This window comes from Candidatus Tokpelaia sp. (assembly GCF_008636115.1).
GTDB lineage: Bacteria > Pseudomonadota > Alphaproteobacteria > Rhizobiales > Rhizobiaceae > QLZD01.
Genome location: NZ_QLZD01000031.1, coordinates 1 through 56,765, shown reverse-complemented (window position 1 = coordinate 56,765; position 56,765 = coordinate 1). Strand labels below are relative to the sequence as shown.

57 protein-coding genes (1 of these 57 running past the window's edge) are annotated in these 56,765 nt (G+C 53.0%); 40 read left to right on the top strand and 17 right to left on the bottom strand.

Annotation, left to right across the window (positions count from 1 at the left end):
* Positions 1-153: the end of an ActR/PrrA/RegA family redox response regulator transcription factor gene (locus DPQ22_RS05210; protein WP_246681510.1), read on the top strand. 381 nt of this gene lie to the left of the window's left edge; only the last 153 of its 534 coding nucleotides appear in the window; the start codon falls outside the window, past its left edge; its stop codon occupies positions 151-153.
* A 422-nt stretch (positions 154-575) separates the two neighbouring features.
* The gene (locus DPQ22_RS08895) at positions 576-734 is read left to right on the top strand and encodes a hypothetical protein (RefSeq protein ID WP_190323161.1); all 159 of its coding nucleotides are present in this window, start codon (positions 576-578) and stop codon (positions 732-734) included.
* A 12-nt stretch (positions 735-746) separates the two neighbouring features.
* On the opposite strand, the gene DPQ22_RS05205 is transcribed toward DPQ22_RS08895, so the two are convergent.
* Complete coding sequence (locus tag DPQ22_RS05205; protein WP_246681500.1) at positions 747-1,235, bottom strand: nucleoside deaminase; 489 nt, start codon at positions 1,233-1,235, stop codon at positions 747-749.
* A gap of 250 nt (positions 1,236-1,485) precedes the next feature.
* On the opposite strand from DPQ22_RS05205, the gene DPQ22_RS05200 reads away from it, so the two are divergent.
* The 13 genes from DPQ22_RS05200 to proP all read left to right on the top strand — a co-directional run bounded on the left by DPQ22_RS05200 (position 1,486) and on the right by proP (position 15,259).
* A complete protein-coding gene (locus DPQ22_RS05200) occupies positions 1,486-3,222 on the top strand; it encodes a pseudouridine synthase (RefSeq protein WP_150213836.1) in 1,737 nt (578 codons plus the stop codon).
* Positions 3,203-3,778, top strand: coding sequence for a 16S rRNA (guanine(966)-N(2))-methyltransferase RsmD (rsmD, locus tag DPQ22_RS05195; protein WP_150213834.1), 576 nt, complete (start codon positions 3,203-3,205; stop codon positions 3,776-3,778). Before DPQ22_RS05200 ends, rsmD begins: the two co-directional genes overlap by 20 nt.
* Before the next feature lie 39 nt (positions 3,779-3,817).
* Positions 3,818-5,362: a M16 family metallopeptidase gene (locus tag DPQ22_RS05190; protein ID WP_246681499.1), complete on the top strand. Its 1,545-nt coding sequence runs from the start codon at positions 3,818-3,820 to the stop codon at positions 5,360-5,362.
* 147 nt (positions 5,363-5,509) lie between these two features.
* Positions 5,510-6,823 carry a M16 family metallopeptidase gene (locus tag DPQ22_RS05185; RefSeq protein ID WP_150213832.1) on the top strand — a complete coding sequence of 438 codons (1,314 nt, stop codon included), beginning with the start codon at positions 5,510-5,512 and terminating at the stop codon, positions 6,821-6,823.
* A gap of 92 nt (positions 6,824-6,915) precedes the next feature.
* A complete protein-coding gene (locus DPQ22_RS05180; RefSeq protein ID WP_190323167.1) occupies positions 6,916-8,253 on the top strand; it encodes a TldD/PmbA family protein in 1,338 nt (445 codons plus the stop codon).
* Between the two features lie 121 nt (positions 8,254-8,374).
* Positions 8,375-8,581, top strand: a complete 207-nt coding sequence (locus DPQ22_RS05175) for a hypothetical protein (protein ID WP_150213828.1) — start codon at positions 8,375-8,377, stop codon at positions 8,579-8,581.
* Between the two features lie 60 nt (positions 8,582-8,641).
* Positions 8,642-8,983 carry a hypothetical protein gene (locus DPQ22_RS05170; protein WP_150213826.1) on the top strand — a complete coding sequence of 114 codons (342 nt, stop codon included), beginning with the start codon at positions 8,642-8,644 and terminating at the stop codon, positions 8,981-8,983.
* Between the two features lie 46 nt (positions 8,984-9,029).
* Complete coding sequence (locus DPQ22_RS05165) at positions 9,030-9,893, top strand: 3'(2'),5'-bisphosphate nucleotidase CysQ (protein ID WP_190323160.1); 864 nt, start codon at positions 9,030-9,032, stop codon at positions 9,891-9,893.
* 46 nt (positions 9,894-9,939) lie between these two features.
* Positions 9,940-10,179: a DUF4170 domain-containing protein gene (locus DPQ22_RS05160; protein WP_150213822.1), complete on the top strand. Its 240-nt coding sequence runs from the start codon at positions 9,940-9,942 to the stop codon at positions 10,177-10,179.
* 16 nt (positions 10,180-10,195) lie between these two features.
* Positions 10,196-10,912, top strand: coding sequence for a lysophospholipid acyltransferase family protein (locus DPQ22_RS05155; RefSeq protein WP_150213820.1), 717 nt, complete (start codon positions 10,196-10,198; stop codon positions 10,910-10,912).
* A gap of 133 nt (positions 10,913-11,045) precedes the next feature.
* On the top strand, positions 11,046-12,365 hold the full coding sequence (waaA, locus tag DPQ22_RS05150) for a lipid IV(A) 3-deoxy-D-manno-octulosonic acid transferase (RefSeq protein WP_150214089.1): 1,320 nt from the start codon (positions 11,046-11,048) through the stop codon (positions 12,363-12,365).
* Positions 12,358-13,554, top strand: coding sequence for a tetraacyldisaccharide 4'-kinase (gene lpxK / locus DPQ22_RS05145; protein ID WP_190323159.1), 1,197 nt, complete (start codon positions 12,358-12,360; stop codon positions 13,552-13,554). Before waaA ends, lpxK begins: the two co-directional genes overlap by 8 nt.
* A gap of 199 nt (positions 13,555-13,753) precedes the next feature.
* Positions 13,754-15,259 carry a glycine betaine/L-proline transporter ProP gene (proP, locus tag DPQ22_RS05140; protein ID WP_150213816.1) on the top strand — a complete coding sequence of 502 codons (1,506 nt, stop codon included), beginning with the start codon at positions 13,754-13,756 and terminating at the stop codon, positions 15,257-15,259.
* 74 nt (positions 15,260-15,333) lie between these two features.
* Here proP and DPQ22_RS05135 read toward each other — a convergent pair whose 3' ends face one another.
* Both DPQ22_RS05135 and pncB read right to left on the bottom strand, forming a co-directional pair.
* Positions 15,334-15,693 (bottom strand): MmcQ/YjbR family DNA-binding protein, encoded by a 360-nt coding sequence (locus DPQ22_RS05135; protein WP_150213814.1) that lies wholly within the window; start codon positions 15,691-15,693, stop codon positions 15,334-15,336.
* A gap of 310 nt (positions 15,694-16,003) precedes the next feature.
* The gene (gene pncB, locus DPQ22_RS05130) at positions 16,004-17,377 is read right to left on the bottom strand and encodes a nicotinate phosphoribosyltransferase (protein ID WP_150214087.1); all 1,374 of its coding nucleotides are present in this window, start codon (positions 17,375-17,377) and stop codon (positions 16,004-16,006) included.
* Between the two features lie 357 nt (positions 17,378-17,734).
* Between pncB and DPQ22_RS05125 the strand changes: the two genes are divergently transcribed.
* The 3 genes from DPQ22_RS05125 to DPQ22_RS05115 all read left to right on the top strand — a co-directional run bounded on the left by DPQ22_RS05125 (position 17,735) and on the right by DPQ22_RS05115 (position 21,443).
* Positions 17,735-18,715, top strand: a complete 981-nt coding sequence (locus tag DPQ22_RS05125; protein ID WP_150213812.1) for a Csu type fimbrial protein — start codon at positions 17,735-17,737, stop codon at positions 18,713-18,715.
* A gap of 542 nt (positions 18,716-19,257) precedes the next feature.
* Entirely contained in the window at positions 19,258-20,247 is a 990-nt protein-coding gene (locus DPQ22_RS05120; RefSeq protein WP_190323158.1) for a Csu type fimbrial protein, read from the top strand.
* Between the two features lie 275 nt (positions 20,248-20,522).
* Positions 20,523-21,443, top strand: a complete 921-nt coding sequence (locus DPQ22_RS05115; protein WP_150213807.1) for a hypothetical protein — start codon at positions 20,523-20,525, stop codon at positions 21,441-21,443.
* A gap of 173 nt (positions 21,444-21,616) precedes the next feature.
* Here the strand turns inward: DPQ22_RS05115 and DPQ22_RS05110 are convergent, their stop codons facing one another.
* Together DPQ22_RS05110 and DPQ22_RS05105 are read right to left on the bottom strand one after the other, a co-directional pair.
* The gene (locus DPQ22_RS05110) at positions 21,617-30,724 is read right to left on the bottom strand and encodes a GH36-type glycosyl hydrolase domain-containing protein (RefSeq protein WP_150213805.1); all 9,108 of its coding nucleotides are present in this window, start codon (positions 30,722-30,724) and stop codon (positions 21,617-21,619) included.
* A 224-nt stretch (positions 30,725-30,948) separates the two neighbouring features.
* Positions 30,949-32,349: a TrkH family potassium uptake protein gene (locus DPQ22_RS05105; protein ID WP_150213803.1), complete on the bottom strand. Its 1,401-nt coding sequence runs from the start codon at positions 32,347-32,349 to the stop codon at positions 30,949-30,951.
* Positions 32,350-32,606: 257 nt separating this feature from the next.
* On the opposite strand from DPQ22_RS05105, the gene DPQ22_RS05100 reads away from it, so the two are divergent.
* The 6 genes from DPQ22_RS05100 to DPQ22_RS05080 all read left to right on the top strand — a co-directional run bounded on the left by DPQ22_RS05100 (position 32,607) and on the right by DPQ22_RS05080 (position 37,145).
* The gene (locus DPQ22_RS05100) at positions 32,607-33,689 is read left to right on the top strand and encodes an NAD(P)/FAD-dependent oxidoreductase (RefSeq protein WP_150213801.1); all 1,083 of its coding nucleotides are present in this window, start codon (positions 32,607-32,609) and stop codon (positions 33,687-33,689) included.
* A 272-nt stretch (positions 33,690-33,961) separates the two neighbouring features.
* On the top strand, positions 33,962-34,405 hold the full coding sequence (locus DPQ22_RS05095) for an HI0074 family nucleotidyltransferase substrate-binding subunit (protein ID WP_150213799.1): 444 nt from the start codon (positions 33,962-33,964) through the stop codon (positions 34,403-34,405).
* Positions 34,386-34,724 carry a nucleotidyltransferase family protein gene (locus DPQ22_RS05090; protein WP_150213797.1) on the top strand — a complete coding sequence of 113 codons (339 nt, stop codon included), beginning with the start codon at positions 34,386-34,388 and terminating at the stop codon, positions 34,722-34,724. The genes DPQ22_RS05095 and DPQ22_RS05090 overlap by 20 nt, the downstream gene beginning before the upstream one ends.
* A 385-nt stretch (positions 34,725-35,109) precedes the next feature.
* Positions 35,110-35,691, top strand: a complete 582-nt coding sequence (locus DPQ22_RS05085) for a spore coat protein U domain-containing protein (protein WP_190323157.1) — start codon at positions 35,110-35,112, stop codon at positions 35,689-35,691.
* 350 nt (positions 35,692-36,041) lie between these two features.
* A complete protein-coding gene (locus DPQ22_RS08890) occupies positions 36,042-36,206 on the top strand; it encodes a hypothetical protein (protein ID WP_190323156.1) in 165 nt (54 codons plus the stop codon).
* A 366-nt stretch (positions 36,207-36,572) separates the two neighbouring features.
* Entirely contained in the window at positions 36,573-37,145 is a 573-nt protein-coding gene (locus DPQ22_RS05080; RefSeq protein ID WP_150213793.1) for a spore coat protein U domain-containing protein, read from the top strand.
* Between the two features lie 984 nt (positions 37,146-38,129).
* On the opposite strand, the gene DPQ22_RS05075 is transcribed toward DPQ22_RS05080, so the two are convergent.
* The 12 genes from DPQ22_RS05075 to DPQ22_RS05025 all read right to left on the bottom strand — a co-directional run bounded on the left by DPQ22_RS05075 (position 38,130) and on the right by DPQ22_RS05025 (position 47,537).
* On the bottom strand, positions 38,130-39,203 hold the full coding sequence (locus DPQ22_RS05075) for a glycosyltransferase family 4 protein (protein WP_150213791.1): 1,074 nt from the start codon (positions 39,201-39,203) through the stop codon (positions 38,130-38,132).
* Positions 39,204-39,222: 19 nt separating this feature from the next.
* The gene (gene greA, locus DPQ22_RS05070) at positions 39,223-39,696 is read right to left on the bottom strand and encodes a transcription elongation factor GreA (RefSeq protein WP_150213789.1); all 474 of its coding nucleotides are present in this window, start codon (positions 39,694-39,696) and stop codon (positions 39,223-39,225) included.
* A gap of 166 nt (positions 39,697-39,862) precedes the next feature.
* Complete coding sequence (locus tag DPQ22_RS05065) at positions 39,863-41,065, bottom strand: pyridoxal phosphate-dependent aminotransferase (RefSeq protein ID WP_150213787.1); 1,203 nt, start codon at positions 41,063-41,065, stop codon at positions 39,863-39,865.
* 281 nt (positions 41,066-41,346) lie between these two features.
* The gene (locus DPQ22_RS05060) at positions 41,347-41,664 is read right to left on the bottom strand and encodes a BrnA antitoxin family protein (RefSeq protein ID WP_150213785.1); all 318 of its coding nucleotides are present in this window, start codon (positions 41,662-41,664) and stop codon (positions 41,347-41,349) included.
* Positions 41,661-41,909, bottom strand: coding sequence for a BrnT family toxin (locus DPQ22_RS05055; RefSeq protein ID WP_150213783.1), 249 nt, complete (start codon positions 41,907-41,909; stop codon positions 41,661-41,663). The genes DPQ22_RS05060 and DPQ22_RS05055 overlap by 4 nt, the downstream gene beginning before the upstream one ends.
* Before the next feature lie 111 nt (positions 41,910-42,020).
* Positions 42,021-43,418: a 4Fe-4S binding protein gene (locus DPQ22_RS05050; RefSeq protein WP_150213781.1), complete on the bottom strand. Its 1,398-nt coding sequence runs from the start codon at positions 43,416-43,418 to the stop codon at positions 42,021-42,023.
* 135 nt (positions 43,419-43,553) lie between these two features.
* Positions 43,554-44,474, bottom strand: coding sequence for an FTR1 family iron permease (locus DPQ22_RS05045; protein WP_150213779.1), 921 nt, complete (start codon positions 44,472-44,474; stop codon positions 43,554-43,556).
* Between the two features lie 10 nt (positions 44,475-44,484).
* Positions 44,485-44,856 carry a cupredoxin domain-containing protein gene (locus DPQ22_RS05040; protein ID WP_246681498.1) on the bottom strand — a complete coding sequence of 124 codons (372 nt, stop codon included), beginning with the start codon at positions 44,854-44,856 and terminating at the stop codon, positions 44,485-44,487.
* A gap of 54 nt (positions 44,857-44,910) precedes the next feature.
* A complete protein-coding gene (locus tag DPQ22_RS05035) occupies positions 44,911-45,459 on the bottom strand; it encodes an iron transporter (protein WP_425305152.1) in 549 nt (182 codons plus the stop codon).
* Positions 45,460-45,781: 322 nt separating this feature from the next.
* A complete protein-coding gene (locus DPQ22_RS08885) occupies positions 45,782-45,952 on the bottom strand; it encodes a hypothetical protein (protein WP_190323155.1) in 171 nt (56 codons plus the stop codon).
* Between the two features lie 900 nt (positions 45,953-46,852).
* Positions 46,853-47,056 carry a hypothetical protein gene (locus DPQ22_RS05030; protein ID WP_150213775.1) on the bottom strand — a complete coding sequence of 68 codons (204 nt, stop codon included), beginning with the start codon at positions 47,054-47,056 and terminating at the stop codon, positions 46,853-46,855.
* A 55-nt stretch (positions 47,057-47,111) separates the two neighbouring features.
* Positions 47,112-47,537: a helix-turn-helix domain-containing protein gene (locus tag DPQ22_RS05025; RefSeq protein ID WP_150213773.1), complete on the bottom strand. Its 426-nt coding sequence runs from the start codon at positions 47,535-47,537 to the stop codon at positions 47,112-47,114.
* A 144-nt stretch (positions 47,538-47,681) separates the two neighbouring features.
* Here DPQ22_RS05025 and DPQ22_RS05020 point away from each other — a divergent pair, with 144 nt between their 5' ends.
* The 16 genes from DPQ22_RS05020 (at position 47,682) to DPQ22_RS04950 (ending at position 56,515) form a co-directional block, all read left to right on the top strand.
* A complete protein-coding gene (locus tag DPQ22_RS05020; RefSeq protein WP_150213771.1) occupies positions 47,682-47,984 on the top strand; it encodes a helix-turn-helix domain-containing protein in 303 nt (100 codons plus the stop codon).
* A 2-nt stretch (positions 47,985-47,986) separates the two neighbouring features.
* Positions 47,987-49,975: a transposase domain-containing protein gene (locus DPQ22_RS05015; RefSeq protein WP_150213769.1), complete on the top strand. Its 1,989-nt coding sequence runs from the start codon at positions 47,987-47,989 to the stop codon at positions 49,973-49,975.
* Positions 49,976-50,097: 122 nt separating this feature from the next.
* Positions 50,098-51,120: an AAA family ATPase gene (locus DPQ22_RS05010; RefSeq protein WP_150213767.1), complete on the top strand. Its 1,023-nt coding sequence runs from the start codon at positions 50,098-50,100 to the stop codon at positions 51,118-51,120.
* Positions 51,121-51,132: 12 nt separating this feature from the next.
* On the top strand, positions 51,133-51,498 hold the full coding sequence (locus DPQ22_RS05005; RefSeq protein WP_150213765.1) for a hypothetical protein: 366 nt from the start codon (positions 51,133-51,135) through the stop codon (positions 51,496-51,498).
* Positions 51,495-51,800 (top strand): hypothetical protein, encoded by a 306-nt coding sequence (locus tag DPQ22_RS05000; protein ID WP_150213763.1) that lies wholly within the window; start codon positions 51,495-51,497, stop codon positions 51,798-51,800. The genes DPQ22_RS05005 and DPQ22_RS05000 overlap by 4 nt, the downstream gene beginning before the upstream one ends.
* A complete protein-coding gene (locus DPQ22_RS04995; RefSeq protein WP_150213761.1) occupies positions 51,787-52,011 on the top strand; it encodes a hypothetical protein in 225 nt (74 codons plus the stop codon). The genes DPQ22_RS05000 and DPQ22_RS04995 overlap by 14 nt, the downstream gene beginning before the upstream one ends.
* A 4-nt stretch (positions 52,012-52,015) precedes the next feature.
* The gene (locus DPQ22_RS04990; RefSeq protein ID WP_150213758.1) at positions 52,016-52,534 is read left to right on the top strand and encodes a host-nuclease inhibitor Gam family protein; all 519 of its coding nucleotides are present in this window, start codon (positions 52,016-52,018) and stop codon (positions 52,532-52,534) included.
* Between the two features lie 96 nt (positions 52,535-52,630).
* Positions 52,631-53,122, top strand: coding sequence for a class I SAM-dependent methyltransferase (locus DPQ22_RS04985; RefSeq protein ID WP_246681497.1), 492 nt, complete (start codon positions 52,631-52,633; stop codon positions 53,120-53,122).
* Entirely contained in the window at positions 53,109-53,315 is a 207-nt protein-coding gene (locus DPQ22_RS04980; protein WP_150213756.1) for a hypothetical protein, read from the top strand. Before DPQ22_RS04985 ends, DPQ22_RS04980 begins: the two co-directional genes overlap by 14 nt.
* Position 53,316: 1 nt before the next feature.
* The gene (locus DPQ22_RS04975) at positions 53,317-54,168 is read left to right on the top strand and encodes a DNA methyltransferase (RefSeq protein WP_210244020.1); all 852 of its coding nucleotides are present in this window, start codon (positions 53,317-53,319) and stop codon (positions 54,166-54,168) included.
* A complete protein-coding gene (locus DPQ22_RS09040; protein ID WP_210244019.1) occupies positions 54,153-54,782 on the top strand; it encodes a DUF1653 domain-containing protein in 630 nt (209 codons plus the stop codon). The genes DPQ22_RS04975 and DPQ22_RS09040 overlap by 16 nt, the downstream gene beginning before the upstream one ends.
* Positions 54,709-55,122 carry a hypothetical protein gene (locus DPQ22_RS04965; protein WP_150213751.1) on the top strand — a complete coding sequence of 138 codons (414 nt, stop codon included), beginning with the start codon at positions 54,709-54,711 and terminating at the stop codon, positions 55,120-55,122. The genes DPQ22_RS09040 and DPQ22_RS04965 overlap by 74 nt, the downstream gene beginning before the upstream one ends.
* A gap of 15 nt (positions 55,123-55,137) precedes the next feature.
* On the top strand, positions 55,138-55,329 hold the full coding sequence (locus tag DPQ22_RS04960) for a hypothetical protein (protein ID WP_150213749.1): 192 nt from the start codon (positions 55,138-55,140) through the stop codon (positions 55,327-55,329).
* Entirely contained in the window at positions 55,329-55,475 is a 147-nt protein-coding gene (locus tag DPQ22_RS08880) for a hypothetical protein (protein ID WP_190323153.1), read from the top strand. Before DPQ22_RS04960 ends, DPQ22_RS08880 begins: the two co-directional genes overlap by 1 nt.
* 4 nt (positions 55,476-55,479) lie before the next feature.
* Complete coding sequence (locus DPQ22_RS04955) at positions 55,480-56,124, top strand: regulatory protein GemA (protein ID WP_150213747.1); 645 nt, start codon at positions 55,480-55,482, stop codon at positions 56,122-56,124.
* Positions 56,111-56,515: a helix-turn-helix domain-containing protein gene (locus DPQ22_RS04950; RefSeq protein ID WP_150213745.1), complete on the top strand. Its 405-nt coding sequence runs from the start codon at positions 56,111-56,113 to the stop codon at positions 56,513-56,515. Before DPQ22_RS04955 ends, DPQ22_RS04950 begins: the two co-directional genes overlap by 14 nt.
* Positions 56,516-56,765: the final 250 nt, after the last annotated feature.

Below are 56,765 nucleotides of genomic sequence, written 5' to 3'. Positions count from 1 at the left end.
GCAATCAAGCCGATGTCGGTAGACAGGGTGAGGTGGGAACATATTCAGCGCGTTTATGAAATGTGCGGCCGCAATGTTTCAGAGACTGCCCGGCGGCTTGATATGCACCGCCGCACTTTGCAGCGTATTTTGGCCAAGCATGCCCCCAGATAGGCGGCAGCCGGCAGATTGGGGCGCCTGTGCGTGTTGTTTGCCGCCGGCTGCTTTGCCAAATGAGCAGATTTTGCCTGCCTGGCCACAGGATTTGAAAGGTTTGAGGCGGAAAGCGGGCTTTGTGCTCTTCCGCCTGCCGGCAGCCGGTTATTTGCGCCGCACGCCCGGGCGCGCGCTTGTCAGGGGCAATTTGCGTTCCTTGCTATCAGGCTGTCTGGCGAAAAAAAGCAAATTTGTTCAGCTTGCTGTAAGGGGCCGGTTTGCCGCCCGCCTTTTGTCCCGCCTGTCGGCAGAGCCGGGTTTTATGCCGGGTTTTGTGCTTGCGGGCCGGGTTTTGCTGTGCACGCCCGGCTGTCAATGTCTGGCGTGTCGGCCCTGTCTCCCCTGCCTGTATGCCTGATTGCCCAATGGCATACATAGGCATGGGGAAAGGCTCGCATGCTATGATTGCCTATGGCCGCTGCCCGGTTTGCTGCCGCCGCACGGCCGCCGCTAATGTCGTTATTCCACCTTTGCCGCCTGCACATGGCGCGTCAGGCGCGCCGGTGCCGGCGGTTCTTCATATTCCACCGGTGGAATGAGCATGCCTGGCGTTATTTGTCGCGTTTTTTCTGGAAAAATTCTTTTAACAAGGTTTCACTTTCCCGCTCTGTCAGGCCGGGGTAAAGCTCCGGCGCGTGAAAACAGGCCGGACTGCTGAAAAAACGCGGCCCATGCTCTACCGCGCCGCCCCTGGCATCGGCCGCGCCGTAATAAAGCCGGCGAATCCGGGCAAAGGAAATAGCAGCCGCGCACATTGTGCAAGGCTCCAGTGTTACATATAAATCGCAATTATCAAGCCTTTCGGCTCCCAACGCCGCGCAGGCCAGCCGCAAGACGCAGATTTCGGCATGGGCTGTCGGGTCAGGCGGATAAGTGCGCCCGCCGCGTGTTTGATTATGCGCTTTGGCAATAATCCGGTTTTCATGCACCAGCACCGCGCCCACCGGCACTTCGTCTGCTTGTGCCGCATAGCGCGCCTGGTTTAAAGCCTCACGCATGAAATCCGGTTTAGTTGTTTTTGCTGTTACAGGCTGTGCCATCTTATCCCGGTTAAAAATTATGCGGCTCGGCTGTTTTGCTGTTGGCAAGCCGGAAAGTTTTTTGCCTGATTTCGCCTTTTTTGTTATTTTATCGTTCCTTTTCACGCTGTCTTTTGCTAGGGCAGGAGAGGGAGAGCGGTTTATTGTGTCATTTTATCACCCGGCAGGCAAGTTTGCCGATATTCCCAGTGTAAGGCCGCGGCAAAATTTTTGTTAATACCGCAACAAATTGTTTAAAACGGATTATAAAATGGAAAAGAAATATGCGCCGCGGCCCACCGGGAAAAAATTTTCAGATAAAGCGGCGCTGCCAGCCAAAAACAGGCAGGAGGAAAAGGTGTTTCAGCCTCGCTATATTGATAATGAAGAAGAAAAAGGTGAGCGCATTGCCAAAAGGCTGGCACGGGTTGGCCTGGCCTCGCGCCGTGAGGCGGAAATGATGATTGCTGCCGGGCGCGTGGCGGTGAATGGCCGGGTTCTGGCCAGCCCGGCGGTTAATATAAAGCGCGGCGATAATATTACGGTGGACGGTCAGGCGCTGCCGGTGAAGGAAAGAACGCGGCTTTGGCTTTATCATAAGCCGGCGGGGCTTATCACCACCAGTCGTGACCCGGCCGGGCGGGCAACAGTTTTTGACAGATTGCCGGCGGCTTTGCCGCGCGTGCTGGCTGTCGGCCGGCTGGATATTAACACGGAAGGGCTGCTTTTGCTGACCAATGATGGCGGGCTGGCGCGTGTGTTGGAGCTGCCCTCTACCGGCTGGGTGCGCCGTTATCGCGTGCGGGTGCATGGCAAAACCAGCCGGCAGCAGCTTGACCGGCTGAAAGACGGCATTGTGGTGGACGGTATATTTTATGGCGCGGCAGAAGCCGTGCTGGAGCGTGAACAAGGCAGTAATAGCTGGCTTTCCATTGCCGTGAAAGAAGGCAAAAATCATGAAATTAAAAATATTCTCGGTGCTTTGGGGCTGACAGTCGCCAGGCTTATTCGCATTTCTTTCGGCCCGTTTCAACTGGCGGATCTGGAACCGGGAATGGTGCTTGAGGTGCGCGGCCGTATTTTGCGCGACCAGCTAGGGGCAAAACTGGTGCAGGAAGCAAATCTGGATTTTTCTGCCCCGGTTGCTGCTGTTTTTCCCAATGGGCCGGTGGCGGCGCGCTCTGACCGCAGCCTGCCTGAGACTGCGCCCGATTTTGCCGATAAAGCCGGCCGGCGCGGGGATAAAGCTTATCCCCGCAAGGCGGGAGGCCTTGCGGATAAGGATATGCACAATAAAACCGGGCGCAGATATAAAGAGAGAGATGAGGAAGGCTGGGTTTCTTCCGGCAGCAGGCGGTTTGCAACAGCAGCCGGGCCGCGGGAGAAGCTGCAAGAGCGGCCGAGCCGCAAGGCCAATATCTGGCATGGCCCCGGCTCACGCGCGCGAGCTGCCGCACCTGTTGAGGCAGCAGAAAGTGAGAGGCGCCCGCGGCGGGGCGATTGGCACCGGAAAGCCGCATATTCTGCCGCGGATCGTGTTGCCGGCGGGCTTTCCACCGGCCGGGCAGACAGGCAAAATAATGAATGGGGGGAAGACAGGCAGCATTTTGACCGGCGGCGGAACAGGCCGGGCCAGGTTAAAACCGGGGCAGGGGAATATGGTGAAAAAGCTTTTGGTAAAAAACGCGCTTTTGCTGGCGGCAAGCCGTTTGGTGACAAAAAAATCGGGGCAAGGCCTTTTGGCAATAAGACAAAATACTTGCCGGAAGACACAGGAAATGTAGAGAGCAAAGAGCGTAGCTTTTCTGGCGGCAGCGCTTCTCTTGCCGGAACAGATAAAACCGGCCGGCCGTTCAGACGCGGCAGCAGCAGCGAAGGTAAATCTGGCGCTAAAGCCTGGCCCCGCAAGGCAGGGGGGCTTGCGGATAAGGCTATGCGCGGGGATAAACCATCGGGCAGAGGCAGCCACTCGTTAAAAAGGGGGCGCCATGCGGATAATCGGCGGTAATTTGCGCGGCCGGGCGTTAATGGCGCCGCAATCGGCGGCTATTCGCCCTACTCAGGATAGAATTCGCGAAAATATTTTCAATATTTTGCAGGCGCGGTTTAACGGTAATTTTGCCGGCAAGCGGGTGCTGGATTTATTTGCCGGCACCGGGGCTTATGGATTGGAAGCCCTGTCACGCGGGGCATCTGCTGCCGTTTTTGTCGAAGAAGCGGTGGAAGCGCGCGGTATTTTGCGGCATAATATAGAAAATCTTGGCCTTGGCGGTGTGGCGCGCATTTTGCGCCGCAATGCCTGCGATCTTGGCCCGGCCGGCACTATGCTGCCTTTTCATCTTGTTTTTGCCGATCCGCCTTATGGGCAGGAATTGGGGGAAAAAGCTTTTATCTCTGCTTATAATGGCGGCTGGCTCCATAATAATGCCATACTTGTTCTGGAAGAAAGTAAACGAGCGCGGTTTGACCTGCCTGCCTGTTTTATTCAGGAAGATGAGCGTGGTTACGGCGCTGCGCATGTGTGTTTTTATGCCCTGTCGCCGCAAGTGCGGCGGGCGGTGTGAGCTGTTTGTCACCTATGCAGCGAGGTGTAATTTTTCGTGTTGAGCCGTTTTAAAGCTGAAATTTTGTTTGCCCTGTTTCTATTAAGGAGACTGGTCGTTTTGGCCGCCTTTGCCGGTGGCGGGGCGCAGGCTTTTGCCGCAACTCAGCCTGTGGCCGATGGGGTGGCGGTAACGGCACAGGCCGGCACAGAGCAGCAGGCCGGGCAAAGCGAGGAAGCAGCCGGGCAGGTGCTGCCGGCTATTGCGCAAAGCGGCAATGTCTACAGCTTTACCCTCGCTAATGGTTTGCAAGTGGTTGTGCTGCCCAATCACCGCGCGCCGGTTGTCACCAATATGATATGGTATCGCGCCGGCTCTGCCGATGAGCCGCGCGGGCACACAGGCATTGCCCATTTTCTGGAGCATTTAATGTTTAAGGGGACCAGGGCCTATCCCGCGGGAGAATTCTCTACCCTTGTGGCGCGTCTTGGCGGTGAACAAAACGCCTTTACCTCTTATGATTATACTGCCTATTATGAAATTATTGCGCCGCAATATTTAAAAAACATGATGATACGAGAGGCGGATCGCATGGAAAATCTGATTTTGACTGATGAGGTTATCGGCCCGGAGCGGCAGGTAATTATTGAAGAGCGCCGTATGCGCACGGATAATGACCCTGCCGCAATGCTGGCAGAAGAGGCGCGCGCCACGCTGTTCCTCAACAGCCCTTATCATAATCCTGTAATTGGCTGGAAACAGGAAATGGAGCAGTTGAATCGTGATGATGCCCTGGCTTTTTACGGCAAATATTATACGCCGAATAATGCAGTGGCCATTATTGCCGGCGATGTTGACCCGGCTGGTGTACGCGCTTTGGCGATGGAAACTTATGGCAAGGTGAAACAACGCGCCGTTATGCCTGAGCGCCGGCGGCCGCAAGAGCCGGTGAGCCGCACCCGGCGTGAGGTTGCCATGCGGGACGGGCGCGTGGCTGAGCCGAGTTTCCAGATTTATCGCCTGGTGCCGTCTTATAATAATGCCAAAAATAAGGGAGAAGCAGAGGCGCTGGATTTATTGGGAGAAATTTTGGGCGGCGGCAGTCAAAGCCGGCTTTATAAAAATCTGGTGGTAAAGACGGGCATTGCTGCTTCTGTCGGTTCGGCCTATGACGGCACTGCCATTGATGACGGGGTGTTTTATCTCTATGGCCTGCCGCGCGGCGGCGCCGCATTGGCCGATTTGCAGGCGGCGGTAGAGGCTGAGATTGCGGCTATTATAAAAAACGGCGTCTCAATGCAGGAGCTGGAAGCCGCGCGCAAGCGCTATATGAAGGATTTTGTCTTTTCTCAGGATAGTCCTTCCGGTTTGGCGCAACTTTATGGCGCTGCTTTGACAACAGGCATGCGTGTTGCCGATGTTAATAATTGGCCGGAAAGGCTGAAATCTGTCAAACCGGCAGATATAAAGGCGGTCGCCGCGCGCTATCTGGCGCCGGGAACAGGGGTGGTTTCCCGTCTTTTGCCGCTGCATGATGCGGAAAAGGCAGATAACAGGCGACAGAAAAAAGCGCCCGGCGGCAAAGGCACCTCTCCGGCGCAATAAAGATGAATTTTGTTGCCGCGCCCGCATGAGAAGCGTGTCTGCGCCCGGGCCGGGGAAGAGGGCAAAAGCGGCGAAGTCTGAAAGCAGGCCGCGGCGGCGCGTGAGCCGCAGTGCGACAGGAAAGAGCGAGAATTGAGGATTAGCCATATGAACAGGATTAGATTACGGGCTTCGGCTTTGCTGCTGTTTGTCTGGCTTTTGCCTTTTGGCAGCCCTGCCCGGGCTGTTGAAATTCAGGATATTATGTCGCCCAAAGGGGTTCATGCCTGGTTTGTAGAAGATAAAACCGTGCCTGTTCTGGCTATCCGCTTTGCCTTTAAGGGCGGCGCGGTGCAAGACCCGGCCGATAAAGCCGGTCTCATCAATCTGATGAGCGGCCTGTTGGACGAAGGGGCGGGGACTCTGGAATCGCAGGCCTGGCAGGAAAAGCTGGACAGTTTGGGCGCGGATTTAAGTTTTGCTGCCGGCGAGGATAATATAAGCGGCGCCATGAAAGTGCTGGCAGAAAATGCCGATAAAGCAGCGGCGATGCTGGCTCTGGCGCTGCAAAAGCCGCGTTTTGACCAGGAGCCGCTCAACCGTGTGCGCGATCAGATTATTGTCGGCATTAAAGCGGCAGAGCGCGACCCAATGACAATCGCGCAGAAAAAATTTGCCGTCGAGCTTTATGGCCGTCACCCCTATGCCCGGCCAATAGAGGGCACGCCGGAAAGTTTAAAGACTATTGGCCGGGCGGATTTGCAGGCCGCGCATAGCCGTTTATTTGCCCGTGATAATGTGAAAATAGGTATTGTCGGTGCTATAACAAAAGAACAGGCGGCGGCGCTTATCGGTAAAATTTTTGATGCCTTGCCGGCAAAAGCGGAGCTGCGGCCCGTGCCGCCGGTGCGGCCGCATTTGGGCGGGTTGACAACGGTTCATTACACTATGCCGCAAACGGCAATAAATCTGGTTTATCCCGGTGTGGCGCGCAAGGATAAAGACTATTATGCCGCTTATTTGCTCAATTATGTTTTGGGCGGCTCCGGCCTGACCTCTCGCCTGTTTACTGAGGTGCGGGAAAAGCGCGGTTTGGCTTATAGTGTGCGTTCCAGCCTGGTGAATCGCGATTATTCCGACAGTCTGGTTATTTCTACCGGCACGCGCGCGCCCAGCGCCCGGCAATCGCTGGAGACTATCCGCACAGAGGTGAAGAAAATAGCTGAAAACGGTATAAATGAGCCGGAATTGCAGCAGGCTAAAAGCTATGTCATCGGCGCTTATGCCGTGCAGAATATGGGTTCTTCCGGCGCGATTGCCGCTACATTAGTGGGGTTGCAGGAATGGGATTTGCCGATAGATTATATTCAGAAGCGCGAGGCGGAAATTAACGCTGTCAGTCTTGACGAGGTTAATGCTGTTGCCAAAAAGCTTTTCACCGTTGAGCCGGCAATTTTAATGGTCGGGCCGATAAAAGATTAAGCAGCCTTTGCCCGGCCGCCTGCCGGCGGTCATTCTGCGGGATAAAATGGGGATTGTCATTTATGCGGGAAGCAGCAGCAAATATGGCAGATATGCAACGGGATTTGCCCAATTTGACCGACAGGGCGGCCGCACTGCTTGTTGCTGCCAAAAAGGCCGGTGCCGATGCGGGCGATGCGGCAATTTCGCGCTCACGCGCTTATAGTATTGATGTGCGCATGGGGAAAACAGAGCAGACAGAATCTGCTGAAACTGATAATTTTTCTTTGCGCGTTTTTGTCGGCAAGCGCGTAGCCGCTATATCGGCTGATTTGTCGGCCCGGCCTGATGAATTGGCTGAGCGTGCCGTAGCTCAGGCCCGGGTTTCACCCGAAAGCCCGTTTGAAGGAGAGGTAGAGGCGCCGCTTTTGGCCAAAACCCGGCGTGAGCTGGATTTGCTGGACGCTTTTACCCCTGATATGGTTCGGTTGAGTGATGACGCCGCGGCGCTGGAAGCGGCAGCCCTGGCGGTTAAAGGGGTTACCAATTCCGGCGGCGCCTCCGCCTGGTATGGTGCCGGCGGTCTGGTGCTGGTGACGAGCCAGGGCTTTAGCGGCTCTTATCTGGCTTCGCATTTTGGCCGTTCTGTTTCAGTCGTGGCCGGTGCCGGGGCAAAGCTTGAGCGTGATTATGCTTATAGTTCTGCCCGGCATTATGCCGATATGGCAGAAATTGCCGCGCTTGGTGACCAGGCAGGCCGGCAGGCAGTTGCCAGGCTGGGGGCCAGACCGGCGCCGACCGGGCAGGTTGATGTGGTGTTTGCGCCGCGCGTGGCGCGCTCACTGGCCGGGCATTTGAGCGCTATGGTGAATGGGGCCGCCATTGCCCGCAAGACAGGTTTGCTGCGCAATTTTATGGGCAAGCGGCTTATGCGTAAAGGCCAGGCGGTTTCTGATAATCCGCTGCGGCCGCGCGGCCCGGCCTCAAGACCGTTTGACGGCGAAGGAGTGGAGCCGGTGCCGCTGGCTTTGGTGGAAGACGGTATTTTGCAGGATTGGCTGTTGTCCTCCTCTGCGGCAAAGGAATTGGGGCTGGAGACAAATGGCCGGGGGGTGCGTTCCGGCAATGCTATTGTGCCGGGGGCCACTAATTTTGCTATTGAAGCGGGCGAAACAAAGCCGGAAGATTTAATCGGCAGCTTGAAAACCGGCTTTTATGTAACCGAATTGATCGGCCGTGGGGTAGATTTGGTAACCGGGCAATATAGCCGCGGCGCCGCCGGCTTCTGGATTGAAAACGGCGTGCCTGTTTATCCTGTCAGCGAGGTGAGTCTGGGTTCAGATCTGCTGCATATGTTTGCGCATATGACTGCGGCTGATGATTTGGACAGGCATTATGCTGTTACGGCGCCGACCTTGTTGGTGGAAGGCATGATGCTGGCGGGGGCATAGCCTGGCTCTGAAAACCGTCAGGGTTTTTGGATAGAATATGCGCAGGGGTAAAGCCTGGCTCCGCAGGGCGGGAGGCATTGCAGATAAGAACAGGCGGAGAATAACGCTCTGTTCCCGGAAATTGTCAGGTTTTTTTGGACAGGAATATGCGCAGGAAAACAGCCTGGCGGCGGCCAATAAAGCAGGCAGGGCAAAACAGGTTTTAACCGGCGCTTCCGGCAAATTTGGGGGTATTTATAATAATCAGGTCAAAAGGATAAACAGGCTGGGGCCAGGGGCCGGCGCGGCAGTCAGGCAGGCCAAAGGGCTGATACGATATACGATATAGGCACAGTCTGTCACGGTGATTATATACAAAATCAGGTTATTCGAATGGGAGTTACGGGTAATGCAGCTTCATGAGTTTGATACTGTTCTCAATATATTGGGCGAGACACAAGCGGCTTACGCCGTGCTGAATCAGGCTGATACCAACCCCACTTTTCTTTTTTCTTTGGAAAAGGGAACTCTGATTTGTCGCGAAGCAGGTTATAAGATAAAACTTCCTTTAAAGGAAGAATCGGCTGCTGAATATATTGATAAATTTACTTTTTCCAAAGAAGAATGGAGTGTGTTTCTGGCAAAAACCCCTATTATTGATCAGGCTGGGGAAGATGAGAATTTTTATTATGGCTATCAGAGGGGAGATTTGATTTTTCGTATCCAAAAGACGGATTCATCACTTATCTGAAGAGAATGAAGAAATAGTATTTTAGGGGAATATAAGGCGAAATGCGGTGATTTTACAAAAGCAGAATAATGAAAATAAAGTGCCTCATACCGCTGATTTGGAGTTAATCAGCCGCCTGGCGCGTCAGGCGGGGGAGATAGGCCTGCGCTTTTTTGGCCGTAATCCGAAAACATGGACAAAAGCGGGCGATTCTCCCGTAAGCGAGGCGGATCTTGCTATTGATGCCTTTTTAAAGGAAAAATTGCTGGCTGCCCGCCCTGATTATGGCTGGATTTCGGAAGAAACGGCCGATGAGCGCCCGGCCGCAGAATATAAACGCTATTTTATTGTTGACCCGATCGATGGCACACGCGGTTTTATCAATCATAATCCGCAATGGTGCGTTTCTATCGCTGTGGCTGAAGCCGGCCGCCCGCTTGCCGGGGCGCTTTATTGCCCCGCTTTGGGTGAGCATTATACTGCCGCCGCCGGCGGCACAGCCCGGCTTAACGGGGCAGTAATAGAGCCGGCGCCGGCAGCGGCAGGCGAGACAATGGCTGAAGCTGCGACAATGCCGGCCTTGCGCGCGACCTCAGCGCCGATTGTCTGCCGCAAGGTGGATTGGCAGAAATTGCCGCTCTCTTTCACGCAAGGAGCAGAGCGCGCCGCGCCTATACCTTCATTGGCTTATCGCCTGGCTTTATTGGCGCGCGGGCGGCTCTCGGCCGTATTTGTGCGCCCCGGCTGCCATGATTGGGATATTGCCGCCAGTGATGTTATTTTGCAAAATTGCGGCGGGGCGCTGGTTGACCTTGCCGGCCGGCCTGTCCGCTATTGTGAACAATCTTTCAGACACGGCTTTTTATTAGGCGCAAAACAGGCTAAGCTGAAAGAATTGCTGGATATTGTTTCCGGCCTGGATTTAGGCTAAGACGCGTAATTCATTAAATTATGACCAATGCAGGAGTTTTGCCTTAATGTCTGAAGTAATACAAGGCGCAGAAAGCCTTTATCTCGTTATTGGCGGAGAATTGCAGGATTTTACCGGGCAGAAATTTGCCAATGCTGAAAAAATGGAATTTGTCGGTATTTTTGCCGATTATGAAAAGGCAAAAAAAGCGTGGAGGAGCCGCGCTTTGGAAACAGTGGATAATGCCTTGCAGCGTTATTGCATAATCGGCCTTAACTCCGCTTTGGAGCGGGCGCAAAAATTCTGATTATAAAGCCGCTTTTATGAAACAGCTTTGGCAAAAACTGCGACAGCCGCTAAAAGACTCTTCCATAGTCAAATGGGTGCTGGTTTCGCTTTTAAGCGCCTATTTGCGTTTTGTCTATTGGACAAATCCGCTCATAAAAGGCTCTGCCGATCCGCGCCGTGCGCATAAGCGCTATAATCCTTTTATCATTACCTTTTGGCATGGGCAGCATATAATGGGGCCGTTTTTGCGGCCAAAGGGGGAAAAAATTATTGCCATGTTTTCGCGCTCGGCCGATGCTGAGCTGAATGCGCTGGTAGGGGAGCGGCTGGGGCTGGAGACAGTGCGCGGCTCAGGCGGGCGCAAACGCAAGCGCAGCCGCGATAAAGGCGGCGCGCGCGCACTGTTAACACTGAGCAAAGCGCTGAAAAACGGCGAGACAACGGCGATGATTGCCGATATTGCCCATAAAAAGGCGCGGGAAGCCGGCCGCGGCATTATTCTGCTGGCCAAGCTTTCCGGCCGGCCGGTTGTGCCTTATATTTATGCCTTTTCGCGTGAAAAAATATTGGAAAAAAGCTGGGATAAAACGGCCATACCTTTGCCTTTCGGCCGATCGGTTTTTTTAATGGGAGAGGCCTTTTTTGTCTCACCCGAGGCTGATGAGGCGGAACTTGAGCAAAAGCGCATGGAACTGACGCATATTATGAACCGGCTGACTGATGAAGCCCATGCCCGGCTTCAAGGCAGGTGAGGCTTTTGCCGGGCTGGCTGTGCCGCTTATTGCAGGCGCACCATTATGGGGGAGGGCTGTTGTTCCTGGCTTGCGACCTCAAAGCCACGGTAAAAATGAAAGGCGGCATTGCCGCCAGGCTAGAGAGATTTTGATGAAAAAAATCAGGGCGCGTTTGCTGTTTTCTGCCTATAGCGGGCTTGGCAGTTGTTTGCGCCTGTTTGTCCCGCCTTATCTTTCATGGCGGGCAGCCAGGGGCAAGGAAGAGCTGCGCCGCTATGGCGAAAGGCTGGGGCATGCCTCGGCCAGGCGGCCGGAAGGAGCGCTGATCTGGCTGCATGCTGCCAGTGTGGGTGAGACAATGGCGCTGATCCCGCTATGTGAGCGCATTTTGGCGGCTAATATCAATATTGTGCTGACAACCGGCACGGTTACCTCGGCCCGGCTGGTGCGGGAGCGCTTTGGCGGAAGGCTGGCGCATCAATATGTGCCGCTGGATATTGGCATTGCCGTTCGCCGTTTTCTCAATTATTGGAAGCCGGATCTGGCGCTGGTCTGTGAATCGGAAATCTGGCCAATGCGGATAATTGAGCTGGCGCGCCGCCGCATTCCGCAAATTTTGCTCAATGCGCGTTTGTCTGATCGCTCTTTTCAGGCCTGGAGGAGGCGCAAATTTTTTGCGCGGGAGATTTTTTCCTGCTTTACGGAAGTTATTTGCCAGACAGATGAAGATGCCAGGCGCTATAAAATGCTGGGAGCGCCGCGGGTTGCCGTTGCCGGCAATTTGAAGGCCGATATTGTGCTGCCTGCCAAAAATGAAGAGCTGGAGCATTACCGCCGGGCTATTGGCGCGCGGCCGCGCTGGGCGGCGGTTTCCACCCATGAGGGAGAAGAATTGATGGCGGCGCGCGTGCACCGTATTTTGCGCAAGCGTTATCCCGATTTATTGACCATTATTGTGCCGCGCCACCCGGAGCGTATCACCGCCATAATCGACAGGCTGCGCAGCAAAAATTATCATTTTGTCCGCAAAAGTCTGGGCGAGGTGCCAGGCCCGCAGACAGATATATTGCTGGGCGATACAATCGGCGATATGGGGCTTTATTTACGGCTGACGGAAATTGCTTTTGTCGGCAAATCGCTGGCGGGGGAGGGCGGCCATAATCCGCTGGAGCCGGCGCTGGCCGGCGCCGCCATTTTGACCGGGCCGAATATTGATAATTTCCGCGAGACTTATCAGGAATTTATGAAAAATGATGCGGCGCGCTTTGTTGATGATTCCACTATGCTGGCAGGCTGTGTGCATCATTTGCTTGAGCACCCTGAAATGCGCAAAAAAATGATTGCCTCCGGCCGCAAGACAGCACAAAGTCTGAGCGGGGCCTTGCGGCAGACTTTTACAATTTTGAAACCGTTTTTGCAGCCTTTGACTTTGGCGGCGCAATTAAACAGGGCAAATGACCGCCATGGCTAATGAAACGCCGCTTTTCTGGTGGAAAAAACGCGGTTTGACCAGCCTGTTATTATCGCCGGCGGCCAGAATTTACGGGCATTTTGCTGCCCGGATAATGGAGCGCGCCCGCCCGCCGCAAATTGAAGCGCCGGTTTTATGTATCGGCAATTTTACCTTGGGCGGCGCCGGCAAAACACCGCTGGCCGCGGCTTTTGCCAAAGCGGCCGGAAAGCGCGGCTTAAAGCCGGGCATTGTGTCACGCGGTTATGGCGGTGCTGTGTCTTTGCAACGAGATCGCGTTTACCGGGTTGACCCGGCGCGCGACCGCGCGCGCGATGTGGGGGACGAACCGCTTTTGCTGGCGGAATATGCGCCGGTAGCGGTTGCTGTCAACCGCCTGAAAGCGGCAGAGCAGCTATTGCGGGAAGGGGTGAATTTTATTATTATGGACGATGGCTTTCAAAGCCGCCGCCTGTATTCGGATTATGCTCTTATGGCTGTGGATAGCGCCCGCGGCCTCGGCAATGGCAAAATTTTCCCTGCCGGGCCGCTGCGCGCGCCTTTGCCGGTGCAGCTCGCTTATAGTGATATGATTGTGCTGCTGGGCAATCACGCCGATAATGATGCGGCCGGGCAGGCCGTGCTGCGGCTGGCGGCAAAGGCCGGCAAGCCGGTTTGCCGGGCGATTTTGCGCTTGCGAATCAGCCGCCCTTATGAGGGCACAGGATCTGCCGCCGCCCTGCCCGCCCTGCCGGCAGAAAACGCTGCCCTGCATGAGCAAAACCAGACCGCCGGCTTTAAAGCTGCCGCGCCTGATAAGCAGCCTGTTGCCAACCCGGTTATGCCGATAACCAGCCTGCGCGCAATTTATGGCCGGCGCTTTTTGGCTTTTGCCGGTATTGGCAATCCGCAAAAGTTTTTTGCCGGCCTGGAAGCTGCCGGCGGCCTTATTGCGCAGAAACGCAGCTTTGCCGATCATCATTTTTTCAGCCTTTATGATATAGACGATATTGTGCAAAGCGCCCGCGCCTATGGGCTGATTATGGCAACGACAGCCAAAGATTATATGCGTTTGAAAACGGACGGGCTGGATAAAAAACTGGGGCCTTTGCTGGTGCTGGATATTTATCCGGAATTTTTGCCGGAAGATTTTTGTAATCATATTCTGAATTTATGCGTAACGCATTATAAAGACAGACGTTTTTTCTGAAAGCCGGCTGTGAGGCTATGAGCGGAATGAGGGGCAGCGCACTTTATTTCCGCCTGTGGGAAACAGGCGCTGCCGGCGTCAATATAATGAATCGATAGAGGATAATTTGCAGAATAAAGGGGAATCGTATAAGGTAGCGGCGCTATTTTAATATGTTTCTCGAATTTACAAAATCTGCATAAGGGAGCTGGTCTGGAATATGACAGAAAATACGGTCAATGATCAAACTTTGCATGTGCGCGATATACCCGTAGTTGAAGGCCGGCAGTTACGCACAGTTATTACCGCGGCTTGCCTTGGCAATGCGGTTGAGTGGTATGATTTCAGTGTTTACGGTTTTCTTGCCATTACTATTGGCAAGGTGTTTTTTACCGCGGCGCCGGCTTCTATTCAGACAATCCTTGCTCTTGTCACCTTTTCCATTCCGTTTCTGGTGCGGCCGCTGGGAGCGGCTATTTTCGGTTTTCTGGGCGATAAATATGGCCGCAAGCATGTTTTATCCTGCACGATTATCCTTATTTCCCTTTCTACTTTTGCTATTGGTTTTATTCCCGGTTATGCCGCTATTGGCGTGGCCGCGCCGGTTTTGATTTTGCTGGCCAAAATCGTGCAAGGGCTTTCTGTCGGCGGCGAATATGCCGGTGCCATGACTTTTGTGGCTGAATATTCGCCGGATAGAAGGCGCGGCTTTTTGGCCAGTTGGCTGGATTTCGGCTCTGTTGCCGGTTTTCTCTTCGGCATTCTGGTGGTGTTTATTGTCACCCATCTCGTTGGCGGGCAGGACGTAATGGAACAATGGGGTTGGCGCATTCCGTTTTTGCTGTCGCTGCCTTTGGGGCTTGTCGGCCTTTATTTGCGCCGTCAGGTTGATGAAAGCCCGGCTTTCCAGCGTGAGGGTGAAAAGCGCGAAGGCGATACAGGCAGCGCTTTGAGCATTATCCGCGCCAATAGCAAAAATATTATTTTATGCTGCTGCATGGTGATTATGACCAATGTTGCTTATTATATGCTGCTGGTCTATATGCCTACTTATTTTTCCGAAGTATTGAATTATCCGCGCGAAAAGGCCGAGCTTATTGCTATTTGCATTATGATCGGCATGCTGATTATCCAGCCGTTTTTCGGCTATTTGAGCGATAAAATCGGCCGTAAGCCGTTTATTATTGTCGGCTCATTGGGCTATCTTTTCCTCAGTCTGCCGGCTTTTCATCTCATGCGGCATGAAGATACGGCGCATATTTATGCCGGGCTGGCCATTCTTGCCGTTTTGCTGTGTTGTTTCAACAGCACGCAGGCCTCAATTTTGCCGGCTTTATTCCCCACCAAAGTGCGGTTGCGCACTTTGGGTATCAGCTTTAATATTTCGGTCTTTATTGCCGGTATCACGCCGCCTTTGGCTGCTTATCTGGTGGGCAGCAGCGATGCGGCAGCGCAAGGCACAGGCCATTTCTGGCCTTATGCCCCCGCTTATTATTTAATGCTGGTGGCGTTGATGGGGGTCATTGCCGGCTGTGTGGTGCGGGAAACGGCGCGCCGCCCGTTAAAAGGTGCTTTGCCGGTTGCCTCTTCCAGGCAGGAAGCACGGGAAGTATTCAAGGAACATCTGGATCATATTGAAGAGCGGGTCTCTAATATTGAAGAGCAAATTTCTGAGCTGGAAGAAAAACGGCAGGGTTTGATTGATAAACACCCCAATCTGTCTTAAGCGCTGCAAAATAAAGACAGGCAAAAGGGCATTCCCGCCGGGAATGCCCTTTTATTACCAGAGAGAAAAACAGCTCACCGGGTGAGGCTATAGCTCTTATCCAGCAAATGAATTATGTCTTTATCGGCTACTGATCCGTCCAGCACCAGGCTCAGCCAATGTTCCTTATTCATATGATAGGCTGGTAAAACGCCTTTTGTGCCGGCCAGCAGCATTTTCAGGCCGGCATCAACTTTCAGATTAAGAATATCAATTTTTCCTTCCCCCTTTAAGCCGGCTTTATGGCGAGGAATATTCATAAGGACGGCATACCATTTACCGTTGGCTCTATGCCTGAGCACCAGCCAATCAGGATAACGCTGCGGCCATGGCTGCTCCGGCCGGGTTTGATATTTGTCTTTGGCATAAGCGCAAATATCAGCGCGTATCAGCATTGTCTCCCTCCGGTTTCTTTTGCTTTTGGCGCATTTCCCGTCTGCCGCTTGCGTTTGTTCCTTGCCGGCGCCGGCAAATAAAGCGGTGCTCAAGAGCGGAATATTGTCACCGCCAAGCGCGAAATATCGGTGATTTACTCATTTGCCTGATTTTTTGTTCTTTTAACCGGGCGGCCGTTTAAGGCGCGCACTTAAAGCCTTATAATGGCAGGCTGCCGGTTTCATCGCAAGGATAATGCAGGCAGCCCCGCTTGTTAGCGCCTGCCGGCGGCCTGAGTGCAGGCTAAACAGCCTTTCCGGGCGGCTCTCTTCAAGCCGGCGGTCTTTTTACCGGTTTTCCCGGCCGGCGTTTCGCGGCGGGTTTTTTGCCGCTCCGGCTTTGGCTGCCGGGCTTACCCTCACTGAAAAAGCGGATATAGCGCGCAATTTCTTTTTTCTCCCCCACGGCTTTTTGTAAATTGTCAGAAAGCTTGACCGCCGGGCGGCCATTAGCCTCTGTCACCTTGCACACCAGCGAAATCGCCTCCAGCCCGCGGGTTACGGTTTTATCCTGTGTTTCGGGCGAGCAGCCGCCAAAATCATTGGTCAGATTAGTGCCCCAGCCAAAACTCATGCGCACGCGGCCGTGAAAATGGCGATAAGTTTTTTCAATAGTCTCAACATCTAGCGCGTCAGAAAAAACCAGCAATTTTTTGCGCGGATCGCGCCCCTTTTGCTGCCACCAGGCGATAATCTGCTCTCCCCCTGCTATTGGAGGGGCGCTGTCGGGGCGGAAGCCGGTCCAATCTGCCACCCAATCCGGCGCATGGCGCAAAAAAGCCTCAGTGCCAAAGGCGTCCGGCAGAGCTATCAGCAAATTATCGCCATAATAGCGGCTCCAATCCTGCATGATTTTATAAGGCGCTTCTGCCAGCTCAGCCTCTGTCTCGGCCAAAGCGGCAATCACCATCGGCAATTCATGCGCATTGGTTCCCAGCGCCTCAAGGTCACTTTCCATAGCCATGAGCACATTGCTGGTGCCGGAAAAAGCGAAGCCGATACCTTCCTTTAGCGCTTCCACACACCAGCGCTGCCATAAAAACGAATGCCGGCGGCGCGTGCCGAAATCGCAAATGCGAATATCCGGCAGCCGGCGCAGCCTTTCCACTTTATCCCACATTTTGGCTTTGGCGCGGGCATAAAGCACATCAAGGGCAAAACGCCCCATAGGCTGCATGGCCCGGCGAGCGCGCAATTCGTTAATAATAGCGAGAGCCGGTATCTCCCACATAGTGGTATGTGTCCACGGGCCGTAAAAACGCAGCTCATATTGGCCGGCCGCTTTGGTCAGCTCATATTCCGGCAGTTGGAAATCTTCCAGCCAGCGCAAAAATTCAGAAGAAAAAATATGCCGCCGGCCGTAAAATGTATTGCCGGCCAGCCAGATCATTTCTTTTTTGCTAAAGCGCAGGCTGCGGGCATAATCGAGCTGGGCGCGCAGCTCTGCTTCATCAATTTCCCGCGCCAGCGCCACGGTTTTGGTGCGGTTAATGAGCGAAAAGGTGACCTGAGTGTCGCGATACAGGCCCCAAATCATTTGCAGCATTAAAAATTTATAAAAATCCGTATCCAGCAGCGAGCGAATAATCGGGTCAAGCTTCCAGCGATTATTATAAACACGCTCGGCAATATTAACGCGCGACATAGAGGAAGAACCGGACATCAGCCTCTCATTTCTGGCAAACAGCGCCGAATCTAGCAGAAACAAACAGGGACGTAAACTGTTTTCCGCACCCTCCGCCATGCTCTCTGGTGCCAGTTTTATAATCCTGGCCGGTCAGCCGGGCAGAAAGCCGCTACAGATCCGATCGTTTTTGCTGCAAAATAATATTACTCAATAAAATCTATAAAAATATGTAATATTTTAGAATATTGACAATGATATTATAATAATGATTTAAGTAATAATCTTAATTATTGAAATTATTTATATTTTTTGCTAATCAAAACAGGAAATAAGCTCTCTTTAAACAGCTATCTGAGGCAATATTGGAGATATATAGTGCCTGTTTATAAAATTTTTATTGTTGCGATAAGTTTGATAGTGTCTCTGGGGGTAAATGCCCGGGCTGACCGGGCAAGCCCGCCGGGGCAGCGCTGCACGGTGGAAACCACTAATCTTGTCTCTGTTACTATCGGCAATATCAATAAAGCGCCGACAATCACCAACACGCTCAGCTTTTCCTGTTCGCTCAGCCGGGCGATCCCTGCCGACAGGCATATGGCCTATTGCTGGCATATTCATGATTCCAGCGCCGGCACGAAGCCTTTTACCTATCGTTATGCCACTTTGGGCAGCGGCCGCAATCAAAGCAGAATCGGCTTTAATATTTACTCCAACGGCACACGGGTGGGCGATAGACGGAACGAGTATAATATTATCGGTTACCCGACCAAGGTCAATGATACGCTTTACCGGGTAGATGACCCGATAACCGTGCGTTTTGAGGGCAATGAAGGTGTCTCAAACCTGCCCTCGGGGAAATATATCTATAACAACCCGCAAACGCATGTTACCATGTATATGCTCCAGCCCGGCGATGCGCTTGATTATCGTAATGCCTGCGGCGTCACTAATGGCGATGTTACCGGCACAGGTAATGCAAAAGGCAATACGGTTGTTGACATAAATATACGCACTTATTGTGATATTCGTGTCGGCTCGGATATGGTCTTCCCCCGCCAGTTTTCCTTAAAAAACCCGGTTGCGGCACAGGCGCAGGTGGTGGTAAATTGCAGCGCCGGCACGGATTATAATGTAACTCTTGATAACGGCCAGAATTATAGCGATAATATGCGCCATATGAAACTTCAGGGGGGAGACGATATGATAGCCTATAGCCTGACGCCGGAACAATGGGTTGATACAGGCAGCAGTTTTGATCAGGCTTTTTCCATTTATGGGGAGGTGCCGGCGCAAGCAACCCCGCCTGTCGGCGCTTATCGCGATGCAGTGGTCGTGACCGTTGATATTATTAAATAAAACCATGCCTTGCGCCTGGCTTTCAGGCGCGTCTCAAGAAGAGGGGGGGGCATAATGGAGCATATAAGGGCGTTGCAAAAGCCTTTTGAGCGCCGGCGCTGCTTGTGACAGTTTGCGCCGCTTAGGCCTCTCCAGCCATAATCGACAGCAAAGGCCGCCTTTGCCTGCGCCGGCTTATGCTCGGCAATTCCTCTCAGCCTGTCAATATTATAATTCTGTTTTGTTAAAAACCGGCCTGCCTCGCTCACTCTGCTGCTGTCTGCCCCGCAACAGCCCGGCGATCCGCTATATATCAGAGCCGCATTGACAGGCGCCGCGCCGGCGCGCCTGTGGCAGGCAAAAATAAAATCACCGGAAAAGACGCAAGATTTTTTAGTTTTTTTAATGAAATTTCTTTTGAAAGCCTATTGACAAAAAGAGCTGAATCCAAATAAGTGTGGGAAAGTCGGTCGTAATTTTTCCGGGATATTTCTTCCTCTGATTGAGGGGGGGTGCCTTTTTCGCGGTGAGGTATGGTTCGGGGCGTATCGGGGTGGCGTATAGTGTGTATTTATAGAGTTTTTATTGCCGCAATGGCTTTCCTACCGGCTCTGGCGGGGGAGAGCTGGGCAAAAAAGGGGAGTCCGGCAGGGATAAAATGCGCGGTGGAAACCACTACTCTTGTCTCGGTTACTATCGGCAATATCAATAAAGCGCCGACAATGACGAACACATTAAGTTTCTCCTGTTCGATCAGGAATGCGATTGCAGCCAATCAACAAATGGTTTATTGCTGGCATATTCATGATTCAAGCAGCGGAAATACGCCATTTACTTACCGCTATGCAACTCTGGGCACTGGCCGTAATCAAAGCAAAATCGGCTTTAATATTTACTCTAACGGAACGCGCGTGGGCGATAGAAAGAACGCTTATAATATTACTGGTTACTCAACTAAGGTGAACGATCTGCTTTACCGGGTAGATGATCCAATGACAGTGCGTTTTGAAGGTAATGAAGGTGTTTCTCTGCCGGAGGGGAAATATATCTATAACAATCCCAGGACTCATGTTGTTATGCACACGATTGAGCCGGGAGATGCGCTGGATTATCCTAATGCCTGCGGTGCCAAGGAGGATAATGGCGGCGGTGACATTGTTGATCGGGGTCAAATAATGGGTAATACTATTGTCGATATTAATGTCCGCACTTATTGCGATGTCAAAGTCGGCTCAGACATGGTCTTTCCTCGTCAATTTGACTTAAAAAATCCGGTCAATACCCAGGCACAGGTGGTGGTGAATTGCAGCGCCGGCACCGATTATCAGGTGACCCTTGATAATGGCCAGAATTATAGCGACAATATGCGCCATATGAAGCGCAGCGGCGGCGAAGAGCTGGTAAGCTATAATGTAACGCCGGAAAGCTGGAGCGATTTAGGCACCAGTTTTGACCAGCCTTTTACCGTGGCGGGGGAAGTGCCGGCGCAAGCAACCCCGCCTATCGGTACCTATCGTGATACTGTGGTGGTAACAGTTAATATTATACAGTGAAGCTGCACCGGCGCTGCGGTTGATGGTTTGCGGTTTTGGCTGTCTGAGGGTGCAGCCGAGCCTGTTCCGCTGCTGCGGGGTGGCGGCAGCGGCTTGTGATGTGCTGCTTGGCCGTGCGATGAGGCGCAGCCTGTTTTGTTGCTGCTTTCAGGGTGGCGGCGGTTGATGGTTTGCGGTTTTGGCTGCCTGAGGGTGCAACCGATCTTGTTCCGCTGCCGCGGGGTGGCGGCAGCGGTTCTTAGACCTGGGGAGCGCGTGGAGCAGGAGGAATAATTATGACACAACAAGATAATATACAAGCCGGGCAGGGCAGCCTGCCTCAGGCGGCTGAGCCTGTGGCTTTTGCTACCGGCTCTTCCGGCGCTCAGCCGGTGGCGGGGATAGCAGCGGCCGGCAGCGCCGCAGAGGGCGATATTGTTGCCGCACTGAACATTATCGCCGATAAACTGGATAAAATTGCCGCTCGGCCTTGCTGCTGTTGCGGCGGGCAGGGCAAAGGGCAAGGCACTATCGCTTATGTTCAATGTGCCGGCCGCGATAGAGCGACTGGCAGTGCCCGGCTGGCTTCTTATCATGCGCCGCTTACCTCACAGGCTGAGGCGGATACTATCAACACGCTTATTTATTTGGGTGAAACGGAGTCTGGCAGTGATGCCTCTCTTGGTGACAGCTTCACCCTGGACGGCTTTACTATGCCGGGAACCTTTCCTGTCGATATAGGAACATTGGACAGTTTCCCTCTAACCTTGATCCGCAGTAAAGACGGCACAGGCTGGCTTTCTCTCACTTCCCCGGCCTATGCGGATAATGGGCCGGCAGATGTAGACCCAACCAAATTGAACGATTACGGTGCTAATGCCAGCGGATTTTGTTTCCCCAATTATCATGGCAAAGTTTTTGGCACAGCGATTATTGACCCTTATGGTAAGGAGTGGACAAAGGAACGAAGGGGTGATGCGGCGCGCTTCTCTTTGAAAGGAAGTCCATTTTATCAGTCTTTCCCGATTACTGATGATGAAGCTTTTTTTGAGTTTGATGCCGTGTTGAAAACACCGGACGGCAGTTACACCGCAGCTTTGACATGGGGAGAAGTAATTGATGTTGTTGGTGACAAATTCTTTTACGTGACCATAGTTAATTATGATCATATTCCTTTCGGCATTATCTCGGCCATTCAACCGGCGGTAGAAGAATAAGCTATAATATTCCCGGCGGCTTTGGCCGCCGCGCTCTGTATCAGCCGGTGCCGGGCTTGCTCTGTTTGGCGCCGGCTTTTCCCGTATACCATGCTCAGTCGCCGCGGCTGTGACAAAATAAATATCGGCCGCTATAATTAAGACTCAACCCGGTAACGCTTGACCTGTCTTGGCTAATCCGACTTTTTGGCCTTTGTTGCTGTTTGGCCTTTGCCGGCAGCGGCACTTGCCTTTTTTGTTTTGCCGGCTTTTGCCGCCGCATTTGCTGCTGTTTCGGCGCGTTGTGCCGGCCCGGCCGGTGCTGCTGCGCCCCTTTTCGGTTTCATGGCCGCCGTCCCTTCAACCTTCCCGCCGCCAGCTTTCCTTGCCGCCGCGCTCATTTGTTCAGCCGCTGCCGTTTTTACCTTTCTCAGTGCGGCCGCTCCTCTCACTCTGCCGGTATCGGCTTTGGCAGCCGGTTCGGCCTTTGCTGCTGTTTGAGCCTTTCCGCTACCGGCTTTCTCTGCCGCCCCAGCCGTTTTCGGCATATTATGTCCAAGGGTGAGGATAATTTCATGCTCACCTGCTGTCGTCAGCAGCACGCCTTCTGCCGGGTTTACCGCATTGCCGTCAACGGTCAGACGCGTTTCTTTTGCTTTTTGCTGTATGATGGTAATGCGGTAAAGCGTCTGCTCAAACCGCCATTGCAGGCGCACAATATCCCAGCTTTCCGGCAGGCAGGGAGCCAGAAACAGCCTGTCGCCCTGTTTTTTTAGCCCCAATATAGCCTCAGTCGCCGCGCGGTAAAACCAGCCGGCCGAGCCGGTATACCATGTCCACCCGCCCTGGCCGCGATAGGGCGGAGTAGAATAAATATCCGCCGCCATGACATAAGGCTCGACCCGATATAATTCTGCCTGAGCGCCGTGGTGAATGGGATTTACCGCAGAGAGCAGCTCATAGGCTTTTTCTGCCTCTCCCATTTGCGCGGCAGCGATAATGCTCCACAAAGCGCCATGCGTATATTGGCCGCCATTTTCGCGAATCCCCGGCGGGTAGGCTTTAATATAACCGGGATTATGCGCCGTTTTGTCAAAAGGCGGCCAGAACAGGCGCAACAACTGCGCTTCTTTATCATAAAGCTGTGCCAGCGCGGCCTGCATTGCCTGTTTTTGCCGCGCCGGTGGTGCCATATCAGCAATGACCGCCCAGGATTGCGCAATTATATCTATTTGGCATTCATCATTTTTGGCCGAGCCAAGCGGCGTGCCGTCATCATAATAAGCGCGGCGATACCAGCCGCCGTCCCAGCCTGCTTTTTCCAGCGCCGGTGCCAGGCCGGCCAAATGGGCAGCCCAGGCGGACGCCCGCTCTTTATCGCCGCGCGCCTGAGCCAGCGGGATAAAATCACGCAAGGTCTTGCCCAAAAACCAGCCAAGCCAGACACTCTCTCCCCGCCCTTGCACGCCGACATGATTCATGCCGTCATTCCAGTCACCGCCCAGCATAAGCGGCAGGCCGTTTTTGCCGGTGCGCTGTATGGCCAGATCAAGCGCCAGGCAGCAATGGCGGTAAAGACTGGCTTTTTGGGTGGAAATAGCAGGCTGGAAATATATATCCAACTGGCCTTCGGGCAGAGCCTCTCCCTCAATAAAGGGAACTTCTTCATCAAGCACGGCGCTATCTCCTGTCACAGCCGTGTAAAGAGCCGCAGCATAAGCCAGCCAGACAATATCATCGGCAATCAGGCCGCGCACCCCGGCGCCGCTTTCCGGCAGCCACCAATGCTGCAAATCGCCTTCAGGGAACTGGCGCGCCGCCGCTGCCAGAATTTGCGCCCGCGCCTGTTGCGGCTTAAGCAATAACAAGGCCAGTGTATCTTGCAGCTGATCGCGCAGGCCGAAAGCGCCGCTGGCCTGATAAAAACCTGCCCGCGCTTTGATCCGGCAGGCATAAGTCTGATAAGGCAGCCAGTGATTGACCATCAGATTAAAGCTGTTATCCGGCGTTTCCACCTGCAGGCCGCCGGTGAAATCACGCCAATAGCGCTTTTGCGCCGCCAGCACAGTATCAAAATCTGCCAGACGGGCATAATCCAGCAATTTATACGCTTTATCCAGATTTTCGGCACTGCCGAGGCAAAAAACAATTTCTCCGGTTTCGCCCGGCGGCAGGGTAATATCATAGGCCATGGCAGCGCAGGCATCGCCGCCTGCCGCTACTTTGCCGGATAAAGGCGCGCCGTCACGTATAGCCTGCGGGTGTTTGACCGTGCCGGTGGCGCCGATAAATTCTACCCTGTCGGCACTTATACTATCCGGCGTCCGGCCGGCCGCGGCAAAGCTGACAAAAGCCGGCCGATCAAGGCTGTAAGGGTTGGAAACCAGCATGGCCGCGCGTTTTTTATCATAAGAGGGGACAAGAAAGGGTGCCGTTTTGCCGCGATTTTGCCCCAGCACCCATTCTACATAATTATAAAGCCGCAGAGAACGGCTGCCGGTGCCATTATTGGTGAGCCGCAAGCGTGACAGCCGCAAAGGCTGTTCTCTATCTACTGTGTGGGTAAGCTCCAGCGCCAGGCTGTCATGCGTGGAAGAAAAGGTGGAATAGCCGAAACCATGGCAGGTTTCATAAATTACATCTTCCGCGCATTCTACCGCCGAGACAGGTGAGAAGCGTTTTTTGCTTGCCAGATCAACAAGATAAAGTGCCTCACCCGGGCGGTTGCTCACCGGATCATTGCTCCAGGGCGTTAGCTGGTAATCGCGGCTGTTGCCGGCCCAGGTAAAAGGCGCGCCGCCGGCCGAGACATACATGCCGAATTGCTCATTGGCGATAATATTTATCCATGGCTGCGGCGTGCTTTGCCGGCCTTTGCGGCGAATACTATAAGAACCGTCTGCTTTAAATCCGCCAAAACCGTTCCAATAGAGCAAATCTTCATGATTATGCTGCCCGCCGGCCGCAAGATCAGGCGCCGGCGCTGCCTCGCGCCGCCGGCGATCGCGGGCAATAAGGCCAAGGGAGGCAGCATGCGGTCTGTCATTTTCCGGCATATTATGGTGGCTGAGCGGCTCCAGATGCGCCAGTTGCTCTGTCAGTGAGCCATTGCCGGCATGCAGCACAATATGCGCCGCTCCCAGCAGCGTATTATAGCTCTGTTCGCTCATTTGATCCTTGCGCAGAGGAAAAATATGCTCTTTGCCATTATTGTCGCGGGCGCGGTTGCGATAGGCTTCTGCCAGCCATTCGACATTGCGCTGCGTATCCTGCGCATAAGAAAAATCCTGTTCATTCAGTAGCACCAGGTCAACGGCCAGGCCGCATTCGCGCCAATATTCATGCGCGCGCAATATTTCCTTTACTACCGGCAAATCGGTATTATTGGCCAGACGCAGCACGCATAAAGGCAGATCACCCGAAATGGACATTGGCCATAAATCCGCCTGCTGCCCCAGTTTTTGCGCAATTATTTTCGGCGCCTGCCACTGTTTTTCCGGGAAAAGCAGATAAGTGGCATAATGCTGGTAATCATTTATATCCTGCGGGGAGAGGCCGATACGGTGGCGAATAATTTGCGAATGCGTCCACACAGCGCTGAATTCGTGCTCAAACGCATCGGCCCGGCGGCACTGGCTGATTGTTTTTTCCAGTTTTTTGCGCTCTGCCGCCGCCATAGTCCAAAAAACCAGCTCAGCCTTTTTATGCGCGGGGATTTTAACCCGGCAGCAAATAGAAAAAACCGGGTCAAGCACAAAACCGTCACGCCCTTGCGCCCTATTGCCATCGCGCCCGTTTTTATCATCGGCAATATTTTTGTCAAAAAATGCCGGCCGCCGGAGCGAGCGGCCGCGGCCGATAAAAGCGCGCCTGTCTGTCTCAGCCCGGGCAAACAGAATCTCACCCTCGACCCCGGTTACAAAATGGGCGGCCTCTATAGCAGGCTCCTCAGTGCTGCGCCGGCGGCGGCGGGCAAAAACAGTCATGCCTTTATCGGCAATTTCCGTCTCGACAAACAAATGCGAGAAAACCGGGTGAGCAATATCGGCCATTGGTTCAGCCAGCGCCAGCTCGCTATAGGAAATAATTTCAATAATGCGGTCGCGATGGGTGCGGTTGAATAATTTGATCCGGCGGCTCTCCCCCTCGCTGCCGGCCGTGGCCAAACATTCCACTGCCGAGTGAATACCGTCAATATGTTTGTAAAACTCGGCTTTTTCAGCGGTGAAAACGGTTTTTGCCTCTTCCCCCGTCAGGCGGGTAGGCTCGGCTGTGGCCGACCACCAGCGCCCGGTTTCAATATCGCGCAGAAACAGAAAACTGCCCTGCTGATCTTCCGCCGCATCGGTCTGATAGCGGGTAACAGCCATGCCGTTCCAGGTGCTGTAGCCGCTGCCCCTGGCTGTGATCATAAGATTATAAGCGCCGCCGGAAAGCAACTGGGTTGCCCGCGCTGCTGTGATTGGCTGTTCAATAATGCGAATGGAATTTTGCTCCACCCTGTCCGTATCGGAGCGCAGCGGGTTAAAGGCCTTGGCGTTCATTACGGGGATTTCGCGCGGCGCCTTTTCTTGTAGCAGCAGCGCCACAGCCTCTATTGCCGGGTCGCTATGAAAGCGCCGGCGCATAATATTATTGGCCGCACTATTGGCGATGGCGGCAATAGACATGCCGTGATGATGAGCATAATAATTGCGCACAAGGGCATAAGCCTGCCCCTGCGGCACGCGGGAAGGGGTGAAATCTACCGAATCATAATAGCCATAACGCCCCAGCGCCCCCAGTTTGCGTAATTTTTTTAAATTGGCTACAGCGGCACGCGGCGCATATTGAGCCGCCAGTTGAGCGGCATAAGGCGCAATAACGCGATTGCGGGAAAGCCCGCGCGCCAGCCCCAGCGAAGGCACGCCAAAAGCCGAATATTGATAATTCATTTGCGGATCACGCGCATTAAAGGCCGCTTCGGAAATCCCCCAGGGCAGGCCCAGCTCAGCGCCATATTCCCGCTGGCGGCGCACCACCAGCCCTGCCGTCTGGTCAAGCAGCGAGCCGCGCGGCTCTGCCATGACAAGCGGCGGCATTAAATATTCAAACATTGAGCCGGACCAGGAAAGCAGCGCCCCTTTCCAGCCGACAGGCACCGGGACGCGCCCCAGCCGCGCCCAATGCTCATATTTTATATCGCCTTTGGCAATGGCAAACAGCACGGCCAGCCGCGCTTCGGAAGCCAGCAAATCATAGCAGCTATCGTCAATCTCATTTTCGCGCACACGATAGCCGATAGATAAAAGCCGCCTGTCTTTATGCTCGAGAAAGCTGAATTGCATGGCAAAAGCCATCTGCCTTGCTTGAAGAGCCAATTCAGCCATTTGGCGCAGCAAAGCCGGCGGGCTGTCTGCCGGCGCGGCAGCAGTTGGCGGCGCTTTTGCCATTTGTGCCGCCTGCTGAAAATCGCAGGCATGGGCGCGGCAGACTGCCTCCAGATTAAGGGCTGCCTTATGCGCCGCCAGGCCGGTTTTGCTGCTGCCTTTATTGCTGAAAGTCTCAAGCCGGGCAGCGATAAGGGCTGCCGCCTCGGCCTGTCCGGTCAGTTCTGCCTGCTGTTTTTCATAATCGTCTGTTCCACCCTTTGCCGCTGCCGCAATTATCTGCCGGCGCAGAGCTGCCAGATTTTGCCGCGCCGCTTTAAGCGCCGGCGCTTCAGGATTTTCAGCGCCGAGAGCTTCCAGCTCATCTGCCAGAATATCGGCATTATCAATAATGCCGTGCATATTGCCGATAAAAGCTGCTGTGTTTTGTGCCGCCCATTGCTTGAGAGCTGCCGCCAAAGCCAGTAAATGCCCGGCAAGATTGCCGGAATCGACAGTAGAAATATAAAGCGGCTCTGAAGGTTCCAGCGTATCTGTTTCATACCAGTTATAAATATGGCCGTGAAATTTTTCCAGCCTGTCCAGTGTTGTCAGCGTGGCTGCGATTCTGTTGATTGTTTCCTGCAGATTTATCCAGCCGAAATCGCGCGCCGCAACGGTAGAAAGCAGATAAAGGCCGATATTGGTGGGCGATGTCCGGCGCGCCAGCACCGGCACCGGATCTTCCTGAAAATTATCCGGCGGCAAATAATGATTATCGGCGGTGACAAATTCTTCATAAAAAGCCCAGTTGCGCCGGGCAATGCCGCGCAAGGCGGCGGCATCGGCCGATTTCAGCTTCAGCCTGTCGCGTTTAGTGGCAGGGCGGCTTAAAAACCAGGCAATAAACGGCGAAAACAGCCATAAAAGCATAATTGGCAGGCCGGCATAAAAACCGCTGCCTTTGATCTGCCAGCTTGCCAGAAGCACAAAAACGGCAAGGATAATGGCGGGAAACATCATGCGCAAATAGGCGGATAAATATCGGCGTTTCGGCAGATTTTTGGTCACATCTGAGCTTTGCCATTCCAGCAAATGCTTGTGCGAGACAGTCATGCGGTAAATTGTGCGGATAATGGCGTCTAATGTATACCAGGTGCTATAGGCGAGGAAACTGACCGAGAGCACTATATGGGCAAACAGGCTGCCCGCCTGCAACAGCACGGCTCTTATATGCCCGCGCAGCATATAATCGCGGTCAAAGGCAAAAAATTTGCGGACAAGCCCCATAAGCGGGGCAATATAAAGGCCGAGCAGCAGAATAATTTGCCACAACAGCGCTTGTTTGACAGGCAAAAAACACCAAAGGCCGAAAAGGGCCGCCAGAATTGCAGGCGGCATCAGGCTGCGGCGCAGATTATCCAGCATTTTCCACCGGGTAATGCCGCTGACGCAGCTTTTGCCGAAAATATAGGGCAAAAGCTGCCAGTCACCGCGTATCCAGCGGTGGCGGCGCGCCGTATCAACATAATAGGAAACGGGGTAATCTTCCACCACTTCCATATCGCCGGTAAAAGCGGTGCGGGCATAGCCGCCTTCCAGCAAATCATGGCTCAAAACCGTGTTTTCCCTGATACGGCCGTGCATCGCGGCCTCAAAAGCATCAATATCGTAAAGACCTTTGCCGGTATATGTGCCTTCTGCCACTATATCCTGATAAACATTGGAAACCGCAAAAACATAAGGATCAAGCCCGCGCTCGCCGGAAAGTAATTGTTGCAGCCTTGAGGCATGGTCTCCCTCGGCAAGCGAGGGGGTGACCCGCGGCTGCAACAGGCCGTAACCTTCAGTCACTATCCGGGTTTTGGGATCCAGCCTGGGTCGGTTTAACGGGTGGCTGAGCTTGCCGACAAATTTTGCCACACTGCCGGGAGTGAGTTTTGTGTCGGAATCCAGCGTCATAATATAGCGAATATTGGCCGGAAGCGGGCTGTCAGGCGGCAAAAAGCTGGTATTGCCGGCGCCGCGCAGCAGGCGGTTAAGCTCGTGCAATTTGCCGCGCTTGCGCTCCCAGCCCATAAAGCAGTCTTCCTGCGGGTTAAACAGGCGGCGGCGGTGCAGGAAATGAAAAAGCGGCACTTTGTGCTCTGCTGCCGCTTTGCCCGTGCCGGCTTTGGTTTTATCTCTCTCTGCCGCAGGGTAGCGCCGGTTTAAAGCGACAATTTGTGCCCGCGCATAGGCCAAAAGCTCTAAATCTTCCGCTGTCTGGGCTGTTTTCGCATCTTTCCAGTCGCTTATCAGAGCAAAATATATTGCTCCTTGCGGATTGCTTAAATAATGAACTTCCAGATTGCGGATTTGCTCATCAATATTGTGCCGGGAACTGATGAGAATCGGCACGGCAACCAATGTGCCCGCATGTTTGGGTATGCCGTCATTATAGGCATAGCCGACCAAAAGCCGGGGCGGCACATACCAGGACATTATTGTGTTAAATATGGCAAAGGCAATATCCATGGCGGGCAAGACCGCCATCGCTGCGCCGACAAGCGCCTTTGCCGGCGACAGGCCGGCATAAAGACAAAGGGCATAAACAAGGAGGACAAGAACAAACGCCGATATTGACACGGGCAGGGCAATGCTGCCGATTTTCAGCCGGGCGGCAATACAGGCCAGACAGTCTGCCGGTCGCGGGCGGTAATGGCAGGCTTTTTCCAGTTCCGGCCGCTTTTTGCCGAGAAGATAATCTGCCACGGCAGATTTTGGTGCCCCGGCCGCGGCGGCCGCAGCTTTGCCGGTTTTTGCCTGTTTGCTGCCCTGGCCTGGCTCGTGCGCCGCTGCTTCTGCCAGTTTTACCGCCTGCTCTGCCACTTCTGTTTCACTTAAGGGAGAGGCTTTGGCAATGCGCTCCACCGCGCTGCGATAAATATTACGTGAAGGGGCGTCCAAAGCTGAAAAATCGCTATGATCACGCAAGACAAAATCTACGGCGCAGACAGATTCAAACCATATCGGCCAGTCAATATCGTCAATAGATTTGAAGGCGCGGATAATATTGCCCATCGTCACGCCATTGGCGGCCTGACGATTTTGCTCTGCCTCCAGGCGATAACGCCCCGGATTACCGGCCGCCGCATGGTCGTGAATATCGGCGGGCGCCGTTTCCGCCAGTTTGTATTGCAGCCATTTTATGGCGGCGGTCGTATCGACAGGGGTGTTTTCCAGACGGGAGAGCAACTGACCAGAAAAGCCGGCATCGCCGACATAAGAGCCATATTCCGCCAGCAGGCTTGCCGCATTGCTCGAACCCTGTTTGCGGGTAAGGGCAATTTTATCCGCTGCTTTATTGGCGACAAGCCGCATTTTGGCATTATGTTCAATAGCAGCGGCAATACGGCGGGCATTTTCCACCAGCACAAAGCGCAAGGCTGCCGGCAAAATCCATAATTCGCCAATAGTCAGCGGTGCCACTGTTTGATAAGCACGGACAACAGTGCCAAGGCTGGAAATAGAAAAATTACTGTCTGTATAAGCAATATAAAACCAGGCCAGAGCAAAAATACGCGGCAAAGCGACGGGCTTTGGGCTGGGCGGCAGCAGGCGGAGCAGCTTGCGCGGGCAGGCAAGCCTGACCTGTTTTATTGCTTTGTCTATGGTATAATAATTGTCAATCAGCCATTGCGTGGCGGGGGTAAGCGTTTCATGCCGCCGCGCCGCCGCGTCAGAGGCCTGAAAAGCATGCAAAATTACCTGCGCATTATCATTCAGACGCGGAACAAGCGGGAATGGCGTGAAGCCGGGCAGGGCGGCACCCTGTCCGGCAGCAAATTTTTTTGCCATGGCGGCCAGCGCTTCGTCAGAATAATAATCGGCGCGTACAGGTTTATCAATATAAGGAGCGAGAGATCTGTTATGAGCCGAAAGCCGGCTGGCCCAAAATGCAATGCGCCTCATATCTCAATTCTCCGAACAGGCTGTTGATTATGCGCTGTTTTAATGCCGGGAATCACGCGCTTATTGCTGTCGCAATGCCCAAATGCAAGCGGCATATTTACGCATTTTGCGATAGAATGCAATGCTGTCCTGCCTGTGCCGCCCGGCTATTCAACAAAGGCTGCCACATTATGCAAGGCCGGGCGGCAGGCCGCGGCCTGCCTGAAATTGCCGGCGCCGCCGCCCTATCGCTGCCAGAAAGCCGGCAAAAACAGCACAAATACGGTGATAATTTCCAGCCTTCCGGACAGCATTAAAAAACTGAGAATCCACAGCGCATTATCGTGCAGGCCGGCATAATTGCCGCCGGGGCCGATAAGGCTGCCGGAACCCTGGCCAATATTGGATAAAGCGCTGACAGCGCCGCTAAAGGCCGAGACAAAATCCAGCCCCATAGCCAGCAACAGGGCGCTGCCGCCAATAATGGAGGTAATATAAAGACAGACAAACAGCAAAATATTTTGCGCTGGTTCCACGCCGATTTCAGTTTCGCCATAATGCACTTTAATAATGCGGTGCGGCGAGATGAGCGCCGTTAATTTGCCAATGGTCAAATGCCATAAAATAATGAGGCGGCTTACCTTTACCCCGCCGGAAGTAGAACCGGAACAGCCGCCGATAAAACAGGCGAGAAAAAATATGCCGAAAGCAAAAGGCCCCCATAGCGAATAATCCTCTGTTGTATAGCCGGTAGTTGTCAAAACAGAAACAAAGTGGAAAAAAGCGTTAAGCAGCGCTTTGGGCAAGGGCAGGCCTCTGGCAAAATGCAACCAGAATGTCAGGGTCAGCCCGACAGCGGCAATCAGGATTAGAAACACTTTGACCTGCGGGTCGAGCAGCCGGCGGCGCTGGCGCGGCAAAGCCGCCTTGATATAAAAAATAAAGGGCAGGGAAGACAGCAGCATAAACACAATGGCAGTCAGCAAAATAAGCGGGCGCCGGGCATAAAAGCCGAGCGAATTGTCATGCGTGGAGAAGCCTGCTGTGGAAACTGTGGTCATGGCATGGTTGAGTGCGTCAAAAAGCGACATGCCGGCGGCAAAATAGCATAAAATGCAAACCAGAGTGAGCGCCAGATAAGACAGCAAAATAGCATTGCCGATCTGGTGAATACGCGGCAAAACCTTTTCCGGTATAGTAGAGGATTCGGCATAAAACAATTTGACCCCGCCCACGCGCAGCGATGGCAGCAGCAGCAGCGCCACGGCAATAAACCCAACCCCGCCAATCCAGGCCAGGAGTGAGCGCCACAGCAATATGCCGCGCGGCAATTTGTCCAGCCCGGTTAACATGGTAGCGCCTGATGTGGTAACCCCTGAGACAGATTCAAAGGCAGCCTGGGCAAAGCTTATCGGCAAGCGCGAAAAATACAGCGGCAGCGAGCCGAGCAGGCAGGCGGTTATCCACAGGCTGACTGTCAGTAAAAAGCCCACCCGGGCCGTATAAGGCGCGCTGGCGCCCCTTGTGGCAACAAGAACAAGGCTGGCCAGAATAAAAACAGTCAGTGCCGAATGGACAAAAACCAGCCAGTCACCGCTGCCGGTGCGCAAATCAGACAAAACCGGCAGCAGCATGGCCACCGCCATAACAAGGCCGAATTTGGCGCAAACATTGGCAACAAAACGAAAAATAGCTGAAATCTCCTGTAAAATTCACCCCGGGTGCAATATTTATGCAGAGCATCTGATTACGCAGTTTGCGGCTTTCTGGCCTTTGGCAAACCTCGTGCCCTTAAATAGGGCGGCTGTCTTGTTTTTTAAATTATCACTGGTTAAATAAGGCGGTGACTGCTGTTATAACAAACCGCTTTTACGCGGGCAACAGCCGAGCAGGAAGATTTATTATGACACATTATCATAGCTCTGTTTTGATTATCGGCTCCGGCCCGGCCGGCTGGACGGCCGCTATTTATGCGGCGCGCGCCATGCTCAAACCCGTTCTGATAACCGGCCTTTCGCCGGGCGGGCAGCTCACTATCACTACGGATATAGAAAATTATCCCGGTTTTGCCGAGCCTGTCGGCGGCCCCTGGCTTATGGAGCAAATGGCAGAGCAGGCGGCAAAAGCCGGGACAAAAATTATCTATGATGTGATTGTCAAGGCCGATTTGGCGGCTCAGGCCGGCGGAACGGGTTTGACTGAAGGTGCCCCGCAAACAGCAGCAGGTGGGGCAAGCCTGGACAGGCCGGCCGGAGCTGCCGCCGCAGAAGAAGCGCCGTCAGGCGGTGCGCCGGCGGCGCCCTTCCGGCTCTATGGCGATTCCGGCGATATTTATACGGGTGACAGCCTGATTATCGCCACGGGGGCGCAAGCGCGCTGGCTGGGCCTGCCCAGTGAGCAGAAATTTATGGGCGGCGGTGTTTCTGCCTGTGCCACGTGTGACGGCTTTTTTTTCCGCGGGCGTGATGTCGCAGTGGTAGGCGGCGGCAATAGCGCCGTGGAAGATGCGCTTTATCTTGCCCATATTGCCAAAACTGTTACTCTCATTCACCGCCGCGATTCCCTGCGGGCGGAAAAAATTATGCAGAAGCGCTTATTTGCCTGTGACAATGTTCGCTTTGTGTGGGACACAGAGATAGAAGAGATTTTGGGTGAGGAGCGTGCGGATAATGCGGCGGTAAATGCTGTGATGACTGGCCTGCGTGTCAAAAATGTCAAAACCGGCCTGACAAGCGAAATCGCGGTGGACGGAGTGTTTATTGCCATTGGCCACGCGCCGGCAACGGCTTTATTTGCCGGCCAGTTGCGGCAAAAACCCGGCGGCTATTTGTGGACAGAGCCGGGTTCCACCGCCAGTTCAGTGGCCGGTGTGTTTGCTGCCGGCGATGTTGCCGATGATGTTTTCCGCCAGGCGGTAACGGCAGCCGGCAGCGGCTGTATGGCGGCGCTGGAAGCTGAGCGCTTTTTAATAAAGCGCGGGCTATAAGCGTGACCGCCATACAGAAATAGATAAGCAGCCTTTGGCTGCGATGGCGGCGCTGGAAGCTGAGCGCTTTTTAATAAAGCGCGGAGAATTATGAGGCGGCTTGCGGCCGACAGCATGACCGCCATACAGAAACAAGGAGGCGGCCATGGGCTTGAGCCGTTCTAGCGGCGCTGCCCCTGTTGTTTTGCCGCTATATTGCATGAAATTGCAACTTTTTGCTGTTTGCGCTATTTATATAGGGCTGATAATCGGCGGAAAAGCGAGATGCGGTAATGAGCGCAAAGCTTGATTTGTCTCCTTTAAAAAATTCCCTTGCCCGTTTGCGCGAGGCCTTGGAGTTTTGTAATTCCGACAGGGCAAAAGGTGATCCGCGTTTTGCCCGATTTTTGCAGGGCGGCGCTATCCAGGCTTTTGAATATAGTTATGGCTTAAGCATTAAATTTTTGCAGCGCTATTTGCAGCAGCATGAGGCTGATCCGGGGGAAGTTGACCGTTTAAGCTTTAATGATCTGGTGCGCCGCGGCTATGAGACCGGGCTGCTGGCGGCCGAGCTTGTTGTGTGGAAGCAGTTTCGCCATAATCGCAATCTCAGCAGCCATGCTTATGATGAAAATAAAGCGCGCGAAGTGTATAAGGGCATTCCGGCTTTTCTGACTCAGGCAGAATTGTTTTATGCGGAAGTGGAAAAGAGACAAAATGCCGAAAAAGAGTCCTGAAGCAGCGGTTGCGCGTGACCGGCGCCTGGCTGTCCGGCCGGAGCACAGGCTGATTATTTGCGCTGTTTTGCGCGCTGTTTTGCCGGAAGAAGCGGCCGTATATGTTTTTGGATCCCGCGCCGGCGGCACTTTGAAAAAGGCGGCGGATCTGGATTTGGCCATTGATGCGGGGCGGAAACTCACATTGCAGGAAGAGATAGCCTTAAGCGAAAAATTTGAAGATTCCGACCTGCCTTATAAAGTGGATATTGTCGATTTGTGCGCTGTTTCTGCCGCTTTTGCCAAAATAATCAGAACTCACAATATCCTGCTGCGCTAGAATTGCCTTGCTCTGCCTTGCGCCCGGCTAGCCGGGAAAGGCGGCGGCGCAGCGCCGGGGTGAGAGCAAAAGCCTGTTATTCCTGCCGCGGTGGAAAACCGGCAGATGAGGGTTATGGCGCTCTTCTCTGCCTGCGGCCTGCCCGGCTTTTAATAATAGGGGCAAGGCCCGTAAAAGGCACTTTATCCGGGTGCCGCCGGGGCAAAAGCTCCGGCCTCAGTGTTGCATTTTTACACGCTATAAATAATATTATGAATTTTACCCGTAATAATACTTATAGCAGTTGACGGCGGCAGCAGTTTAGGCTAGTGGAAGGGCAGGCAGGGGGCTGGTTACGGCATAATGCTGTAGAGAGCCCTTTCAACGAAATCTTATGGAGGTTAATTTGAAAAGACTCTTAATTACACTTTTTGCAACAGCAAGTTTTGCCGCCGGCGTTTCTGCCGCTTCGGCTGTAACGACAAATGAAACAAGCACAGGTCAGTTGACTGTCCTGGCGACCTTGAAGGAAGGTTGCACCATCAATTTCAAAGGTCAAGATGTTGTTAACTTTGGCGTTATTTCCGCTTTGAGTCAGGATATAACCCTGCCGGAGAGAAGTTTTACTCTCGGTTGCTCCAAACTTGCCGGGCAGACCAATACATATACGGCCTCATCTGTGGAGCTGAATGCGGGCAGCGGAACAGGCAGCACGGTTGCCGATCGCCGGCTTAGCCTTGGTTCTTCCAGTAACACGCTTCAGTTCCAGGTGTTTCAGGGGACACAGGGAGAGACTGTCTGGGGTGACGGCAGCTCTACGGCCACACCGCGTTACAACACTCCGATAGCAAATGGTGAGTCCAATGAGTTTTATTACCGTGTGCGCTTGCTCGCACGGTCTGATATGTCAACTTTGGAGCCCGGTGAATACAAAAGCACTATGATTGCCACAGTCAATTATACTGCTGACGATGGCGTTGCCAACTAATTGGTGTGATATGATTGCGCTCTCTCTTTGAGAAGGTGCCGTTGTATAATTTGCTGATGGCAGGTTGAGAGCCGCCCCTTTAATCGAGGGGCGGTTTTTTATTGCAGTGCTGCTGCCGGCTGAGGGAAATCTGCCGCGTTTATTATGCTCCTTCCGGCGCAATTTTTCAGGAATTGGCTGCGATTTCGCTTATGCGCCGCATTGCGGCACTATATTTCGCGCTGGTTCCGTCATAGTAGTCCTCTGCTGTTTTTTCGTCAGCACGCGCTATAGCATTTGACACAGCTTCATTAGGCGGGTCTGCATAGGCGTCCAAAATGCTTGTGTCAAGTAGCGGGTGGTTCGGCGCAATGGCATGTACGGCAGCCGTAACCTGCTGGAATCGCACAGGATCGAGCCGCATTGTCGACACGGAAATCATTTTCAGGGCGTTTTTCGTCCATTGCCAAATCTCCCTTTTTGCAGCTTTGTTACAATTACGGGGGAGTTTTACGCTTTATCTGACTGTTGATTAAGAGGACAGAATGCTTTACCAAAGATTGACGCTGTTGCCGGGCAAAACTTATGGTGACAGAGGCCGGCGGAACGCTCTTTCATCTCTTATCCCGGCCGCTGCTCCGGCATTGTGGCAGCAACGGCAAGGTTGCGGAATCAAAACGCCTGAAAGTGGTAAATTTCTTTTGCCGCGCGGCCGGAGAGCAGGGCAGAAAACCGCCAATATGCAGCGGCAAGGCGGCGCAAAAAGACAAGGCCGGAGCCGCCGCGCTTTTATAGCTGAAATAATATTTTTTTATAATTCTGTTTTCGCTTGATTATTGTGACAAGATTCAATAAGTTTCGCAATATATGGTGTTTCGGGCGTAAGGACGGGGATTTTGTTGATGAAAATCAGAGTGACGGCGCTTTGCTTGTGTGCTTTTGCTTTTATCGGCCTGAGCACGGGGGCCGGCGCGGCAGATGGTGCCACTACGGCAGAGTTAGATATTCAGCTTACCGTTAAACAAGGCTGTGATCTGAGTTTTGATAATAGCCAAAATATTTTTTCTTTCGCTCCCGTCTCGTTTTTGAGTCAGGTGCAGGAGCTGCAAGGTTCTTTCAGCATAGTCTGCAATGCAGCTCTCTTTAGCGGCAAAGCTATTACTGTCAAGCTGAATAGCGGCAGCGTTAATTCGGCCGACACGCCGATGAATCGCGCTTTATATAAAGACGGCGATTTGCAGCACCGTTTGCTGTTTCAGGTTTATAAGGAGACCAGTGCTGCCGGTAATGTCTGGGGCGATAATTCAGACGGTGCCACGCCCTATACGGTTTCTCTTGATTCGACCGGGGCGGCGCAAAACAAGCCTTTCATCATTCAGTTGCTCCAGCAAAAACTTGACGAGTTTTCGCCAGGGACATATTCCAATACTTTAACTGTTACGGTCGATTATGGCGATATTACCGGCAGCGAATAATCTTCCGGCTCTATTGCTTTGTTGCTGCCGGGGAGAGTTTCGGCGCCAGGCGGTGTTTTACGCCGGCTTATAGCTGCGCGTTGCGGCCTGAGCTTTAAAGGTAAGCAATATGCGGTTCCGGCAATAGGCAGAGACAATCGGAATAGCAGTTATTATCCGGTAAAAATATTAGAAGAATGGGGCATGCGGGAATAAGTGGGGAAATATGAAAAACTGTCAAGATAATCAATAAATTATAGAAAATTTGAGAGACAAAAATCAGGCGGCGATATTTTTCTCATGCCGCCTTTGCTGCTCTCTGTGGTGCCCGCCTTGCCTGCCCGGCGGCCGGCGCCGGTTGCGGCGGCGGGCGACAACTGAGGGCAAGTCGCAACCGCGTGACAGGGCTCAAGCAAAACCTGGATAGCATAACTAATCAGAAACCGAAGGGGCGCGCGGAGCGTGCAAACCGAAGGGGCGCGCGGGGCGTGCAAACAGCGCGCGGGTTGGCGGGCGGCGGGCGCAACGAAGAACAGGCGCGCGGGGCGTGCAAACAGCGCCCGGGTTGGACAGGCTAGCCTGTGGCTTTGGGTGCAACAAAGAACAGGCGCGCGGAGCGTGCAAACAGCGCCCGGGTTGGACAGGCTAGTCTGTGGCTTTGGGTGCAGCAAAGAACAGGCGCGCGGAGCGTGCAAACAGCGCCCGGGTTGGACAGGCTAGTCTGTGGCTTTGGGCGCAGCAAAGAACAGGCGCGCGGAGCGTGCAAACAGCGCCCGGGTTGGACAGGCTAGTCTGTGGCTTTGGGCGCAGCAAAGAACAGGCGCGCGTAAGCTGTGCAAACAGCGCCCGGGTTGGACAGGCTAGCCTGTGGCTTTGGGCGCAACAAAGAACAGGCGCGCGTAAACCGTGCAAAATGCAATCAAACCGCAACAAAATGCCTGAGACATCTTGGCTGGAAGGAAGTATAGCTAATCAGAAAAATGGGGCAGGCCCCTTGGCTGGTGATTATTTCTTCTCTGCCGCTTCCTGTAACAGCTCTTCATAGACGCGGTTAATAGCCTCTGCTTCGTGCTTCAGCGGAAAATGCGCGCGCACATGAGCCAGCCCTGCCTGCCCGGCGGCCAGCGCCATTTGCGGCGCGGCCAGATAAGGCTCTATCGCCTGTTCCAGTGCTTTTTCATCACCTGCCGGGACGATTGCCCCTGTGCCCGGCGCCACCAGCTCGGGATAAGCGCCGGCATTACTGGCGACTACTGCCGTTTGTGAGGCAAAAGCTTCCAGCGGGGTCAGGCCAAAACCTTCATTGCGGGAAGGGGCAACATAAAGGGTCAAGCTTTGATACCATGGGCGTATATCCGGCACTTCGCCCAGAAATATAATGCGCTCGCTTAAACCGGCCTGAGCAATTTTCTCTTTGAGCGCTTCGGCAAAAGCTTTATGCTCCGGCGTTATGCGCCCGCTTATCACTGCTGTCCATTGCGGGTAGCGCGGCAGCAGCGAAACCATGGCCTCAACAAATAAATCCGTGCCCTTCTGATAGCGGATACGGCCAAAGCAGCCAATTACATAATGCCCGGGCAGGCCGGCGGCGGCAAATTTGTCTGCCGCTGTGGCCGGCGGGGTAAAGGCCGATAAATCCACTCCGTGGCGTATAACCTGATACGGCACCCGCAAATAAGAGCCGGAGCGGGCGCTGGTGGCAATGACTTTATCCATTTTGCCGATAAGATATTTGGTAAAAGCTTTGTGATGCCGCTGCGCTGCCGAAGTAAAAATCAGGCGCAATTTCATGCGCAAAATATCACGCATAATGATACCGGCCAGCATTTCCACATTGCGGCGGGCATGCCAAAGACGGTAAGGCCAGCCTTGCGGTGCCTGCCACAGGCCAAAAACTGCGCCCCAGCCAAGCATAGGCACATTTTCCGGCAGGCTGCCTTTGGGGCCGAGCGCGGCAATACGCGCTCCCTGCGCTCTTTGCTGCGGCACTAATTGCGCAATAGTCGAGGTCACGCCGGAAAGCCGCTTTTTAAAATTCGGGGCAATAATATCCACTTCGCGGATAGACAGGCGCGCCATGCTTGCTTATTCTTTCACTCTAGATAAATTCCAGTTTCAAAATTTCATAAGCGCGCGCGCCGCCGGGAGCCTGCACCTCAATAGAATCTCCCTGTTCCTTATTGATAAGCGCGCGGGCAATAGGCGAAGAAATAGAAATTTTGCCGGCTTTGACATCAGCCTCCTGATCGCCGACAATCTGATATATGCGCTTTTCTTCTGTTTCTTCATCAATCAGGGTGACTGTCGCGCCGAATTTTATTTTGGCGCCAGTCAATTTGCCAATATCAATCACCTCGGCCCGTGCCAGATAATCTTCCAGCTCGTGGATACGGCCTTCATTCAGGCTTTGGCTTTCCTTGGCGGCATGATATTCGGCATTTTCAGAAAGATCGCCATGGGCGCGCGCTTCGGCAATGGCTTCAATAATACGCGGCCGCTCTGCTTTCTGCCGCCATTCCAGCTCCTCGCGCAATTTGTCAAAACCGTTTCTGGTCATTGGGACTTTTTCCATAATCACCTTCCTTTCAGACTAGTCTGTTCAGACGAATCTATTTCTTCATAAAAGCTAAGCTGCCTATATGGGCACCTGCTCACGGCCTCATCACGCCCCAAATCCTGCCGGCACATTATGCCCTCGCAGCCGGTTTGCTCCGGCCGATTGCTGCTATGGGCGCTGTTTAGCGCAAAGAGGCACAAAAGCGGATTATTCTGTTGCCGGCTTGAGCCAGCGCCTGTTCAGAAGCAGCATAAGAAATGCGGAAATTAGGCCCCAGGCCAAAAGCAGAGCCTTGCACCACAGCTACCGCCTCTTCTTCCAGCAGAGCCTGCACAAAATCCGTATCGGTTTTTATTATTTTCCCCGCTTTGGTTTTTTTGCCGATAAGCCCGGCGCAAGAGGGATAAACATAAAATGCCCCTTCCGGCACCGGGCAGGAAAGCCCTTCCGCCTGATTTAACAAATCAGTAATCATATTGCGCCGGTGTTGGAATATTGCCTTATTGCCGGCGATAAAATCCTGCGGGCCGCCCAGAGCCTCTACCGCCGCCCATTGGGCAATGGAACAGGCGCCGGAAGTTTGCTGCCCCTGGATTTTATCCATGGCCTTTATCAGCGGCAAAGGCCCGCCGGCATAGCCGATACGCCAGCCGGTCATGGCATAGGCTTTGGAGACACCGTTCACGGTCAATGTGCGCTCATAAAGCTCCGGCTCTAACTGCGCCGGGGTAAAAAATTTAAAATCGCCATAAGTGAGGTGCTCATATATATCATCGCTCAATATATGAACATTCCGGTGCCGGCGCAAAACATCGGTCAGGGCTTTTAATTCCGCTTTTGTATAGGCCGCGCCGGAAGGATTGGCCGGAGAATTGAAAATAAACCATTTGGTTTTTGGCTGAATGGCGGCCTCCAAAGCCTCCGGCCGTAATTTGAATTTGTCCTCAAACCGTGTTGCGACAAAAACCGGTTTGCCGCCCATCAGCGCCACCATTTCCGGATAACTGACCCAATAAGGCGTGGGAATAATAACTTCATCACCGGGATTCAAGGTCGCCATAAGGGCGTTAAACAAAATCTGCTTGCCGCCGGTGCCGACAATAATTTGCTCCGCCGCGTAATCAAGCCCGTTTTCGCGCTTGAATTTGGCAGCAACCGCCTGCCGCAGCGTATATATGCCGGCAATAGGGGGATATTTGGTTTTGCCCTGGCGCAAAGCATTGACGGCCGCCTGTTTGATATTGTCCGGCGTATCAAAATCCGGCTCCCCGGCGCTTAAGGAAATAACATCGCGGCCGGCTGCCTGTAGCTCACGCGCCTTTTGCGCCACGGCAATAGTGGCAGAAACCTGAATACGCGCAAGAGCATCGGCCAGAAATGCCATAATCTGTCTCCCAGAATACAAAACCGCCGGTTGCAGCCGGAGCACTATTTTCTCAGCTCTGTTTAAGCTGTTTACTGCTGCCCAACACCAAAACAGCGTGGCAGCAGCGTAAAATGCCCGCAACACTCAGCGAACACCCGCCCTGATAGAAGCTTTTTACGGCTTTGTCATGGCAACAAAAATCTGCGCTCCGACAGAAGCTAATAATAAAAATTTACGGGCGTCAAGTGGCAAAAGCAGCCCTGCCCATAAATCAAACCCGCCAGGCCTTAGGCAGCAGCTCAAATTCCTGCCAGTTTTTCCAGATCCTTGCGCAGTTTTTGCCGCCAGTTGCGCCCGCGTGATTTAAAATAAGCAATAGCCGCCGGCGCCAGGCGTATGGTCAGCACTTCTTTGGGGTTTTCTATTTTTGGCCGCCCGCGCATTTTTTCTTCTCTGCCTTGCTGGAGTGCCTCAAAAAAATCAGGCGGCAAAACTGCCCCGGCCGGGCGCATAAGAGCGAATTCTTTATCAGTAATGGGGGGGGAATCGACAGCGTCCCAATCCTCTTTTGTGTAGCCGTGCCCGGGGGTAAATAATTTCGGTGAATTTTGCTTCATAGGTATTTTTTCCTTTCTGCCTTGCCGGCAGGGCGAAAGCCGATAATGGAAACTGCTTCCTTACCCATATTTGCATAAATAACCACCGCCCCTTTGCCGCGGAAGCTCCCTATCGCCTTGAACCGGTTATTATAGGTCGGCGCGATAAGAGCATTTTCCCAGCCGAAATCCCAAATATCAGCAAAATCCAGCCCGTGTTTAGCCTTATTGGCAAGGCGCTTTGGCTCGTCCCAGACAATTCGCATAATATTCCCCCGCTCTCTATTTTATGTATACGAAAAATAAGGAATATGTCAATAAATATTTTTTATCACAGCGCCGGATTTGCCGGTAACCGTCCTGGATTGGTCGGCCGGTTACCAGCCCCAAAACATGAAATACCAGGCGGTAATAATCGGCAGCAGGCAGAGGCTGTAAAGAGCAAAACAGCCGAGAAAGCGGGTGCGGCCGAGCGTATAGCGCCCCAGCAGGCGGCCGCCCAGATAAAAGCTCCATAAAGCGCCGCCGCTCAAAAGGAACAGGCGCGCTGCCGCTATCCACGAAAAATGCACGCCGCTATAACCGAGAATTTTGATCGTCGTGGCCGACAGCCCCAAAAACAGCCCGGCTGCGGCAATGGGCAGCAGCGCCTGTGCCAGATGCAGTTTCAAAACCCGGCCTTGGCCGCTAACAGTGCCGGCAAGGCTGAGCAGGGCCGAGCAAAACCCGCCAAAAATAAGCCCGCTGGCCAGAATATAAACAATAATACAGGCGCCATAGGCCCAGGAAAAACTGTCGCCATGATCAGGATAATTGGTCAGGATAAACCAGGGCGCATTTGCCTCAAGCGGAAAATAGAGATTATGATTGACCAGCCAGCCGGCCACGGTCTGATAAAAGCGAACAAAAGCCGGGTTGGCTGTCCAGGTAAAGGCGCCAATAGCCACGCCGATCATGCCGTAAAGCAATAGCCGCAGCTCCCACGGGCTGTTTTTTTGCGCGCCATAGAGCAATACTTCTTCATTGGGGGAGCGCGGCTGTAGCGCAACCGCATTGCGGAACCCGGCGCAACGGCCGCACATATGGCAGGCGGAAACGCCATGCAGACGGCGAATATTGATCATTGGCGGGCAATGCGGATTAGCCGGCGGCGGGCCGCTATAGGCATTCCATGCCTGTTGATCGGCCTTGAAGCTGATGGGAGCAAGGCGTGACAACAGGTTGAACACGCCGTTAACCGGGCAGAGATAACGGCACCAGACACGCGTGCCGCGGCCGAAAAACAGGCCGACCAGCATAGCGCCAAGCGTGGAGCCGCCCAAAATGAGCAAGGCCGCCTGAGCGTAATCGTAAACACTGATAAGCTGGCCGTAAACTGTGGTCATAATAAAGGCGGCTGTTGGCCAGCCGCGCCATTTCAACCAGCGGGGAATGGTTTTGTTCATACCGAAGCGGCTTGACCATTCTGCCAGTGCGCCTTCCGGGCAAAAAACGCCGCACCAGGCAAGCCTGCCCACTGCCAGCATGGATAAAATAACAAAAGGCCACCATATGCCCCAAAAGACAAATTGGGCAAACATCACCATATTATGTAGAATAGTTGCCCCTTGCGGCGGCAAATCCAGGCAGGCGGGGATAATCAGCAGGGTAAAATAAACTGCGACCGTGCCCCATTGCAAAGCCTGAATCAGGCTGCGATGCTGTTGCATGGCCAGGCCAAACCGGCGCAGCCTGTTTTTAGCTTTATAAGCAGAAGCGGCAAAAAAAGAAGACATAGCTTACCCCGGCCTGTTGTGCAGGGCATTGCCGCCCCGCTGATGCGGTTGCTCTCTTTACGCAGTTACTCCTATTATTCCCTGAAAATCCGGCGCCGATGGCGGCAATAAGCACCCGCCGCCCGGCTGCTTTGATTACAGGCGCGCTTGCGCCTCAACCGGGCCGGGCTTTGCCTCGCTATCGCTCTGGCGCATAAGAGCCTGTTGCAGTCTGGCATTTTTGCCGGCGCGCCGGCTTAAGCCTAAAGCCGCAGCCCAGTAGATAATAAGGGCCAGCACTTCCATCAGCGAAGGCTGGGCGCGATAGCCGGTGAGCGAAGCCAGCATAGAGGTAAACTGGGCGCTGTCAGGCAACAGGCCTTGAGTGCTCCATAACGGGTCGCCCATAAAGGCAAAAAGCCAGGCCGGCAGATCAAAAGCCGCAAGCTGATCGGCAATTTTGTCACAAGCGCTGACCATCATGGCGCCGCCAATCAGCAGCAGCACAATTTCACTCAAGCGGAAATACCATTTCCACGATACGGCATTGGCCAGCCCGTTGAGAATAAAGAAAGAGAGCAGAGCGAGAATAAAACCGGCAATCCCGCCGGCGATAAACAGACTTAGGGAAGTGCCCTGATATTGCGAGCCGACCCCGGCAAGGAAAATAACCGTCTCAGAGCCCTCCCGCGCCACGGCTATCATGGCAACCAGCATTAGCCCCAGCCCGCCGGAGCGTGCAACTGTCAGCGCCGCTTCCTGTTCCAGATTGCTTTTCAGCGAGCGGCCGTGACCATGTATCCAGACAATCATTTGCATAATCAGCACAGCAGCCAATAGCATCATGCCGGCAAAAAACCACTCACCTCCGGGGCCGGAAAACCAATGCCCGGCGAAAAAGAAGACAAGCGCCAGCCCGCCGGCCAGAGCCAGGCCGAGCGCCGAGCCAAGCCATAAACGGTGAATCTGCCTGTGCAGCCTGTGTTGCTTGAGCCAGGCATAAAGAATGCCGATAACCAGCAGGGCTTCAATGCTTTCACGCCAGACAATAAACAGGGTTGAAAGGGTTGCTTGCATTTGCTCTACCTCAGTTTTTCGGCTCGGTTACCACAATAGCAAAGCCAGACATATCCAGGTGAAATTCATCAATAAAGTGATAATTTCCTGGTTTTAGCGGGTGGATAACCACAAAAGATTCTACCTCCGGCGCCAGCACTTTTTCTACCCGCAGCGCCAGATTCTCAAATTCCGCCGGGCCTTTGCCGGTATTTTTAATAATAATTTTAAAGCGCTGCCCGGGCGGCACTTTAATACTGGCAGGGCTGTAAACACCGTCTGTAATTGTAATAGTGTAAACCGGCAAGGCGGCCAAAGCGTGACCGCCGTATAATAAAAGCAGCACAAAAGCGAGGCAAAAACGACCACTGCCGGGGAAAATTGTGCCAATGCGCATGGCCATGCCTCTTCAAAATATTACGCCGCTATCCACAGGCCGGGTGCCGCCCGGCTTTTATCAATAACCGCCTTTTTTGCCGGTGCCGGCATAGACAAAATCATATTCCGCCACGCATTGCTTAAACCATGGGGCAACGCCGGTTTCTTTATCAATATGGCGGCCAAACATGGATTCTACTGCCGGCGGTGAAACAGTATATTTCAAATGATATTTGCCGGCGCCGGCCATTTTGATATTTTCGCCATAATGCGGGCCGTCATTAGCAACCATTGGGTGAAACATACCCTCAATTTTATCAGCGCTGCCGGCTTTGCTCAGCTCATAATGAACCTGCAAATAAGGCAGCCATGAGCCTTCCTGAAAACCGTTTTTATTATCTTCTGTCGCGTGAATATCGGCTTCCAGATGAATATCCGAATCTTTTACCGGGCGCATCATGCCGGCCGGATCCATTTCAATCGGCTGCAGATAAACAGCGGCAATTTCCATGCCGCCGCAATATTGCGGCTTGCCCACCGGCATTTCGGCGGCAAAACTGCGGCTGCCGGCAAAGGCGGCCGCGCCAAGGGCAATAGCATAAGCAGAATATTTTAACAGCATTGACACACCTCGGTAACATCGAGAGAAAACAAATATGAGTTTTAATATCATGTTTAAAGACAGAGTCAAACCATGAAAATAAAAAAACAGGGCAGCTCAACCGTTTTATCTCTGCCGGCGCAGGGACGCGGCGGCCCAGTGGCACGGCCGCCCCGGCAGCAGGGCTACAGAGAAAGGAGCGGGCGGCGGGAAAAGGCCGAAGCCGCGACTACGGCTATAGCGCGGCGTTTATGGCGGCATTTTGCTGCTCCAAGGCCAGCCGTGTCGATTAGCGGCGCTGCGGGCACTGGAGCTGCCGCTTTGCTGCGGCAGCGCGGGGTAAAGGGGGCTATAGCGGCAGGCGTAAGCCGGCAGACGCGCCGGGATAAGAGCAGGCTTCACCTGAAATAGCGGCAAAGCGGGCGCGGCGGTGGGCGGCCTGCACCTGCGCCGCAGCCAGGGCCGCCGCCATAAAGCTGTGGCGGCGCTCCAGCTCTCCCGCCAGAAACTGGAAACGCAAAGCGTTTCCGGCGCAAGGCTTATTGCTCGGCAGGATAACGGTTTTACCCTGCCTGTCGGCATAGCGGATTGCTTCAATATGAGGGATAAAGAGGTTGTCTCTGATGCAGAAGGAAAAGCTTATCTCTGCCGCTGTCGCAAAAAAACCGCGCCGGCGCGGCCTGGTTTTTCAGCTCTATATCCGTAAATATAATAATATCAGGCGGATTATCCATTTTTACTCTCCTTACCTGAATTAAAAGAGTTGCCTCTCAGTTAAGGAGAGATAAGAGCCACCCCCCTAAAGCACAGGAATAGGAGATTCTATGAGACATGTTCCTATTCCTCTTGCTAGTGGCAATGTATCTGGCCGGGAAGCTGAAATCTATGGCGATAAACGCAATTTTGATAGCCTAACTTGCGAATTTTGCAGATATTTTTTGTTATAAATGTTATTTGACACAAGGTATTGGAAATAGTGGGATTAGGTGTGATTAGGTGGTTTTAAGTGGGATATGCCAGTAATATTGGGGGATTGAAGGGGGTTGTCAATAGGGAAATTGATGAAGGGTGGCGAGCAGATTTTGACACGCGATTTTGCTAGATGAGGGTAATTTGGTGAAAATCGGCCGTATGCTGCGTGAACCTTCAAAAAGGCTTTGGAATCACCCTCACCGCTTTTGAAAAGGCTTTAAAAGCCCAGAAATCCGCCTTTGAAACGACTTTCTGTTTGAAAAGCTAAAAGCTGCCTTGGCACCAAATACTAACGCAAAAAGCAAGTAGAGATTGTCACCAATGGCGACAATCTCTATTTTTTGCCTATGTATCTGTTTTTTAAATGATATTTTCCAGATTTTTATAAAAAAAGATTGTCACCTATCCCGCCTTTAAAATCTTAGCAATTTTAAAGGCGGGTGCGGTCTTAATTGTCATTTGTTTTGAGTTTGATCGCGGAACCGCTGCCGTTTTGCGGATATATGTAAACCGCTTTGCAGCCATGCGGAATGTTTATCTGATAAATACTGTCAATTCGATTGGCATGAATACCACTTCCTTTATTTTCCGATTTTATCCTTCCTTTGCCCGCTATAAAAGCTGCCACCTGCTCTTTATCTTTCCCATTCATTTTTATGCCTCCTCTGTGGAGGCATTAAGAATAATATAGAATCGGCTTATATTTCTCATGCTGCATGAATGAGATGGATAATTTTCTCTTTATCCTCATCTCTATGATGTGAGTCATAAATACGCTTTATAAGCTCTGCCTTATCCTTTGGAATAAGATATTTTCCTGCGGCATCTAACTCATTCTCTATTAATTCCAAAACCTTAGCAAGCCTCTCTAAATCAAGATCGGGCTTTTTTTCTTGAAACATAGAGCCATTGCCCGTGAGAAGCCATGAAGGATTAATACCGCATAGCTCAATATACGCGCTAAGCGTTGAGGCCGCAGGCTCATTTTCTCCGCGTTCATATGCAGCTAACGAATTGGCAGATATACCAATCTTTTTGGCAAAATACTCCCTTTTGGGGTCTCCGTAGTGACGCCTAACTGATCGCAGTCGTTCTGCCAGTTCTGTTTCTGGCTTTTTTTCCGCTCTCGCCATAATTTTCCATAAAAACTAAAATTCCTATTTACATTGTAGGAATTTTGGTTATATTTATGTTTGTAAGCCAATTTAATTGCTTACAAAATTTACCTATTAACGCAAATAAAAAGCGGAAGTTCCCTTCCGCTTGTTGAGGGTGATATGGACTGGCCGGCAATTAAGGCAGAAATCAATCGCCGTGGTGGCACAATCATTGAAATAGCTAAAGACTTAGGTGTCACGGCATCTACCGTTTCACAAGTCAAAAATAAGCATAACAAGCGCGCCGAGGCAGCAATTGCTGCATTTATAGGCAAAACCGCGCTGGAATTATGGCCCGACCGTTATCACAAGAAACCTCGGCAAGTATCTAATGCCTATAGGCGTTTTTTGGCAACAAAAAACTTCGACCAAGAAAAAAACAATGCCGCGATGGTTAATGAAAAGCAAAAAATGGCTGTGTGACGATGGATTGGTTTTCTTTGCCAAAACTCGCGGAATTTGGGCTTAAAGGCCTGCCAGTGCAAAGACAGTCTTTGCACCGTCTGGCGATGCGCGAAAATTGGCAGAGACAGGACAATAAGGCTCGTTTGGTAAAGGGTGCGACTAAGCCGGTTTGGGAATATCACATCAGCCTTCTGCCGGCACAGGCGCAAGCACAATTGCGGGCGATGACCATTAAAGAGGCGGCTGGGGTAAATGCTGGCCGAGAGGCAGAAAACCCGGCGAAGGTGAACACAAAGGCACTTTGGCAGCGGTTTGAAGGGCTTTCAGAGAAGCAGCAAAAGGCCTGTGAAGCGCGTTTGAAAGCGCTGCTCTTGGCAGAAACACTACAAGCGGGTGGGGTAATTGTAGGTGAAGCAATGCGTCATGCAGCGGAACAATCAGGGTGCAGCCTTTCCAGTATCTACAACTGGCGCGGTCTGGTGCAAGGCTATGAACGGCCGGATTGGTTGCCGGCATTGGCGGCCAATTATAGCAGCAATGCGGACGATGATAATGCCGCTGCGGCTGCCTGCCCAGCACCGGCATGGGAAGCGTTAATGTCTGATTATTTACGGCCCTCAAAGCCGGCTTTCAGCGCCTGCTATCGGCGGGTAAAAGCTGCAGCAAAAGAGCATGGCTGGGGTGAGTTGCCATCGGAGCGGTCATTGCGCCGGCGTATGGATAATGAGGTCGGCAAGTCAGTTCTGACTTTAGCTAGAGCAGGTCGGGACATGGCCAAAACGCTTTATCCGCCACAGCGGCGCGATAGAAGCGCACTTCATGCAATGGAAGCGGTCAACATGGACGGCCATAAGCTCGATGTGTTTGTGAAAGTGCCGTGGAAAGAGGAACCGGTGCGGCTGTTTCTGATTGCTACACAAGACCTTTTCAGCGGCAAAATCCTTTCATGGCGCCTCGCCGAGGCGGAAACATGGGAGACAGTGCGGCTGGTTATTGGGGATATGATTGAGCACTATGGCATTCCGGAACGCATTACGCTGGATAATGGCCGGGCATTTGCCAGCAAATGGATAAGCGGCGGGGCAAAAAGCCGGTTCCGGTTCAAAATTAAAGAAGAAGAGCCGCAAGGCTTACTCACCACTTTTGGCATACAGACACAGTGGACAACGCCTTACTCTGGACAGAGCAAACCAATCGAACGCACTTGGCGAGATTTGGCCGAGGCAATAAGCAAACACCCGCTTTGTGCCGGTGCGTATACGGGGGCGAACCCAAATGCAAAGCCAGAAGATTACGGCACTCGGGCTATTCCAATGGTCGAATTAGCCGCCCATGTAGATGCACAAATAGCCGCTTGCAATGCGCAAGAGGGGCGCAAAGCCGCGAATTGTGCCGGCCGGTCATTTGACCAAACCTTTGAAGCCAGTCTGGCCGCTGACAACACAATTATCCGCCATGCGACAGAGTCGCAACGGGCATTATGGCTGCTTGCGGCCGAGAATGTGCGGGCGCGCAAGGGCAGTGGCGAAATCCATTTTAACGGCAATCGCTATTGGGCAGCGGCACTGAATCAGTATGCAGGGCAGAAGGTAACGTTGCGCTTTGATCCAGATACCTTGCACTCTCCGGTGCGCGTGTATGATCTTGAAAACCGCCTGATATGCGTGGCTGATTGCATAGAAGATGCGGGTTTTTACGATATGGACGCCGCCCGCCGTCATAACAGTGCAAGAAAGGCATATCTCAAGGCGCAGACCGCGCAAAAGCAGGCTGTTGCCACGCTTGCACCTGATAAGCTGGCTGAAATTTATGCCCGGGCTGAACAGGCACAAGCGAAAGAGGAAAAAAGGCCGGTGCGCGGCAAAATCACCCGCCTTGCCACACCGGCAAGGCAGGCCGCGGCAAAGCCTGCACCAGCGCCGGCGGCACCTGCCGGCAGCGCGGAAATGAGCAATGCAGACTTTGAAGACGCCTTTATCCGGGCAACGCAAGCTTTGAAAGTCGGTTAGCCGCCCCATTATCCGGCGGCAGAAAAGGTAAAGCGTCTGCTGCTTGATAATGGGGGCAAAGAAAATGCCCCGCCGGGAGAAGAAAATACCGGCAGGGCACCACGAGAAGAGAGGATATTAACATGAAAACGGACAAAAACACAAGCCCCGATACATGGCCAAGGCCGAATACGCGCCCGGCAATGGAAGTGGACGGCCGCACAACTGCCGATGTGGTTGAGTGGGGGCATTTAACAGACAAAGTGGCAGAAGTGGCACAGGCAAAAGGCTGGTCGCGGGCCGAAACAGCGCGCCGGTTGGACATGCCGGGGAGCACATTTAGTCAGTGGTATAATGGCAATTACAGTGGTCGCCTTGATGCCATGAATGCCAAAGTCAGTAACTGGCTGGCCGGTGTAGAGGAAATGGCCGAACTGGCTACTACAATCCCGCAAAAACCGCCATTCCAGCGGCTGAAAATGACGGAAGAGATTATCGGCACGCTCACTCTGGCCCAAGCAATGGGCGATATGGTGATCGTCACCATCGCTGCCGGAAACGGCAAGACAGAGGCTGCCCGTCATTACCGGGCAACGCGCGGCAATGTTTACTTGATTACTGCCAGCCCTCAAACTCGGGGCGTTTATGGCACTCTGCTTGATCTGGCCCAGGAATTAGGGCTGCAAGAAAGCAACCCCGCCCGGCTGCCGCGTGCAGTCGGTGCCTTACTGGAGCGGATAGGCAATGGCCTGATTGTTGTCGATGAGGCGCAAAACCTGATCGATGAAGCAGTCAATCAACTGCGCCATTTCTGCGATAATTATAATTGCGGCCTCGCTCTGCTGGGGAACGAAGAAGTCTATTACCGCTTTAAGCGCGGCGTTGGCAAAAGTGGCGCCCAGATAAAAAGCCGGGTGGCAAAGCGGCTTAACCGAAAACAGCCGCATTTGGCTGATTTGCGCGCCCGCATTGCGGCTTGGGGCGTGCATGATGCCCCAGCTATCAAATTTTTGGAAGGCGTGGGGCTGAAAGCAGGGGCAATCCGACAAATTGATAAAACATTGATGCTTGCCGGAATGGCTGCGGCCGGTGCCGGGGCGGTTTTGGATTTAGCCCACATTAAAGCGGCATGGGACAATCGCGATATTGACGGGCTGGCTTTTTAAAGGTGTTTGAAAATGGAAAAAACGATGAAATTGCAAGACGAAATACCGCTTTGGCAAGTGCTTGTCTGGGTCTCAAACGCCCTTTTCTATCAAAGCAAAAATAATGGCCTAATGTCAGATAGCGAAATGCTGTATCTCGCCGGAGTGTTAGACGCAATGTCCAAAAGGGCGCGCGTCATGGACAAGGATCTTCTGCAGCTACAGCAAGGGCTTATGGAGCTGAAAAGTGAAATATCCGCCGCTGCCAATACCGCTTTTACCCGTGATCTGCTGCATACGGCCGATCAGGTAAGCAAAGCAGATAATGTGGTGCAGTTGCCGATTGTGCCCCGTCCATTCCCGCCTCATGCTTGGCAGAATAAGGGTGATAGCAAATGAAAATAGTATCGAGTGTCGATGAATATGTTTTGGTTGAAGGAATAGCTGGGGACAGGCTGGAGTGGCGGTTTTTTAACTGTCTTACAGGTCAGGAATGGGCAGGCACTATTGCCGGCCGTGATTGTTCCGAGGCCTTTTTCGCCGCCATGAAAGCCCGCGGCCTGCCTTCCAATCAGAATGTGCTGACCACTAGCCCGATCCCGCGCATCAACGTGTATCTGCCCGCCAATTATTGTTTTGATCGCCGCCTGCCGAAGTCTGGCCGCGCGCAACCGCAAGAGGTGCAAAATGCCTCTGTATAATATTGTCGACTGGCAGATAAATCACCTTGGCCGCAAAACAAGCCGAACCTGCACGAGCAGAGAGGCCGCTAATGCCAAAGAGGCGATGATGTCATTTCTGGGAAGGTTTGGAGAAAAAGCCTGCATTATCTGCGATGACGATGCCGAGACGGCAACTGTTTATAATAGCCCGGCCAGCACAAAATCTGGTTGGACAGCAAGGAAAGCGTAATGAAATGGCTAAAAAAAGCAAAGCAATGGCAATGGTAAATGTGCCGCAATCTCGTGATGAAGTAGTAGAAACCATTGCCAAAATCGGATCACTCCAGCTCTTGATTGAGGGGCATAAAGGCCGCGCCAATGAGGCAATCCGCGAAATCGGTAAAGGGTTGGAAGAAAATATCACCCCTGTTTTGACAGAACTTAACGCATTGGAAGCCGGCGTGCAGGCCTGGTGTGAAGCACATCGCGCCGAGCTGACCAATAATGGCAAGGTCAAATATCACAATTTCACGACAGGAAAAGTCAACTGGCGGCAGCGCCCGCCCGGCGTGTCACTGCGCAAGGTTGAGGCCGTGCTTGCCTCATGTAAGGCGCTTGGTCTGTCGCAATTTATCCGGGTGAAAGAGGAAATCAACAAAGACGCCATGCTGGCAGAGCAGGAAAAAGCCGCCCAGATTGCCGGCGTAACCATCAAAAGCGCTGGTGAGGATTTTGTCATTGAGCCGACAGAGTTAGAAACAGCCGCCGTTTAGTTTAAGAAAGCTATAGCAAAAGGAGAACGGAAATGCGGTCTTACAGAGTGTTCGGGTGAATTTAACCGAGCTGGCAAAACTGGTGATGGAAGGTTGATGATGGAAAAGCAGGTTCTTGATCCGGCATGCGGCTTTCGTGGCTTTTACTTCAACAAAAGCGATCCGCGCGTCCTGTTTGGCGATATTAGACGGGAAAAACAAACGCTGTGTGACGGCCGTGAGCTGCGCATTGAGCCAGATCTGCAAATAGATTTCCGCCGGTTGCCTTTTGCCGATAACAGCTTTTCGGCGATTGTTTTTGATCCGCCGCATTTGCTGCGGGCCGGTGCCAATAGCTGGCTGGCAAAAAAATATGGGCGGCTGGAGAAAGACAGTTGGCAAGAGGATTTGCGCGCTGGATTTTCCGAATGCTTCCGTGTTTTGCGGCCCAGCGGCTGCCTGGTATTCAAATGGTCGGAAAAAGACATAAAGCTGGCCGAAGTGCTGGCGCTAACGCCGGAAAGACCGGTTATCGGCCACCGCGGCAAGATTAAGTATCCGTTTCATTGGTGTTTATTTGTAAAGGGGCACGGCGATGTCAGAAGTTAAAGAAAGCAGTTATTGGGTAAATGAAAATGACGACATGCGCGGCGTGTTGCACATAGCGGAAATGGAAGGCGAAGCCATTGAAAGTGGCGGTCAGGTAATCGTTTATCACGATGGAAAAAAGGTGTTTTGTTCATCAGTACCGGATTTCGTAAAAAAACATCGCAAAGCCTTCTTGGGTGGAGATGAGGGCTGATATGGGCCGGAAAAAAGCACCCACACAGGCTAAAGCGGTTGCGCTTTTTGAAAAAGGCATATTTTGCGCCGGCATTATCCCGCCGCGCGGCCGAAAGCCGGAATGGATAACACCTTTGTGCGAAGCCGGCTGCTCTGTCTGGGCGGTGGTCAATGAATTGCGTATTTGCGCGAACAGCAAAAAGGGCTGGCAACATAAAGCTCTGGCTGCTTTGGACACTGGCGATATGGCCGAGGCCGAAAGATGCGCGCAAAAGGCGCGTATTATCAATGAACAAGAGTTATTCACCTCTTGCGAAATGATCTGGCAATCGCCGGAGCTTTTGCGGCAATTTGAAACCGATCTTAGCGATTTGTTCAAAAAGTTCGACATGCCGTTTTTTGATCTCACCAAAGAGCAAAAACAGGAGCGGCGGATTAAGCGCAAACTCCTGCTACACCGCTTGATAGCCGCCACAAGCGGGCCGCGCATGTTTCGCCGTTTGCGCAATGCTGTCTTGGCTGACGATCCCCTTTTGGCACCTCTCTTGTCTGGCAAGCCTATTATTTTGGACTTTTTTGCTGGTAGTGGCACAACTGCGCAGGCTGTCATGGAGCTTAATGCCGAAGACGGAGGAGATCGGGCGTGGATTTTATGCCAATCGCCCGATCCTCTGCCGGAAAACAGCGAGGGGCGGAAAGCCGGATATGAAACTGTTGCCGATATTGCTGTCGAACGCATTAAACGGGCGGGAGAAAAAATCATAACCGGCAAATATCGGAACGGCAAACCGGTGAAGGGGTGGAAGCCGCCCGTTGCCGGTTTTAGCCCGGGTTTCCAGAGATTTGAGGTGAAGAAATGCGCGAAAATTTGACAGCCGCCGGCCGGTGGCGGCATAAAAAACGGGATAGTGAGTATCGGATAGTCTGCCTGGCCACTATGCAGACAGCGGATAATGCCCTCGATGAGGCAGAGGTAGTCGTTTATGTAGATGCCGAAAAGCGCGTTTGGGTGCGTCCACTCGCAGAATTTTTAGACGGCCGTTTTGATTTTATTCCAGACCATTTGCCCGCCACCGGCAATATGGTTGCAGTGCCTAAAAAGACGCCGCGGGCGGCACTGGAGCAAGTGCTGTCGCCGCAAAAAGCCGCTGATTTAATCGAGCACCGGCAGCGCTTGCGCAAGCCGTTAACATTACGTGCGGCCGAGCTGCTGGCCGGCAAAATTGCCGAGGCCGCTGCTGTTTGCGGCATGACGGCCGATGATGTCGCTGATCAGATGATTGTTAATGGTTGGCAAGGCATTGAGGCACAGTGGCTGCAAAACCGGCATGTCGGCAATAGCCGCGCCGCTTTGCCGCAACGGCAAACGCCGAACGCTGCCGGTGCAAGATTGATAGAGAGAATCCGGCAAAATGGACAACAAGATAGAGACGATTATCCAGATGATCAGCTCGCTCATGAACGCATTCGGGGCAGTGAGCGGTGACTTGGAAGATCGCATCGCTTCATACACAGAAGCAGTCGGGAAATTGCCAGTGGAAGCAGTTCTTTTGGCGTGCGGCAATTTTAAAAGCGGCAAAGTAAAGGGGCAAAGTCTGCGTTATTTGCCAACCTGCCCAGAATTTACAAAAGAAGCAGAGCGTTGCGCATGGGAATTATCAAGGGCAGCTATGCCGCCCGCTCGGCGGATTGAGCTAAAGCCGGCAAAACCGCCATCACCACCACTGACGAAAGAAAAGTTGGAGGTTTTGCTCGATGGCATAGACGATGAGGAATTGCAACGCGCCATGCGCCGCTTGTTCAGGCATGTAGAAAAAAGAGGCTGATAAGGGAGAAATAAAATGACGCAAAAAACAGTTTTTAAAATCGTGATAGCAGCGGTAGCGTTCGCTTCATTCTGGCTCTCTGCCTTTTTTGTCGCCGGCACCGGATCAGATGGCTTGCGCTCATTTTTCGGCTTTCTATCGCTGTTTTTTCTTTTGGGCAGCTTTGTCCAGATTTGCAATATTTTCTGTGGCTGGGGAGACAGATAATGGCCTTTTTCGGCGGATTTTTGATTTTTTATGCCGTCATAGATTACGGCAACACGCCTCTTACCAGCGGTTTTGGGGCAAGCCTTTTTTACTCGATCATAGCGTTGATTGGTGTGTGGCTCATCTATTACGCAAAAGAGGAATAAGACGATGCAAGCTCTTGCAAAGATCCATATTGGCAAAAAAGCACTCGGTCTTGATGATGACACCTACCGAGCCATGCTGCACCGGCTGACTGGGCATGAGAGTGCAAAGGCATTAACCGCCGCACAAATGGTGCGGGTGCTGGAAGAAATGAAGCGCAACGGCGCTTTTGCGAAGCCTTTGAAGGGCACGAGAAGGCCGCTTGAAGGGCAATATGCAAAGAAGCTGCAAGCACTTTGGATAGCCGGTTGGAACCTTGGCGTTATAAAAAACAAAGATGACAAGGCGCTAATTGCGTTTGTCTCACGACAGACAGGCCTCTCACATACCCGTTTCTTGCGTTATGCCGATGATGCCCGCCGCGCCATTGAGGCACTCAAGGGCTGGATAGCCCGCGAAGCCGGCATTAGCTGGGGTGATGGTGCCAAAACGGCCGAGGATTTCGCCTTGCGTATCCTCTTCCGGCAATGGAATATATTGCGGGCGGCGGGGGTAAAAAGCGTAAAAACCGGCAATCTTATATTGCTTATCAGCGACAATTTTGCCGACCAAATCCGCTTTGCCGGCCGCGCGCCCATGCGTGAGCAATGGCATCGGCTCATGAACAACCTCGGCCAAGCTGTTCGGGGGGTTAAAAATGGCACAACATAAATATGCGCATATGCCGGAAATATTACAAGAAATAGCCAATATTGCCGGGATAGAAGCGACAGAGGCGATTATGCGCTCTTTCGGTGGGCGCAATATTTATATACCCGGCCACATTGCCCGTGCACAATGGATGGTGGAATTATGCGGCGAAGCGGCGGCGCGCAAGCTCATTGACCATTTTACTTTTGACGGGCGCGGTGCGACTTACCTTATTCCGATGGGTGAACGCGCCACTAAGCAAAAGAAACTGGCAGAATATCTAAAACAGGGCCTGTCCCCGCCGGCCGCGGCAAAGCGCGCCGGTGTCCATATGCGCACTGCCTATCGGGCGCGCAAAAATATAAAAGACGACAGGCAATTGGATGTGGAGGATTTTCTCGTTGCAAAATAGCCCCGCTCCGGCGGGGTTATTTGTTTTTGGTTGACAGTGTCAGGCTGATTAAAAACGGTGTGTGAGGGCAAAATAGAGGCACAGAAGGATTGTGCTCTATGATTACCCAGCCAGCCGAAAAAGTAAATACCGAATTCCTGCAGAAAATTGCCCCGCGCGTGAGCGGCGCGAAAGCGCTGCGGCAACGGCAAATTTTGGCCGAGTTTGCTGCCACCCCCAAGATTTTGGCTATAGCGGCGATTGATACGCC

Bases quoted from the DNA above. Each gene is read 5' to 3' on its own strand.
- DPQ22_RS08895 (WP_190323161.1), top strand. From the start codon at position 576: ATGGGGAAAGGCTCGCATGCTATGATTGCCTATGGCCGCTGCCCGGTT.
- DPQ22_RS05205 (WP_246681500.1), bottom strand. From the start codon at position 1,235: ATGGCACAGCCTGTAACAGCAAAAACAACTAAACCGGATTTCATGCGT.
- DPQ22_RS05200 (WP_150213836.1), top strand. From the start codon at position 1,486: ATGGAAAAGAAATATGCGCCGCGGCCCACCGGGAAAAAATTTTCAGAT.
- rsmD (WP_150213834.1), top strand. From the start codon at position 3,203: ATGCGGATAATCGGCGGTAATTTGCGCGGCCGGGCGTTAATGGCGCCG.
- DPQ22_RS05185 (WP_150213832.1), top strand. From the start codon at position 5,510: ATGAACAGGATTAGATTACGGGCTTCGGCTTTGCTGCTGTTTGTCTGG.
- DPQ22_RS05180 (WP_190323167.1), top strand. From the start codon at position 6,916: ATGCAACGGGATTTGCCCAATTTGACCGACAGGGCGGCCGCACTGCTT.
- DPQ22_RS05170 (WP_150213826.1), top strand. From the start codon at position 8,642: ATGCAGCTTCATGAGTTTGATACTGTTCTCAATATATTGGGCGAGACA.
- DPQ22_RS05160 (WP_150213822.1), top strand. From the start codon at position 9,940: ATGTCTGAAGTAATACAAGGCGCAGAAAGCCTTTATCTCGTTATTGGC.
- DPQ22_RS05155 (WP_150213820.1), top strand. From the start codon at position 10,196: ATGAAACAGCTTTGGCAAAAACTGCGACAGCCGCTAAAAGACTCTTCC.
- waaA (WP_150214089.1), top strand. From the start codon at position 11,046: ATGAAAAAAATCAGGGCGCGTTTGCTGTTTTCTGCCTATAGCGGGCTT.
- lpxK (WP_190323159.1), top strand. From the start codon at position 12,358: ATGGCTAATGAAACGCCGCTTTTCTGGTGGAAAAAACGCGGTTTGACC.
- proP (WP_150213816.1), top strand. From the start codon at position 13,754: ATGACAGAAAATACGGTCAATGATCAAACTTTGCATGTGCGCGATATA.
- DPQ22_RS05135 (WP_150213814.1), bottom strand. From the start codon at position 15,693: ATGCTGATACGCGCTGATATTTGCGCTTATGCCAAAGACAAATATCAA.
- pncB (WP_150214087.1), bottom strand. From the start codon at position 17,377: ATGTCGCGCGTTAATATTGCCGAGCGTGTTTATAATAATCGCTGGAAG.
- DPQ22_RS05115 (WP_150213807.1), top strand. From the start codon at position 20,523: ATGACACAACAAGATAATATACAAGCCGGGCAGGGCAGCCTGCCTCAG.
- DPQ22_RS05110 (WP_150213805.1), bottom strand. From the start codon at position 30,724: ATGAGGCGCATTGCATTTTGGGCCAGCCGGCTTTCGGCTCATAACAGA.
- DPQ22_RS05105 (WP_150213803.1), bottom strand. From the start codon at position 32,349: ATGGCGGTGGCCATGCTGCTGCCGGTTTTGTCTGATTTGCGCACCGGC.
- DPQ22_RS05100 (WP_150213801.1), top strand. From the start codon at position 32,607: ATGACACATTATCATAGCTCTGTTTTGATTATCGGCTCCGGCCCGGCC.
- DPQ22_RS05095 (WP_150213799.1), top strand. From the start codon at position 33,962: ATGAGCGCAAAGCTTGATTTGTCTCCTTTAAAAAATTCCCTTGCCCGT.
- DPQ22_RS05090 (WP_150213797.1), top strand. From the start codon at position 34,386: ATGCCGAAAAAGAGTCCTGAAGCAGCGGTTGCGCGTGACCGGCGCCTG.
- DPQ22_RS08890 (WP_190323156.1), top strand. From the start codon at position 36,042: ATGGCATGTACGGCAGCCGTAACCTGCTGGAATCGCACAGGATCGAGC.
- DPQ22_RS05080 (WP_150213793.1), top strand. From the start codon at position 36,573: ATGAAAATCAGAGTGACGGCGCTTTGCTTGTGTGCTTTTGCTTTTATC.
- DPQ22_RS05075 (WP_150213791.1), bottom strand. From the start codon at position 39,203: ATGGCGCGCCTGTCTATCCGCGAAGTGGATATTATTGCCCCGAATTTT.
- greA (WP_150213789.1), bottom strand. From the start codon at position 39,696: ATGGAAAAAGTCCCAATGACCAGAAACGGTTTTGACAAATTGCGCGAG.
- DPQ22_RS05065 (WP_150213787.1), bottom strand. From the start codon at position 41,065: ATGGCATTTCTGGCCGATGCTCTTGCGCGTATTCAGGTTTCTGCCACT.
- DPQ22_RS05060 (WP_150213785.1), bottom strand. From the start codon at position 41,664: ATGAAGCAAAATTCACCGAAATTATTTACCCCCGGGCACGGCTACACA.
- DPQ22_RS05055 (WP_150213783.1), bottom strand. From the start codon at position 41,909: ATGCGAATTGTCTGGGACGAGCCAAAGCGCCTTGCCAATAAGGCTAAA.
- DPQ22_RS05050 (WP_150213781.1), bottom strand. From the start codon at position 43,418: ATGTCTTCTTTTTTTGCCGCTTCTGCTTATAAAGCTAAAAACAGGCTG.
- DPQ22_RS05045 (WP_150213779.1), bottom strand. From the start codon at position 44,474: ATGCAAGCAACCCTTTCAACCCTGTTTATTGTCTGGCGTGAAAGCATT.
- DPQ22_RS05040 (WP_246681498.1), bottom strand. From the start codon at position 44,856: ATGGCCATGCGCATTGGCACAATTTTCCCCGGCAGTGGTCGTTTTTGC.
- DPQ22_RS05030 (WP_150213775.1), bottom strand. From the start codon at position 47,056: ATGAATGGGAAAGATAAAGAGCAGGTGGCAGCTTTTATAGCGGGCAAA.
- DPQ22_RS05025 (WP_150213773.1), bottom strand. From the start codon at position 47,537: ATGGCGAGAGCGGAAAAAAAGCCAGAAACAGAACTGGCAGAACGACTG.
- DPQ22_RS05020 (WP_150213771.1), top strand. From the start codon at position 47,682: ATGGACTGGCCGGCAATTAAGGCAGAAATCAATCGCCGTGGTGGCACA.
- DPQ22_RS05015 (WP_150213769.1), top strand. From the start codon at position 47,987: ATGGATTGGTTTTCTTTGCCAAAACTCGCGGAATTTGGGCTTAAAGGC.
- DPQ22_RS05010 (WP_150213767.1), top strand. From the start codon at position 50,098: ATGAAAACGGACAAAAACACAAGCCCCGATACATGGCCAAGGCCGAAT.
- DPQ22_RS05005 (WP_150213765.1), top strand. From the start codon at position 51,133: ATGGAAAAAACGATGAAATTGCAAGACGAAATACCGCTTTGGCAAGTG.
- DPQ22_RS05000 (WP_150213763.1), top strand. From the start codon at position 51,495: ATGAAAATAGTATCGAGTGTCGATGAATATGTTTTGGTTGAAGGAATA.
- DPQ22_RS04995 (WP_150213761.1), top strand. From the start codon at position 51,787: ATGCCTCTGTATAATATTGTCGACTGGCAGATAAATCACCTTGGCCGC.
- DPQ22_RS04990 (WP_150213758.1), top strand. From the start codon at position 52,016: ATGGCTAAAAAAAGCAAAGCAATGGCAATGGTAAATGTGCCGCAATCT.
- DPQ22_RS04985 (WP_246681497.1), top strand. From the start codon at position 52,631: ATGATGGAAAAGCAGGTTCTTGATCCGGCATGCGGCTTTCGTGGCTTT.
- DPQ22_RS04980 (WP_150213756.1), top strand. From the start codon at position 53,109: ATGTCAGAAGTTAAAGAAAGCAGTTATTGGGTAAATGAAAATGACGAC.
- DPQ22_RS04975 (WP_210244020.1), top strand. From the start codon at position 53,317: ATGGGCCGGAAAAAAGCACCCACACAGGCTAAAGCGGTTGCGCTTTTT.
- DPQ22_RS09040 (WP_210244019.1), top strand. From the start codon at position 54,153: ATGCGCGAAAATTTGACAGCCGCCGGCCGGTGGCGGCATAAAAAACGG.
- DPQ22_RS04965 (WP_150213751.1), top strand. From the start codon at position 54,709: ATGGACAACAAGATAGAGACGATTATCCAGATGATCAGCTCGCTCATG.
- DPQ22_RS04960 (WP_150213749.1), top strand. From the start codon at position 55,138: ATGACGCAAAAAACAGTTTTTAAAATCGTGATAGCAGCGGTAGCGTTC.
- DPQ22_RS08880 (WP_190323153.1), top strand. From the start codon at position 55,329: ATGGCCTTTTTCGGCGGATTTTTGATTTTTTATGCCGTCATAGATTAC.
- DPQ22_RS04955 (WP_150213747.1), top strand. From the start codon at position 55,480: ATGCAAGCTCTTGCAAAGATCCATATTGGCAAAAAAGCACTCGGTCTT.
- DPQ22_RS04950 (WP_150213745.1), top strand. From the start codon at position 56,111: ATGGCACAACATAAATATGCGCATATGCCGGAAATATTACAAGAAATA.